This window comes from Vibrio anguillarum, assembly GCF_003390515.1.
GTDB classification, from domain to species: Bacteria; Pseudomonadota; Gammaproteobacteria; order Enterobacterales; family Vibrionaceae; genus Vibrio; species Vibrio anguillarum.
In genome coordinates, this window is sequence record NZ_CP031479.1 from 1,335,312 (window position 1) to 1,392,982 (window position 57,671).

Sequence of the window (57,671 nt, forward strand, 5' to 3'; positions counted from 1 at the left end):
TCTTATCGCTCTTGCTTGGTTTTTATCATATCGCCATGATTATGTGGGATCCCGAGTTGTATTCTCAGAGCATTGGTGGTTTTAACGCGGTTATTTCACCACTCATGATATGGGCGCTGTGTGCAAGTATGGTTTTTGGTGTTGGCTTTAGACCACGCAAATGGTTTTGGCAATTATTGTTTAGCCCCTACATTTCATTATCGATCTTAATTTACCTAACGATTATTCGACTAGTTTGATATTTACTGTGTATGAATAACCTGTCGAAGGTTGATTAACGACCCACATTAGTGCTGCCTCTTTGAGACAGCACTAATTTTTTGTTTCAAGTTTTGTAAAAGTCCACTCAATGCTTGTACTAACGTCAATGAGTTGCGTTATAGTATCCGCCTAAATCTGTATATGTGTTGGAACCTTTGTGCAAAATACAGCCTCAGCCTTTCATTGGCCTGTAACGATTTACTATGAAGATACGGATGCTGGTGGTGTCGTCTATCACTCAAACTATCTTAAATTCTTTGAACGAGCCCGAACTGAAATGTTACGCGCAGTTGGAGTGTCTCAGCAGACGCTTTTGCAGCAGAACATTGGTTTTGTGGTCAGGCACGTTGACATCGATTTTCTACAAGCTGCACGTTTAGACGATATGCTGACGATAAATACTGTGATTTCGGCATTGAAAAAAGCCTCACTGATCTTCTGTCAAGAGCTCGTCAATCCTGAAGGTAAAGTATTGTGTAAAGCAATAGTTAAGGTAGCATGCATCGACAATCAGAACATGAGGCCAAAAGCGATGCCTCAATCAATAATTTTGGAGTTAACCCATAGTGACTGCTGATATCTCAATTCTCGATCTGTTTTTGCAAGCTAGCTTATTGGTCAAGATGGTGATGCTAATCCTTTTGGGGATGTCTATCGTTTCGTGGGCGATGATCATCAAACGTAGTAAAGTCCTTTCCCAAGCAGAAAAGAACGCTGATGCTTTCGAAGACAAATTTTGGTCTGGTACTGACTTATCCGTTATTTATCAAGATGTCAAAAAGCGTAAAGATGAACTTTTGGGTACAGAAGAGATTTTTTACTCTGGCTTTACCGAATTTGCACGTTTACGCAAGACTAACGCCACTTCACCTGATTTCATCATGGAAGGGACGGGACGTGCGATGCGAGTTGCTGTCGCAAGGGAAGTGGACGAGTTAGAGACCAGTCTGCCATTTCTAGCGACCGTGGGTTCTATCAGCCCATACATTGGATTATTTGGTACGGTATGGGGAATAATGCACTCATTTATTGCGTTAGGTGCGGTGAAGCAAGCGACGTTAGCAATGGTGGCTCCTGGTATTGCAGAGGCGCTGATTGCGACCGCCATGGGTTTATTTGCGGCTATTCCTGCGGTGATGGCTTACAACAGGTTGAGCAATAAAGTCAGCAAATTAGAGCATAATTACGCCACCTTTTCTGAAGAATTTCATAGCATTCTTCACCGCCAAGCGATGGCTGGTAGGGAATAGACGATGGTGGGTTACCAGCGTAAAAAGCGCAAGTTGACAGCTGAGATTAACGTTGTCCCTTATATCGACGTTATGCTCGTGTTGCTGATTATTTTTATGGTGACATCACCGTTTGTCACTCAAGGCGTTGATGTCGAGCTTCCTAAAACCACCACTTCAAAGTCAGCGGCTGAGCTGAAAGGTGATAGTGATAGTAGTTTTATCATCGTGGAAATAGATAAAGAAGGTCGTCTCGGGTTGAGCGTAAATAATGAGGAAGTCGAGCGGGGTCTTTCGCTGCAAGATGTCATCATTAGAGTCAAAGCAGAGCTGTCGTTGAAACCGGATTCACCGGTTGCGGTTGGCGGTGATGCTGCAACGCCTTATGCAGAAGTGATACTGGTTCTGGATGAATTGAATCGTGCGGGCATTTCAAAAGTAGGTCTGCTAACCGAAATTAAAGGATAGTTTGTACTGTTCATGAAAGATCATAAATCCAAAAAAAGTGATTACAAAAAGCCCATCATTATCTCGGCTGTTTTGCATATAGTGTTGATCATTGCTTTGTTATGGGGTTCGGATTTTAGCCTAACTAAGCCCGAGCCTGCAGGGCAGATGGTTCAAGCTGTGGTGATTGATCCACAACTGGTACAAAAACAAGCCCAGCAAATTCGTAACCAGCGTGAAGCTGCTGCCAAAAAAGAGCAGGATCGGCTGGATAAGTTACGCCGCGAAAGTGAGCAGTTGGAAAAAAACCGCAAGGCGGAAGAAGAGAATATTCGCCAACTAAAAGAACAACAAGCTCAGGAAGCGAAAGCGGCCAGAGAAGCTGAAAAGCAACGTGCCGAAAAAGAACAAGAGCGTAAAGTGGCAGAAGAACGAGCTCGTAAAGAAAAAGAGCGAGCGGTAAAAGCGGAAACGGAACGTAAGATAAAAGAAGAAGCGGTAAAAAAAGCAGAACAGGAGCGCATCGCTAAAGAGGCTGAAATTGCGAAAGCGGAAAAAGAACGCATTGCCCGTGAAAAAGAGGCAGAACAAGCTAAAGAGAAAGCTCGTAAAGAGCGAGAAGCAGCAGAGCGAGCCGAGAAAGAGCGAATAGCCAAAGAACAAGAGGCGAAGAAAGCGGCCGAAAATGCAAAAAAAGAGAAAGCACGTTTAGAGAGATTGGAGCGTGAACGCAAAGAACAAGAAGCGGCGCTGAATAACATTTTTTCTGGGTTAGAAACAGAAGCAGAGCAAAATAGCTCAGCTCGTTCTCAATTTGTAATGAGTGAAGCTCAGCGGTATGGAGCAATCTATACGCAGCTCATTCAACAAAACTTGCTGATTGAAGACAGTTTTAAAAGTAAACAGTGCAAAGTGAACCTACGGCTCATTCCAACGGGAACTGGAGCAATAGTCGGTAATCTAAGCATTATTGATGGTGACTCAAGGTTATGCGCGGCGACAAAACGTGCTGTGGCGCAGGTGGGGACGTTTCCGCTGCCCAAAGATGATCTTGATGTAGTCAATCAATTGAAAAACATTAATTTAACTGTAGAACCAAATTAAAAGGAAAAGCTTGTGTTAAAGCGATTGATGTTAGGATGCTTACTTGTCATCGCAAGTAGTGTACAGCTCGCCAACGCCGCATTGGAGCTTGTGATCACCGACGGCATTAATTCAGCAAGGCCGATTGCTATCGTACCGTTTAAGTGGGAAGGCAAAACAAAATTACCGCAGGATGTCTCTGCGGTGATCGCGTCAGATTTGCAACGTAGTGGTAAATTCAGCCCGATTGCGACCAGCAAAATGCCACAAACGCCTTACAATGAAACCGATGTGAAGTTTGATGCTTGGACCAGTATTGGTGTTGATGCTTTGCTCACAGGTAGCATTACGCAAAATGCAGAAGGTAACTATGTCATCAACTACCAATTGGTAGATGTAGTGCGTGGTCAACTGACACAAGGCCAAAGCAAAGCATTAAGTAACGATGGACAGTTGGTGCTTTCTAAAGATCATGTTTTATTCAATAAAGTTGCCACCGTACCAGCAAACCGAATGCGTGAGTATGCGCATCGAATTTCAGATTTGGTCTATCAAGAACTCACGGGTGATAAGGGTGCGTTTCTCACTCGTATTGCCTACGTGGTGGTCAACGATGATGAACAATATCCTTACCAGCTAAGGGTTGCTGACTATGACGGTTACAATGAACGTTTAGTACTTCGTTCAAAACAGCCTTTGATGTCACCGACTTGGTCACCTGATGGTAAGCAACTGGCGTATGTGAGCTTCCAAAACGGCCAAGCGGAAATATTCATCATGAATATTTATACTGGCGAAAGAGAGAAAGTGACCTCGTACCCACGCCATAATGGGGCACCAAGGTTCTCGCCAGATGGGAAAACCCTCGCTTTGGTGTTGTCTAAAACGGGCAGCTTACAGGTTTATACTCTGGACTTGGCAACCAAGAAGCTGAAACAAATAACGAGTGGCAGATCAAATAATACAGAACCGTTCTGGCATCCTGATGGTAAATCGCTAATATTTACTTCGGATCGGGGTGGTAAACCACAGATATATCAAGTAAATTTATCAGACGGTTCTACCAATCGTCTGACATGGCAAGGCAGCCAGAATTTAGGTGGACAAATAACGCCTGATGGTCGATTCCTTGTCATGGTAAACCGAAGTAATTCGGGTTTTAATCTGGCGAAACAAGATTTGGAAACTGGTTCAGTGCAAATTCTAACAAAGACTTTGCTCGATGAGTCTCCAAGTATTGCACCCAATGGTGGTATGGTCATATACAGTTCTATTTATAACAAAGCGAATGTACTTTCGATGGTGTCTATAGATGGGCGTTTCAAAGCTAGATTACCGGCAACAAATGGTCGCGTTAGGGCTCCTGCGTGGTCTCCGTTTTTATAGCAAGTAAGTATCAAAAAGTAAGGAAAAAAAATGCAACTTAATAAAGTTCTTAAAGGGCTACTGATTGCGCTACCAGTACTTGCAGTAACTGCATGTAGTTCAAGCGATGAAGCGACAAACGCTTCTGGTACTCAAACTAACCAGTCTACTTCAGGTTCAGCAAATAGCGTTGATACAACTGTAGTTTCTCCAATTGATGCGAATGGCCAACTCTCTGAACAAGAGCTAAAGGAACAAGCTCTTCGTGAAACTCAAACCATTTATTTCGCATTTGATAACGCGACAATTGCTGGTGATTACGAAGATATGCTTGCTGCACACGCAGCTTACCTAAGCAAAAATTCAGCAATGAAAGTTACCATCGAAGGCCATGCTGACGAACGTGGTACGCCTGAATATAACATCGCGCTAGGTGAGCGTCGTGCACAAGCTGTAGCGAAATATCTACAAGCGCTAGGTGTACAAGCTGACCAAATCTCGATCGTTAGCTATGGCGAAGAGAAGCCACTTCTTCTTGGTCAATCTGAAGAAGTGTATGCGAAGAACCGCCGCGCGGTTCTCGTATACTAATCGAGGAATCGCCTCATGTTCAGTAACTTAAAGCGAATTGTAACGCTTACGTTACTGGCAAGTGCAGCGGGTCAAGTACTCGCTGCACCAGCTCCAGTATCCGATCTTAGCAATAGCTCTTCAGCAAGCACATCTCGTGCTCAACAATCATCATCTGAATCTAATGTACAACGTCTTGAACGTCTGCTTGAAAACCGTAATAGCGTTCAACTCAAAATGCAGCAGCAGCTCGATGATATGGCACTTGAAATCAGCGAACTACGTGGCCAGTTAGAGCGTAATAGCTACGATATGCAGCAAATGTTGCAGCGTCAGCGTGAACTCTTTATCGAGTTAGATCGCGTACGTGGCGAAATGAAGAATACAACCGCAAGTTCGTCACAGCCGACAACGGACACTGATATTGCAGGAACGTTTAGCAGCAATGTTGATGAACAAACTGCCTATCAGAATGCGGTTGATTTAATCCTGAAGAAAAGGGATTACAGTGGTGCTATTGCAGCGTTTCAACAGTTTCAAAAAGATTATCCAGATTCTAATTTTGCGTCTAATGCCCATTATTGGTTAGGGCAGCTCTATTTTGCGAAAAAGCAGGATAAAGAAGCGACGCAAAGTTTTGCCGCCGTGCTCACTTACAGTGACTCCAATAAACGTGCTGATGCGCTGGTTAAGTTAGGTGATATTGCCAAGCGCAATAATAATACTGCGCAAGCAAATAAGTATTATCAGCAAGTTGTGGATGAATACCCTACAAGTGCGTCTGCCAAGGTTGCTAAAGAGAATTTGAATTGATAACAATTTGAGTTAATAAAAAGAGGCCTTGTGGCCTCTTTCTTCGACGGCACTATTTTATGAATCGCTTTTGATCCTTCGCTAGGTGCGGTGTACAATGCTCGGATTCTTGGAAGTTGCGTAGAGCAAGAGCAATGAGCCACATATTAGATACGATTGAAACTATTTATCCATTTCCGCCAAAGCCCATTCCACTGACGGTTGAGCAAAAACAAGCCTATACAGCAAGTATCAAACAACTCTTAAAAGAAAAAGATGCTGTATTAATTGCGCATTACTATACCGATCCTGAAATTCAAGCTCTCGCTGAAGAAACCGGCGGTTTTGTTGGTGATTCATTAGAGATGGCCAAGTTTGGTAATCGCCATCCTGCCAGTACATTGATCATCGCTGGTGTGCGATTTATGGGCGAATCAGCAAAAATCTTAACCCCTGAAAAACGCATTTTAATGCCAACCTTAAAAGCAGAATGCTCCTTGGATCTGGGGTGTCCTGCCGATAAATTCACAGAATTTTGTGATGCACACCCAGATCATACCGTTGTTGTGTATGCAAACACATCGGCGGCGGTCAAAGCTCGTGCCGATTGGGTGGTTACATCGAGCATTGCACTTGATATTGTTGAGCACTTAGATGCGGAAGATAAACCCATAATTTGGGGGCCAGATCGCCATTTAGGCTCATACATCGAGAAAAAAACGGGTGCAAAGATGTTGCTCTGGCAAGGTGAATGCGTAGTTCACGACGAGTTCTCTGCCGATGCATTACGTAAGATGAAAGTACTGTATCCTGATGCAGCCATCCTTGTGCATCCAGAATCACCAGCCAGTGTGGTAGAACTTGCGGATGCTGTAGGCTCTACAAGCCAGTTGATTAAGGCAGCAAAATCCTTACCTCAACAGAAAATGATTGTGGCGACCGATAAAGGCATCTTTTTTAAGATGCAGCAGTTAGTCCCTGAGAAAGAATTGATTGAAGCACCGACGGCAGGGGCCGGGGCAACATGCCGAAGCTGCGCGCATTGTCCTTGGATGGCGATGAATGGTCTTCGAGCGATTGAGTCAGCTCTTATGGAAGGCGGTAAAGATCACGAAATTTTCGTCGATGAAGCCGTGAGAGTGAAATCACTCATCCCATTAAACCGTATGTTGGATTTTGCTGAACAGTTAAATTTGCAAGTCAAAGGGAATGCCTAATTCCTTTCGGCGGTAGTGGATGAAAAAAGGCTCTTATTCAGAGCCTTTTTATCGCAAGCAAATTGATTTGAAATTAACGTTATTCGAAAATAAAACTATTCAAAAACAAAGTTATTGCTCTAGTGCCAACTGAGCGCCGCGTTGCGTTAAGCCACACAACATCACCGGTATGGCCTGATAGATTTCTTCAAACTGGTCGAGTCCTTGCATACCTTGTTGGGAAAGTGTTGCCAAGGACGTCTCAGGATCATAAAGCATACTCAGCGAAAGGAGTACGCCCCCAAGTAGCGCATTATCTTGGCTATCTTCAGGCATTAACGTTTCCCAATCATCACGCGTAAGTTGCCAACCTTGAAGAAAACCTTCACAAAAATCACGGACATGTTCAGTCACTATTTCTTGTTCATCGAGTGAGCAACCTGCAGGCCAGCTCCATTGATTTTCGAGCAAAGCAGGGCGATAGTCATTCCACATTTCAACGATCAGTTGGAAATAGGTTTCTAGCTGTTTGCCTTCGCTAAATGGCGCGATCTCTTCTCCCCCCCATAGAAAAGGGAGCCATTCCTCTGGCGGGAGCAAGTTAGGCGCTGACGCCATGGATGCGACAAAACCTTGAGTTTTGGCCTCATTAAGCAATTTATCTTCTAGTTCGGGTTGGGTAAGGAGTTCTTGTAAATTCACAGCAGATCCCATCAGTTGCCGAGTGTATTTGCAGCCATTTTAACGTTAAAGCGATACAATGTGCGAATTTTGCTGATAATTTGTTGGCTTTAGTGAGGTTTTACAACAATCAACATATTGCTCGCTGAGATTGTTCACTATAATTTGCACAAAAGAAAAAATTGAAAGGATTTATGAGAGCACCTATTTCATTGAAGAAGAAGAGCATTATCGCCCTTTCTTTTTATCTCTGCTTTTTTATTGCGATCACAGGTACCGTTACTTATTGGGTTGTCGAAGCGCCACTACGAGCTGAATTAAAACAGAATTTAGATCTTCGTGCAGAAGTGTTATCAGCCCAAATTCGCGAACCTCTCAACCGTTCTATTGGTGTGCTCCAAAGCATTGTCAGCCTTGGGCAAGCTGCAACCAACCAAGCTGAGCAAGACAGAATGCTCTCTTCGCTGTTCACTATACTTGATGATGTTGTCGTCAGTGGTGGGCTATGGCCGAAACCCTACAGCATTAATGCATCGCAGCGATACAGTAGCCTATTTTATAATCGAGCCGCTGACGGTCAAGTCGACAAATTGCATTCTTGGAACAATCAAGAAGCGCATGGTTACGATAACGAAGTGTGGTACAACGCAGCAAAAGAGAAGCCTGTCGGTAGTGTGGTATGGTCAGAAGTCTATGTCGATGCCTATACGCACGTTCAGATGATCACGGCTTCATCGCCCTATTACGTTAACGGTGAATTTGCTGGAGTAGCAACAGTCGATCTGTCATTGGCGGGGTTAGCCACATTTATTGCCAGTCAAGCGGAGCTTTATAACCTTGGCGTATCCTTAAGTGATTCGGGGGGCTCCCTGATCACTGAACATAATTTTATAATACGTGAAGAAGCTAACGTAAGTCATTTCGGTTTTGGTGATTTTGAATGGCGAGTTGATGTTATTAATGCCCATCGGTTAGTGAATGACGAAGTGTTTGATCTGGTGATGAATGTCGAACGGAGTATCATTCCAATCCTTTTAGTTTGCGTTATGATCGGTTATTACTTGATCAATCAATATGTGATCAAACCGATTACCATCATCGCCAAAAAAGTGAGTGATTCTAAACAGGGCGGTATTATTGATATGCCGTATCGAAGCCAAGATGAGATCCGCCAGCTTATCGATTCATTTAACCAAAAAACCGTTTATCTTGAAGCGGAAAAAGTGAAAGCTCAAGCTTCCACTCAAGCCAAAAGTGCCTTCTTAGCAACCCTGTCACACGAAATCAGAACTCCAATGAATGGTGTTTTAGGAACCGCACAAATCTTATTGAAAACAGAGCTTTCCCCAGAACAGAGGCAACACCTTAATAGTCTGTATGAGTCTGGCGAGCACATGATGGTGCTGCTTAACGAAATTCTCGATTTCTCCAAGATTGAACAAGGGCGATTAGAACTTGATAACACCCGTTTCCCCTTGGATTCACTGATTGGTAGTATTAACAGTGTTTACCATACCTTATGCAATGAAAAAGGACTGCAGTTTAGGATTTACAGCGATATTGTTCACGATCGCTGGTATTACTCAGATAAAGCACGATTGAGACAGATTCTGTTTAATTTACTTAATAATGCGGTCAAGTTTACCTCTCACGGCTTTGTCGAAGTGACTCTAAAAGAGCAGCAGATGGAAGATAAACGGTATCTTTCTATTCGGATACGGGATTCGGGGATAGGTATAGCAAAAGAGGCTCAGGAAAAAATATTCCGCCCATTTGAACAAGCTGAATCATCGACGACAAGGCGTTTTGGTGGAACGGGGTTGGGCTTAGCGATTGTAAAACAAATTGTAGAGCTAATGGATGGGACAGTCACGGTAACCAGTGAGTTAGGAATTGGTACCAGTTTTCACGTTATGCTAGCGATAGAAATAACGACGCCCGGGACCATTGAAGTCAAGCCACGTCGCAAGCTTAATTACCAAGGACTGAAAGCTCTCATTGTGGAAGATAACCGGACCAACTCTATCATCATCGAAACCTTTATGAAGAATAAAGGGTTTACATGCGATTGTGTTGAGAATGGTGAATTGGCAATTCAAGCGGTTGTTGGCGGGAATTATGACCTGATATTGATGGATAACCATATGCCCGTAATGGATGGCGTAGAAGCGGTGTCTGCGATTCGGATCTTAGTTGGGGAGCAACGTAATGTGCTCATTTTTGGTTGTACTGCTGATGTTTTCAAAGAAACTCGTGAGCGAATGTTGTCGGCCGGCGCTGATTATATTGTCACCAAACCCATTGATGACAATGAATTAGATGATGCTCTTTTCCAATTTGTCGAAAAACTGTATCAATATCATCCAGAGTCCTCTATGCCGCTAAAGATAGGCTCAGCAGAGGAATCATTGGTGACGTTTTATATGGCAGTGGAAGATCAAAACATAGAACTTGCATTAGCCATGATTCAACGTTTGATACAGCAGTTGCCGGAGATTGAAAATACTCATATTCATCAAGTGTTAATCGATACCCAAACAAGCTTAGAAAAACACCAGTTACCTACACAACAGCAAGTCGATTTGCTAACGGTGTTGCTTTCCGATTTTTGTAATTAAATAACCATTTTGAGATTTAGTAAGAATGCGTTGTAACAGGAATTTAAAGAATAGCGTTAGATTCTAGTTTCCGATTCAAAATTGGTTATAAATTTACCTAAGTTAATTAAAATTGGTCACTAAATCTACAAAATATGTGTTCTAATTCCCTTATTATCTAGCTTGTTGTTATTTTCTAGGTATCTGTATTGCTGATTGGCATATTTAATAGTTATATCTATTGTGTAGAGGGAAGTAATGAAAGCTCGTGGCCCATTTTGTATTCGTCATGCTGCGGCGGACACATTTGCAATGGTTGTTTTTTGTTTTATATCAGGCATGATCATTGAAATTTTCATCTCTGGAATGACCTTCGAACAGTCGCTAGCATCACGTACACTGTCTATCCCAGTTAATATCGCAATAGCATGGCCTTATGGCGTATTTCGTGACTTTATTCTGCGCCAGGGACGTCAATGGTCTGAGACTGGCTTAATGAAGAATGTCTCGGATTTGGTTGCTTACGTTCTATTTCAATCTCCGGTCTATGCCGCCATTCTATGGGCTGTAGGCGCATCTACAGAGCAGATCATAACCGCAGTATCAAGCAATGCCATTGTGTCGTGTGGAATGGGCGTTCTCTATGGCTATTTTTTAGATATGTGCCGCCGTTGGTTCCGTGTCCCTGGCTATCATCGTAGTGCCTAACCGTGACACTCACTGAAGAAAGGCTTGTATTGAATTTCATCAAATAAGCCAATAAGTAGTCAAACGAACCAAAGTGGTGGGCTTTTTTATTATTTTGGCTTGACCTAATCCTATAGAATCATTAAATTAGCGCCTCGTTAGCCGAATGCGCTAACCACAATATAATTTGGTGAGTTGTCCGAGTGGCTTAAGGAGCACGCCTGGAAAGTGTGTATACGGCAACGTATCGAGAGTTCGAATCTCTTGCTCACCGCCATATTCTAAACCGTAGACGATCGTCTACGGTTTTTTTGTGCGTAAAATACCATGTTAACTCAAGCTTAACTCACTGTTTAATCTAAACAATCTCAATGCATCCCCTGCTAAAAGTTATTAAATAGCCATTCACTCAAAAATAATTCCAATTCAGAGCTAAACTGTCATATATAAAACTAATTTCACTTATTGGCTATGGTTACGAAAAAGCACAAAGCTCAGACCTTTCATAAAGTTGCAGTGGCTATTGTTGTATTGGTAGTCACTATTGCTATTTTTAATAGGCAACTTGGTCATTTTTATGATGCTAGCCGTGTTGAAGAGCGTAAAGCAGTAAGAATAGCGGTTTCGCAAACGCCACTCTCTTCCTCCTTTATTATTGCCGACAGTTTGGGGTTTTTTGAACAACAAGGGGTGAATGTCGAACTAGTGCCCTGTTCTGGAGGTGTGGCCTGTTCTCAAGCTTTGTTTAGTGGGAATGTAGACTATGCGACTGCCTCTGAGTCGGTGGTTATGTTTAAGCTTTTCCAGCGTAATGATTTTGCACTATTAACCAGTTTTGTTGAGTCAGATAACGATTTAAAGCTGCTCACGTTAGAGCGATTAGGCATTGTTAACCTGAGTGACTTGGAAGGTAAAAAAGTAGGCATCGTTAAGGCGAGTGCCAGTGAGTTTTACTTTGATTCATTGTTGATTGCCAGTGACCTGAAAGAGATGGCTGTTGAAAAAGTCTATTTACCACCAGAAGCGCTAAATGACTCATTATTCTCCTCACAAGTTGATGCTATTTCTGTTTGGGAACCTTACGGTTATAAAACTGAAACCTCTGCACCATCCGATGTATTGAACCTTGGGCTATCTGGTATTTATCATTTGTCGTTTAATTTACTTTCGATGAAAGCAACCGTCGAAGAGGCGCATGATGAGATAGTGGCAATATTACGTGCATTAAAAGAGGCTAATGAATGGATTAACCTCAATCCTGAACAATCGAGAGAGGTGATTGCACAGGCCTTAAATATTCCGTTACCCCAACTCGAGTGGTCTTGGAATGATTATGTATTTCGTTTGTCGTTAGGTAATGCACTTTTATCTAACTTACAGCTTCAAGCAAGATGGGCGATTGAGGCTGGTATGGTTACGGGCGACAAGCCGGATTTTCGGACAGTACTTGCTTCCAAGCCGATCGAGGAAGTGCTACGTACTAAGGTATCGATAAAATGATCAGTTCGATTGTGCGTAAATTGACATTATTGTTCGCATCCACGGCATTTCTAATCCTTTTGATCACTTTTTCTCTGTGGGGCTTACTTAAAGAACAAGAGCAAACAAAAAAAGATCTAGAAGATATTATGCAGATCCAATTGAGTGTGGATTTGTTGCGTAGCCAACTTTGGATTTTCCTGCAGTATTCTGATGTATCAAGTTTGGACCAGGTTGATATTGCTCAGCAAAGCCTCTCCAAGAGACTGCTTAATCATAAGATGATGGGCAAACATATCGAAAACTTACAACGCATGAATACTAGCCTTGCCGTCTTACTGCAACAAGAAAAAAAGCTTACTCATCAAGATGCTGAAGCAAAAAGCAACTCTCTAATCAGCGCAAAAGGGCTGCTACATTCACGTTACAATATGCTCGTGCAAAATATGACTGAAGAGTTGTTTTACTTACAAAAATCAGTCTTAGCAAAAAGCATTGAGAGTCAACAAATGACCTTGATGTTGAGTGCACTGAAAATATTATTTTTTTCAATCTTAGTGAGTGGCATTGCGTGGTTGATTTTGAAACGTTTCAAAAGGGGGTTTGCGTCAATTAAACAAGGTATCCTAGCTTTGACGTATGGTGACCTTGAAAGCAAGATTGAACCAGTCAATCTGGATATTGAATTTGTAGCTTTGGCTGACTTTTTTAACCATATGAAGGTCTCACTAAAAACGACAACCGTGACAAAAGATGAATTGCAATTAGAGGTTGAGCGACAAACCTCAGAGTTAAAAATCCAAAAAGATCAGCTTCAGTTTCTATCTGAACATGATTCGTTGACGGGGCTACTTAATCGGCGAGCGTTTGAAAAGTTGTTGGATAACGCCATTGTTAAAGCCAACAGGACCAAGGTGAAGTTAGCGCTGCTTTTCATTGATTTGGACAATTTCAAAACCATCAACGACACTCAAGGCCACTGCGCGGGAGATGAAATTTTAAAGCAAATCGCGATTCGCTTAGAGGCCAGTATCCGCCAATCTGATTTTGCGGCAAGGCTTGGCGGTGATGAATTTGTAGTGTGCCTCGATCTGATTGATGAGTACGACTTTGTCGCAGAGAAAGTCAAACAAATCATCAAATGCTTAGGGCTGCCCATTGAGTTTGAAGGGCAAAGCCTAACCGTTGGTGTTAGTGTCGGTATCAGCTACTTCCCCTTACAAACCAATAGTATGCACCATTTAATGGCCTTGGCTGATGAGGCGATGTATCAAGCGAAAGAGGTGGTTGGTAACACTTATTGTCAAAACATTGATCCCTTAAGGGGAGTTTTTACAGTGGAAGACGTGGTGAGTTAACGCCATTTTTCTGCATAGGAAGCGGTTGGGTCGAGGCTGATTCATGAGTAGATAGTCGCAATCCCTGAATAATACCGTTTATCAATTGAACCTGACTCAGTTTCCTTTTACCCTGTGCTTCTCCCCCCATATTATCGCTAGGAGCATCGTCATGCAGCTTCGTGATCCTCAACTTTTTAAACAACAATGTTATCTCAATGGTCAATGGGTTTGTGCATCCAACTCGCTCACCTCAACCGTTTACAACCCTTATGACGGCACTCTGATTGGAACGGTTCCGCAGCTAGATAGTGCGCAAGTCCAACAAGCGATTGAGGGTGCAGAGCTTGCGCAGAAACTGTGGAAAAAACAGCCAGCGGCGGACAAAGCGAGAGTGCTTAGAGCTTGGTATGAATTGATTGTTGAACACAGCGATGATCTGGCACTGATTTTAACCAACGAGCAAGGTAAACCTTTAGCGGAAGCGAAAGGCGAGATCAGCTATGCTGCCAGCTTTGTCGAATGGTATGCCGAAGAGGCAAAACGAGCTTATGGTGAGCTTGTCCCGAGTCATAAAGCGGATGCAAGAATACTGGTATCGAAAGAACCTATTGGTGTGGTTGCTGCGATCACGCCTTGGAATTTCCCTGCGGCTATGGTGACTCGTAAATGTGCTCCAGCGATTGCGGCTGGGTGCGCAGTGGTACTCAAACCAGCACCAGATACGCCTTTTACTGCTCTTGCTTTGGCAGAATTGGCGCATCGTGCTGGGCTTCCCGCTGGCTTATTGCAAGTGCTGACCGGAGAGGCAATCGCAATCGGGCAGCAATTAACCAGCAGCAAAGTGGTACGCAAACTCTCATTTACTGGCTCAACAGGAGTGGGGAAAATATTAATGGCACAGTGCGCGCACAACATCAAAAAGTTGTCGCTCGAGCTGGGTGGTAATGCCCCTTTTATTGTGTTTGATGATGCCGACATTAATGCCGCCGTAGAGGGTGTGATGGTGGCGAAATTTCGTAACGCTGGTCAAACTTGTGTCTGTGCCAATCGAATCTATGTGCAAGAGGGCGTGTACGATAAATTTGTTAAAAAATTGGTTGATAAAGTCAGCAAGCTGATTGTGGGAAATGGGTTGGAATCGGTCGTAACAATGGGGCCTTTAATCAATGATGCGGCGGTGGCTAAAGTCAAATTACATATTGCGGATGCCACCGCGCAAGGCGCTCTAGTGCAATATGGCACTCTGCCTCAAGCCGGTAGCCGCTTGTTTGAGCCTCACGTATTAACAGAGATGACAGAAGAGATGTTGGTGGCTCAAGAAGAAACCTTTGGCCCACTTGCACCTTTGTTTCGTTTCACTCACGAAGAGGAAGTGATTGAACGTGCAAACCACACGGATTCTGGATTAGCGGCATACTGCTATACGCAGTCATTGGCTCGGGCTTGGCGATTGAGTGAGGCACTGGAAGTCGGCATTGTTGGTATTAACGAAGGTTTGATATCAACTACAGTCGCACCGTTTGGCGGCATCAAAGAGTCAGGTCTTGGCCGCGAGGGAGCAAAGCAGGGGCTAGACGAATATTTGGAAGTGAAATACACCCTAATGGGAGGCTTAAACTAACCTTCCTCTCACTATTTTTGTTGAGTCAGTAACACCCATCTTAAGGGGCCATTGGTTTCAAAATCATTGGCCTCTTGGCAGATCATATACAGCTCACCGACTTGAATCACTGCACCGATAGAATAAGCTTGGTCCTTATAATAGCAAACACGTTGCAAAGTTTTACCTTCTGTAGCCACCACAACCGGTAGCGAAGCGGTATTGATTACTTTCGTGTAGCCAAAGCTAGGAGCAATCAATAATAACCAAACACAGTACTTCAGCATGGTGTATCTCCTATTTATAGTGAGGTAGTTAATCAAATTGCCGCTGATAGCGGGGCAGCATACTTTCATTGCCCAGTAACCCACCTTGATGAATATAAATCACCGTTTTTTCTGGATGGGCTTCCATCCAAGGTAACAAACATTGCCACATCATAGGGTCATACAACAGATCAAATTCCACATGAGTCTGCTCAAGTAGATTTTGCCACATCCGATAATCGGCTTCGTACAATCGTCCAAAGTGATGCTTTTTCTCTGTAGATATAATCGTAGGGTACTGGCGCTCTTCAAGCTCGTCAAATTGTTGGATGAGGTAGTCATTTCCCCCTACACAAGCACAGGTCAGAACCTCAATGCCGTGCGGTTTTAGATATTTTTGCAGGTAGATCGCAGTGGTTCCTGTCCCGGAGGGCAACGCAACGACGAATTGCGTTTTTGTCTCCATTCTCATCCAGTTGAGAATTTCTAGAGCCAACTGCTTAATGCCCGTTTCGGCCACCTTTGAGCGACCGCCTTCTGGTACGACTAAGCATGAAGCATCAGGCTGACGGATCGTATCAATATACTGCTCGGGGGGCATTATATTGATGGGGCTAACTTCGATGATGTGCGCTCCTAAATCCAGTGCGCCACGATAGTTGCCAATCGGCCTTTGTTGTAACCACGTTGGAATGTGGTCTACATAAAACTCAAATTTCCACCCTTTAATGCGCGCAAGAGCCGCCAGAGAATAGAGAGCATTCGACTGCGCCGAACCATAGCTGATTAAAGTGCTGATGCCGGGGAGATCGCTATCCAATAACGCCATAAACTTACGCGCTTTATTTCCTGAAAAATGGCTGTGAAGTTGATCATCACGTTTTAAATAGAAGCGGTTATTGGCAAAAGTATGTTGTGTTATGGGGGTGTCAGACAGTTTCATGATGATTTTCGAGCAGAAAAGGGCCGTAGTATATACTGACCTGAGTAAAAATTGCAGTGTTGGCCGATTTTATCGCTCGTCAGTTACTGCTTTGCCTCTCATGCGGCAAAAAAAAGCCCAGAGCAAAAGGCGCTGGGCGGATACAAATAAACATAGGAGTTAATAAGAAAAAGCAGCATATCGGTAGTTACAGTAAGAAGAAAAATTTGACGGCCTGTAAAATTCTTAATGCTCTGCTAACTACACTTATTGAGACTGAGCATTTCACAATCAGTTCCATCTTAAAGCCATTTTTTTCAATTTATTTTTAAAATATTTATCTTTCATTAGCTTACTTCTATTTTACTCTTCAGCTCCGATCATTTCGTAAAAATGTGATGTTAATTGCTTGTTAATCAATTGTGTCGATAGTATATTTCAAACACCTGTTTGATACGAGTGATTGAAATGGCACCAAGAAGTAGTACCAAAGAAAAAATCCTAGATGTTGCAGAGGGATTGTTTGCTGAACATGGCTTCAACGATACATCGTTACGAGCTATCACCAGCAAAGCTGGAGTAAATCTAGCCTCGGTTAACTACCATTTTGGTGATAAGAAAACGTTAGTGCGTGCAGTGTTGAATCGTTATTTAGAAGCATTTATGCCGGCCGTTCAACAAGCGCTGCAGGAGTTAAACTCCCAAGATGAATATCAAATGTCGGAAGTGTTTGAGTCATTGCGTACACCATTACGTGCGTTGAATGATGTTAGGCCCAACGGTACCAGCCGTTTTATGTTGTTGATTGGTCGCGGCTATACCGATGTGCAAGGTCATTTGCGTTGGTTTATCACCACACGCTACAGCGATGTATTGTCACTGTTTACTCAGTCAGTGATGAAGGCGAACCCAAAACTGACGCCTGAAACTCTATTCTGGCGTTTGCACTTCACGTTAGGCACGTGTGTTTTTACCATGGCGTCGAGCCAAGCATTGGCTGAGATTGCCGAAAGTGATTTTGGCAACCAAGTGGATGCCAAAGTAGTCGTCGACTTACTTATTCCTTATTTAGCCGCCGGCGTTGCGGCTGATTAACCCAATTAAATCTATTATAAGAAGTAACAATCCAAGCGAACAAAAGGATCTGATCATGAGCTCTCTACGAAGAAAATGGATAAGCGACCCCGCCTTTAAACTGTTTAAGCAAGTTTTGCCTCCGTTATCGGAGACAGAAAAAGAGGCGATGGAAGCGGGCAGCGTTTGGTGGGATGGTGAACTGTTTTCAGGTCGTCCAGACTTTACCAAACTGCATCATTACCCAAAACCAACCTTGTCAGATGAAGAGCAATCTTTCATTGATAATGAGTTGGAAACGCTGCTGTCCATGTTAGATGACCATAAAATCGTGAAAGAAGATCGTGACTTGCCAGCGGAAGTGTGGACGTTTCTGCGTAAAGAGCGTTTTTTCTCTTTGATTATTTCAAAGGCCTACGGTGGTCGTGAATTTTCAGCACTCGCCAACTCCACCATAGTGTCACGGATTGCGACGCGCAGTATCAGTACCGCTGTTACAGTGATGGTGCCAAACTCGCTTGGCCCCGGAGAGCTTCTCTCTCACTACGGTACACAACAACAGAAAGACTACTGGCTTCCTCGCTTAGCTGACGGTACGGATATCCCTTGTTTTGCGCTGACCGGGCCAGAAGCAGGCTCCGATGCTGGCGGCATTCCTGATCAAGGCGTGGTGTGTTACGGCAAGCACGAGGGCAAAGAAGTCCTTGGGATTAAACTCAGTTGGAATAAGCGTTATATCACGCTGGCTCCGGTTGCAACTGTGCTAGGCCTAGCTTTCAAACTCAGTGATCCTGAAAAACTTCTAGGCGATAAGCTCGATATCGGCATTACCTGCGCGCTGATCCCTGCTAATCACAAAGGCGTGGAAATTGGCGAGCGACACGATCCACTCGGCCTTGCGTTTATGAACGGCCCAACGCGTGGTCAAGATGTTTTCATCCCGATGGATTGGCTCATCGGTGGTGCTGACTATGCGGGTAAAGGCTGGCGCATGCTGGTGGAATGTTTGTCGGCAGGGCGTGGTATTTCATTACCCGCACTTGGTACGGCGATTGGTCACTTAACTTCGCGCACGACAGGTGCATACGCTTATGTGCGCAAGCAATTTGGCATGTCAATTGGTAAATTTGAAGGGGTAGCTGAAGCACTGGGCCGTATCGGTGGCTTAACTTATTTGCTTGAAGCGACACGAACCTTAACCACAACCTCGCTCGATTTGAAAGAAAAGCCGGGTATAGTGACCGCCATTGCCAAATACCATATGACAGAAATTGCGCGCACAATTTTAAATGATTCGATGGATATTCACTCTGGTCGAGCGATTCAAGATGGACCAATGAACTACCTCGGAACACATTATCTCGGTATCCCGGTCGCAATTACGGTTGAAGGGGCCAATATCCTAACTCGCAATTTGATGATCTTTGGCCAAGGTGCCACTCGTTGTCACCCTTATGTTTTGAAAGAGATGGAAGCGGCAGCTAATCCTGATACAGAGCAAGGTGCGAAAGATTTCGATAAGCTGTTGTTTAAGCACATTAGCCACGCGACCAAAAATACCTTTGGTGCACTCGGTGCTGCATTAACGGGTTCGCGCTTTGTCAAAGCGCAGATGAGCGGTCCAACAAAAGCGTATTACCAACAGTTGACGCGCATTAGCCGAGCACTTGCCGTGAGTGCCGATTTCGCTATGTTGACGTTAGGTGGCGATCTTAAACGTAAAGAGATGATTTCAGCGCGTTTAGGTGATGGTTTGAGTTATCTGTACATGGCTTCAGCGACCTTGAAAAAGTATGAAGATGAAGGCCGCCAACAAACCGATTTAGATTACGTGCACTACGCGGTGCAATATTGTTTGTACCACGCGGCTAAATCTTTGCAAGAGGCGTACAGCAACTTCCCCAACAAAGTGGTTGGGCGCTTACTTAAAGTGTTGGTCTTCCCTTTGGGCAACCATTATGACAAACCTAGCGATGAGCTGTCGGTCAAACTGGCGGAAAGCTTAATGACTCCTGGAGCACATCGAGATCGTCTCACTCATCTTTGCTACATTGGGCCAGAGGAAGACGATAGCGTTGGCTTGATGGAAAAAGCGTTTTTGGCGATGTATGGTATCAGTGCACTTGAGCGCAAGCTGTTCCGCGCAGCCAAAGAGGGTAAAATTGCGCGTAAAGGTGCCCTGACTGAGCGATTGGCTCAAGCCTTAAGCGAAAATGTGTTGACTCAAACTGAAGTAGACCAAATTTTGGCCGCAGACAAACTGCGTTATAAAGCGATTCAAGTTGATCACTTTAGCCATGACTTGAGCGAGGTGATGACCAATAAGCCGGGAAAGCCAAAGCTTAATCATGTCGCCTAGTCGCGAATATCGTCACTAAAAGTGTGACCGTATATCAGGGCATCCTAGTCGGGTGCCCTGATTTTTTGAGCCACGAGAGATCCAACCACTTGCAATTTCTGCCTGTTTTTAAAGAAATAGGGTGAGATCTTCGAGCGAAACTTTTATCCTAGCGGAGATTTTTGAAGGAAGTTGAATATGATCATCAAACCTAAAATTCGTGGATTTATCTGTACGACAACGCACCCTGTGGGTTGTGAAGCTAATGTAAAAGAACAAATTGCTTACACCAAAGCACAAGGCCCTATCAAAAATGCACCGAAACGTGTACTTGTTGTAGGCTCATCCAGTGGCTACGGCCTTTCGTCTCGTATTACCGCCGCTTTTGGTGGAGGTGCTGCGACCATCGGTGTTTTCTTTGAAAAACCGGGCACGGACAAAAAACCAGGCACCGCCGGTTTTTATAACGCAGCCGCGTTTGACAAGCTTGCTCACGAGGCGGGTTTGTATGCTAAAAGCCTAAATGGTGATGCATTTTCTCACCAAGCAAAACAGAAAGCGATCGAGCTAATCAAACAAGACTTAGGTCAAATTGATATGGTGGTTTACTCGCTTGCTTCACCAGTGCGTAAGTTACCTGAAACTGGCGAACTGATTCGCTCATCATTGAAACCGATTGGCCAAACATACACCGCGACAGCGGTTGATACCAATAAAGACATCATCATTGAAGCCAGTGTTGAACCTGCAACTGAGCAGGAAATTGCAGACACGGTAACGGTTATGGGCGGTCAAGATTGGGAGCTATGGATCCATGCACTTGCTGAAGCTGGCGTATTGGCTCAAGGGTGTAAAACCGTGGCTTATAGCTATATCGGTACTGAGCTAACTTGGCCAATCTATTGGGATGGTGCGCTAGGTAAAGCGAAGATGGATTTAGACCGCGCCGCATCGGCACTGAATGAACAGCTTTCTGTACTAGGTGGTACGGCTAATGTGGCCGTTCTTAAATCGGTTGTTACTCAAGCCAGTTCAGCTATTCCTGTTATGCCTCTTTACATCGCAATGGTGTTTAAGAAAATGCGTGAGCAAGGTGTACATGAAGGATGTATTGAACAGATCTATCGCATGTTTAGCCAACGTCTTTATAAAGAAGACGGTAGTGCGCCGGAAGTAGATGAGCAAAATCGTCTGCGTCTGGATGACTGGGAACTGCGTGAAGATATTCAAAAGCATTGCCGTGAGCTTTGGCCACAGATCACTACTGAAAACCTAAAAGAGCTGACGGATTACGTTGAATACAAAGAAGAATTCTTGAAGTTATTCGGTTTTGGTGTTGATGGCGTTGATTACGAAGCCGATGTCGATACTGAAGTGGCATTCGATGTAATTGATATCTAATCCATTGGTGTCACAGTGACACAATAAGATGTTCTAATCTCAAAGGTCTAGCCACAGTGCTAGGCCTTTGCTGTTATGGAGGGTAATACAACATTACTCACCCTCAACAGCATTTTCTCGATCAATGGAACGGTTGCTGTTTCCCTGCAACAAAAAACACATCACAGTGGTGCTCGGCCGCTAATTGCTTGAGTAGGTGTTGGTTGATAGGCTCAATAGTATTTGACGCGATTATCGCACTGGCATTTCCGGAGCGGATAGCTTTCATCACAATCTCTAATTCCGATAACGTTTGAGAGGGTTTCATGTGGATCACTCTGTCGCAATGTATATTGAAAGAAGCAAACTGTTCATACTGTGGTCGAGGACATTCAGAGGTGAATAAGATCCACTGCTGTTGGTGCTGGGATAGCTTAGCAAGCTTTGACATCATGGCTTGTTCAATCGTATTGACTGAGCGATGGGCATTAGCCAAAGGGTACTGAGCTGATAGTTGAGAAGCGAAATTTACTTGAAGCATAACACTGTCCTTTCATACATGCTGTATGTGCGTACAGTATTTGAGTTGTAGATACTGATCAAGTTTTTTTTGCTGAATTTATCAGCATAACCAAGCTTGAATTCGTTAGATTTTGTTTTAATTTATTGATTAATAACTATTTTTATCAAACAATCAAATTGTTCAAAGATAAAGCGCTGTTGTCTGTTTTGTGATCAAGGTAAGTATCCTAGTAACAGTGTCTCGCCACTAATTAGATAAGTTATCATAGTCGCTGAAATGGTTGTGCTTTAAAACAGGCAGTAAAAAAGCGCCGTGTTGGCGCTTTTTCATGTATAGCTATTGATGCCTAATGTGACAGTGACTGTCGATCTCGAAATGCTTGCTCTGCAATATTAAACTGCCTGACATCCATGCGCGCAAACTCATTGCAACTTTCACATGAGTGATGCGATTTCCCATCAATATATTCGTGTTTTATTAATAGCTTTGGTTGTTTACACCAATCGCAAATACCTTCAATCGTAAACATGTTTTCTCCCCACCTAGAAGATTTAGGTGCAATTTTCGCGGCGCATTATCCCATATAAAAGAGAATTAAGTTAACTATTTGTTACTTTAAGTGAGATGGAGATCGATTGCGTTGTCTATCTTTAGCGAGTGTTTTAATCGCGAGCGGTAATATTTCGCATTAAAAATAACATTTACTTAACGTGAGGCAGGATGATTTTTAACGCACCATTGAGTCGTTTCATTTCTTCTTGTGAGCCTTGAAGATCTGGGTGGTATATTTTGCACAGTTGCTTGTAGCGAAGCTTGATGCTTTTTTCATCGGGAAGTTCACTGAGTTTAAAGCCAAATAATGCACAGGCTAATAGTAATTTTTGATCCTGAGATTGAGCCACATGATTGTTTTGCAGTCTTTTGATCTCTTTGAATAAGCTTTCAAGCTGCCTTTTTTGCTGTTTGATCATAAAGGCTTGCGATTCGATTTCTTGCTGGTGTTGACTATTTTTATCGTGCTGTTGGGTCTTACGTTTTCGGCTCCAGAAGCGGAAAAGATAGATAAGCATCAAAAGGAGTAACATCAGCAACAATAGAGATAAGTAATCCGTCATGATAGAGCTTGTCGAGTTGCGATCAACGGGTGCAGTGCTGACCACCATGTCAGCTTCATCGCTGCTGTCAAAAGCGCTGTCTAATTGGCTGATGGAGGAGACTTGTTTTGCACGTTGTTGATTGAATTTTTCTTGCAATACACGGGCATAACCCTCTTCGGCTTGGCTACTCTTACTTGCCGCAATGCGATACCATATTTCTGACAATTCTAACGCTGAGGGTGGCGAAGGGAGTGTTTCGTACGTTCTAGCGAGTTGTAATTGAGCATTCACATCGCCGCTAGTGGCTAAGTCTGTCAGCCAAAATAGAGCTTGAGGGATGTCTTTTGGGGTTCCTTGTCCCTTTAAATAGAGATTGGCTAGCCTAGATTTGGCTAAGGGGTGTCCATTCTGCGCCGCTTGCTGAAACCAATAAAACGCATTGTTTAGGTTAACAGCAACTTTGTCCCCTTGCTGATAAGCCAGCGCCAATTGATATTGTGCATTTGAGTTTTGTTGCTGAGCTTGGGCAGTTAGCTCAGCAACAGGAGAAGCCAGTACTAATGAGGAGAAAAACAGGCACAAACTAAGGACAACTCTCAAATTTTCACCATATTTTGTGGGGCTAATTTCTGTCAAATAGTAGCGCATTTCTATCGAATGCACAGAGCAGAATAGCGCATTAATGGTTATCTAAGACGTTTTGGAGCAGGTGCGCCATCAATCGGTCGGTTTACAGATACTTTACGGCCTTTTTTTAACCCAGTTTCGTAATCCGCGGTAATATTTTTCATAGCATCACGCAGCTGCTGCTTGAAGGTCTCACGGTCAATATTTTGAAACTCTTTATCAATGTAATTATTGATTTTGTTATTGGATTCATCATCGGCGGTGATCACTGGAAGCTTTTCTAATGCCCCTTCAATCCAACCCGAAACGAATGAATTGACGCGCCGTGTGACTTCCATGCTGGAAGTGCCACTGCCCGCGAAACTATTTCGAAATTGGCCTGTGTGCTCGTTCATTTCTCGGTAAATGATATCAAAAGCGAATGCGGCAAAAATAGCGCGATCGGCCTCACCAATAAACTCAACACGTTTGAGTCCTTTATGATTGAGTAGCACCGCTTCTACACCAAACTTAGTATTGATACCGCGGATCACTCGCAGTAGTGATGAGGTGATGGATGCGGGTAGTAAATGGGTTGATTGGGTTTTGCCCATCTTGATAAATTCGATGTCATCTTTATCAAGCCCATACTTCAGCATCAGGCTATGCGCCATCTTGATGGCATTGGCCGCTTCATTCACATTCGCGGAATTACCAAGTTCAAGACATTTAGCGATCTTCTTTAGAGCTTTCTGTTTATCCATTAATTCGCAAATACAATTCTACAACTTCAGAAAAGTCCGACATTTTAGCGGTTTTATGCTGGAAGTGAAAGCGAAGTGGAGAATCGCTGCCCAAAATCAGGCAGCGAGTCGAGAGGAGGTTGATGGTTTAAATACCAAGTTCATCCAATAGGTCTGTAGTCAAATCATCATCACTGTTGTTTTGCTTGTCGTTTTTTGCTTTGGCAGACAGTTTTTGCTGAGTCGCTTCTAAAATTGAATCAGGGCTTTCATCTTCTTGAACTTCAAACTCTTCAAGTTGGATGAATTCGGTTTTATCCATTGCCAGTTCAAGATAGAAAATATTATTACTTTCTGTCGAGAAGGTAACTCGGCGTGCTTGTGGACGATCTAAATTAGTATCCACCGACAAAATTACCTGTTTGTTGAGTGACAGCATCTTCGGTTGGTTTTGGGTAATGTTGGTTTGCAGTTCTTTGCGGATTTTATTTGTGAAGTCGCCTACGAGTTGATTCATCAATTCGCCCAGTACATCGCCCACCTCGTCAGAAGTGTGCAGCACGGCCAGCTCTTCTTCTGGCATTCCCATGTTGCGCATATAACTGGTGTAAATTTCCAGCGCAGCCTTGGCCGTAAAGTTGATAACAACGAGCCCAGAGAAGCCACCATCAAACAAAACGAAACAGCCGAAATCTGGCTTTAGTGACGTTTTGTTGATTTTTTGTACCATCGCTGAGTAAGCAATGTTGGTCGCCGTTGCAGAACTGAGCACTCCTGACACTGATTGACAAAGCTTAAGCAAAATATCTTCAGTGGTAACAATCTTGTTTTTTTTCATTCTGATATCCGTAATGTGCATTGCAGTTTAAAAGCGGTATTTAACTCTCTATATCAATATATAAAGCATAAAGCGTTAATTAACTATGTATAGCTAAAATGTTGTGTACAGGAAAAATGTCGTACTGATGACTTTTTAGAGAGATTCATTCTTGCATTGAGATTCTGATTTGATCACCTTTTTAAATGTTGTAAAGTGACGAAATTCAAAGATTAATATCAAAATAACCATTAACCCACAGCTGATTGGATCAGCGCAGTAGGGGCAGGAAGCAAATGTTACCAAGACTTCATCACCAAACGGACGTCGATCCCGTCGTTTTGAGCTTTTTACAACAACTCGAAAACGAGGGGTTTAGCGGCGATATCGAATCACAATACTCTAGCCGACTTGCTGTTGCGACTGACAACAGTGTCTATCAGCAATTGCCTCAAGCCGTTGTGCATCCCAAATCAACTCATGACGTAGCACTTATTGGTAAGATTAGCTCAAAACCAGAGTTTGAGAGAGTCACTTTTTCACCGCGCGGTGGTGGCACTGGTACCAATGGCCAGTCGTTGACCAAAGGTATTGTGGTTGATTTATCTCGTTACATGAACCAAGTGCTTGAAATTAATGCTGATGAAGGTTGGGTAAGAGTACAAGCTGGCGTGGTGAAAGACCAATTAAATGATGCGGTCAGACCATTAGGTTATTTTTTCTCGCCGGATCTTTCGACCAGTAACCGAGCTACACTTGGTGGTATGATCAATACCGATGCATCAGGGCAGGGCTCTTTAAAATATGGCAAAACGTCGGATCATGTCTTGTCTCTGCAAGCCGTTTTTGCCGATGGCTCGGTACTTGAATCGGATCTCTCATTAGGCTTGCCTGAAAGTGGTACTTTTGCTGCAAACGCTTTGCAAGTGACCGAAGCGGTATGCCGTGGCAAGCGCGAACAAATTGTGGCGAAATTTCCACCTCTTAACCGCTTTCTGACGGGCTACGATCTTAAAAATGCGCTTGATGAAGAACGTGATCACTTTAATCTCACTCGGGTACTTTGTGGCGCAGAAGGCTCTTTGGTCTTCATCACAGAAGCAACCTTGAATCTGACGCCTATCCCCCAGGCTCGCACCTTAGTCAATGTGAAGTACAACAGCTTTGATTCGGCATTGCGTAATGCCCCTTTAATGGTAGCGGCCAATGCGTTATCGGTTGAAACCGTCGATTCAAAAGTATTAAATTTAGCTAAGCAAGATATTGTTTGGCATAGCGTCAGCGAGTTATTAGCGGATGTTCCGGGCAAAGAGATGCAAGGCATCAACATGGTCGAATACGCAGGCCAAAGCGAGCAAGAGGTCGCCGCGCAGGTCGCTTCATTGACGCAGCGTCTTGATCAGATGCTTGAGCAAGAACAAGCGGGCATCATTGGCTATCAAGTGTGCAGTGATTTGGCGAGCATTAACCTGATTTACAACATGCGCAAAAAAGCGGTGGGGTTATTAGGGGCGGCCAAAGGCAAGGCTAAACCCGTTGCTTTTGCTGAAGATACTTGTGTTCCTCCTCAACACTTGGCTGATTTTATTAGCGAATTCCGTACCTTGCTGGATAGTAAAAATCTCAGTTATGGCATGTTTGGCCACGTGGATGCCGGCGTGCTGCATGTGCGTCCTGCTTTGGATTTGTGTGACCCACAGCAAGAGCTTCTGATGCATGAGGTGTCTGATGAGGTGGTCAAACTGGTGGCAAAATATGGCGGTTTAATGTGGGGCGAACATGGCAAAGGTTATCGCTCCGAATATGGCCCCGCGTTTTTTGGTGAGGAGCTATTTACTGAATTACGACGCGTTAAAGCCGCCTTTGACCCGCACAATAAAATGAACCCCGGCAAAATATGTACGCCACTTGAGACCAATTTTGAATTGGTCAAAGTCACGGACACCAAACGCGGCTATTTTGATCGCCAAATCGATGTGAAGGTCCGTGACAGTTTCAAGCAGGCGATGGAGTGTAATGGTAACGGTTTATGCTTTAACTATGACACCAGTTCGCCGATGTGCCCGTCGATGAAAGTCACGGCGGATCGTCGTCACTCACCGAAAGGCCGTGCCGGTTTGGTGCGTGAATGGTTACGCCAACTTACCGAGCAGGGTGTGGATATTCTCGACCTAGAGAAGCAAGTGTTGGAGTCAAACCCAACCATCAAAACCATGATTGATCGCGTGCGTAACTCTTTCAATAAATCGCGTGAGTACGATTTTTCACATGAAGTGTATGAAGCGATGAACGGCTGCTTGGCGTGTAAAGCGTGTGCCAGCCAATGCCCAATCAAAGTCGATGTGCCGAGTTTTCGCTCTCGTTTTTTAAATATCTACTACTCACGTTATCAGCGTCCGGCTAAGGATTATCTCGTCGCGAATATTGAAACGCTTTTGCCGGTCATGGCAAAGGCTCCGCAAGTGGTGAACGGGGTGTTGGCTCAGAAATGGGTACAAAGCCTCACCGCTTCAACCGTTGGTTACGTTGATGCGCCCTTGCTTTCGGTACCGACGTTGGCAAAGCGTGTCGCAGGCCAAGTGGTGAAATTCGATATGCAGCGCCTCGCTGGGCTGTCACAGCAAGATCGCGCTGAACATGTGATTATCGTTCAAGACCCATTCACCAGTTATTACGATGCTGAGGTGGTTGAAGATTTCGTACAATTGCTGATCAAATTAGGCAAAAATCCGATACTGTTGCCATTCAAACCCAATGGTAAAGCGCAGCATATCAAAGGATTTTTAAAGCAATTCACAGCCACTGCGAAAAACACCGCTGCGTTTTTGTCACAAGTGGCTGATCTCAATATTCCAATGGTCGGTGTCGATCCAGCGTTAGTGCTTTGCTACCGTGATGAGTACAACGAAATTCTTGGTGATAAGCGCGGTGAGTTTGATGTGCTGACCGTTCATGAGTGGCTGTTGCCACGTTTGTCGGAGTTTAACCATCACCAAAACCACAGTGACGCGCCTTGGTATCTGTTTGCTCATTGCACGGAAAAGACCAAACTACCGAATGCAGAAAAAGAGTGGGGTGCGATATTTAGCCATTTTGGTTCTCAGTTAAAAACGGTGCCAGTTGGTTGTTGTGGTATGGCTGGAACCTTTGGCCACGAACAGGATAAGCTGGAGATGTCGAAAGATATTTATGGTTTAAGCTGGAAGCCAAGTTTAGAAAAACTGCCCAAAGAGCGTTGCTTGATCACAGGGTATTCCTGCCGTAGTCAAGTGAAACGATTTGAACAGGTAAAACCAAAGCATCCGTTACAAGCTTTACTGGCATTGTTGTAAACCCTAAGCCCAGACCTTACTGGGCTTTTTACTATACTGTCGATATTGGTTTGGAGCGAAGCATAGTCAGGTGGAGCAGCATGGAAAAATTTGAACTGAAAATACCCCCAGTGGCGATATTTATTGTGGCGCTACTGTTGATGCATCGTATCTCATACAGTTTTGAGTTTGCAAGCCTCGCTTTACCTCTGCCTCGAGTGGTCTTTGCGATTTGCTTTGTTTTATCTGGCATCGTTGGTTTACTGGGGATTTACGAATTTCGCCGCAAGAAAACCACGGTTAATCCAACCAAACCAGAAACGACATCGTGTATTGTGGATAGCGGTATCTACCGTTATTCGCGTAATCCGATGTATCTGGGGCTCTTTTTCCTGTTGTTTGGCGTGGCTTATTGGCAACACAATGGGTTGAGCCTCGTGGTCGCATTTTTATTTGTGTGGTTTATGAATCGTTTTCAGATTTATCCAGAAGAGCGAGTGCTGGAAGCGCGTTTTGGCGAAGAGTATGTCGATTACAAGCAGCGTGTCAGGCGCTGGATATAGTTGAATGTTGTAAGGCATCCGAAATCAAAAGCCCCGCAAGAATAGCGGGGCTGCAATCTATACAACGAACATGGTTCTATACAACAAATATGGTTCTAGATAATGGGCAAAAGAGCCCAAGCCATAGTAAAAAGAATACGGTTAGGCTGCTTTTGAAAATTGAGCTAAAAACATCTCTTTACGTTCATTGAAGCGATTAACTAAGTCATCGACTGCTTCTTGGTCATAAGGTTTCAGGCCACTGGCTACCATGCGCTTTACCCCTTTCCCTACGATTTGACCGTTTTCTTTAAAGGCAAAGTTAAGCGTGACAATGCCACGTTTACCGTCAACATCAAACGTCGCACCAGAAAACTCAACTTCAGGTGAAGTGAGGTCTAAACGTTCAAATTCCACTTCCATGCTTTCATAGATGACTAATGGGCGCTGGCAGTTAATCATCATCTGCGCTTCTTCCATCAATGGCACCATGATGTGCGGGAAGTTCATACCAGAAAACTGCACATAGTTCGTCACAACGTGTTCGATAAATGCGGTGTTGTGGCTTACTTGGCCTTCACGGCTCATGTGTAGATACTCTTTGCCGGCAGTATCGACAAGAGCGCTCTCTTTCATACACTTATTTTCAATGTGCAGTGCAATGCCATCGCTGACCATGCCTGAAAAATCAAAACGCATCTTTTGGCTAATGCCTTCTTTTTGCAGCAATACTGCAAAGAGCAAATCGCCCGGAACACAGAAACGCTTGCTGTCTTCGTCGTGGATTGGGTTGAAATCTCCCGCCACTTTTTTAGCAAAGTGACTCGCTTGTTGGCGAGTGAACTGGAATTTTTGATCTTGATGAGAGAAATAAGATGTAAGAGACATAATGTACGCTGTATAGCCAAAACTGACGCGATTATAAGTCAACTCCACTCGATGAATGGTCCAATCAGTAAAAAGAGCCTCACAGAGAGCGAGGCTCAATAGCGTAACATTATAAGCTAGGGAGAAGATTTTCCGGCATGAGCGAGTTATGTACCGCCAGCTCTAGCAAGGTATTAGCTTGTTCAATATCTGGCGAGAAGTAGCGATCCTTATCGTAAAACGAAACTTTTTTACGCAGGATTTGTTTTGCTTCTTCGACTAATGCGGAGGATTTATTGGGCGCTCTGAAATCGAGCCCCTGCGCGGCAGAAAGATACTCGACCGCTAAAATACCACGCGTGTTTTCGCTCATATCACGCAGACGACGACCAGCAAACGTTGCCATCGACACGTGATCTTCTTGGTTGGCCGAAGTAGGTAAGCTGTCAACCGAAGCCGGATGGGCGAGCGTTTTATTTTCACTGGCTAGCGCTGCCGCCGTCACTTGCGCAATCATAAAGCCAGAGTTAACGCCACCGTTGTCCACTAAAAATGGCGGAAGCTTGCTGAGCGCGCTGTCAATCAAGAGTGCCATGCGTCGTTCTGACAAACTGCCGATTTCGGCAATCGCTAGCGCCAAATTATCCGCTGCCATTGCGACGGGCTCTGCGTGGAAATTGCCGCCAGAGATGATGTCGCCATCGTCTGCAAACACCAGAGGGTTGTCGGAAACGGCATTGGCTTCCACTTCTAGCGTTTCAGCCGAATTGCGAATTTGCTGTAAGCACGCGCCCATCACTTGTGGTTGGCAACGCAGTGAATACGGATCTTGCACTTTTTCACATGCGGTGTGGGATTCACCAATCTCGCTGCGGCTGTCAAGTACGTGGCGATAAGCGCTGGCGGCGTCCATTTGCGCGCGATGACCGCGAACGCGATGAATGCGCGGATCAAACGGGCGGCGACTGCCCAGCGCTGCTTCGACCGACATCGAACCACACACAATGGCGGAGGCAAATAAGTCTTCTGCGGCAAATAACCCCTCTAGGGCAAATGCGGTAGAAGCTTGTGTGCCATTGAGCAGCGCAAGCCCCTCTTTTGGCGCTAAAGTAATAGGAGTTAGCCCTGCGATTTTCAACGCGTCCAGCCCAGAGATAATTTCGCCGTTATGGCGAGCTTGCCCTTCGCCGAGCAGTACCGTACTCATGTGTGCTAAAGGCGCTAAATCACCCGATGCGCCAACCGATCCCTTTTGTGGAACACAGGGGTAGACTTGGTGATTAACTAACGTCATCAAGGCGTTGATCACCTCAAGTCGAATACCAGAATACCCACGGGAAAGGCTATTGATTTTGAGTACCATCATCAAGCGAACGGTTTCATCCGCCATGAATTTACCAATGCCCGCAGCGTGTGAAAGCACGATGCTACGCTGCAAGGTTTCTAAATCTTCAGGGGCAATTTTAGTATTGGCAAGTAGGCCAAACCCCGTGTTGATACCATAAACAGTACGATTTTCGGCAATCACTTGTTCAACGACTTGTGTGCTTGCTTCAATACCCGCTATCGCGCTGGAGTCGAGTGATACGGTGACCAGCTTTCGGCTTACTTGACGCAGTGCTTTTAAGCTTAATTGGCCCGGTTTAATAACAAGATTTAACATGTGTTTTTGTCCTTACTTCAGTTGCGCGAGTTCATGGTTGAGCATTGGCAGGTCGAGCTTTTGTTCTTTAGCACAGCGTTTCGCAATGTCATAACCTGCATCAGCATGGCGCATGACGCCTGTGGCTGGGTCGTTATGTAAAACACGCGCAATGCGTTGTGCTGCGTCATCTGAACCATCGCAGCAGATCACCATGCCAGAGTGCTGAGAAAAGCCCATACCTACGCCACCGCCGTGATGAAGTGACACCCAAGTTGCGCCACCGGCTGTATTGAGCAGTGCGTTGAGCAGCGGCCAATCGGAAACAGCGTCTGAGCCATCTAGCATACCTTCAGTTTCACGGTTTGGGCTTGCTACCGAGCCGGAATCTAAATGGTCGCGACCAATCACGACTGGCGCTTTTAACTCGCCACTTTTCACCATCGCGTTAAAGGCTTGGCCTAAACGTTCGCGATCTTTCAAACCCACCCAACAGATGCGAGCTGGTAGGCCTTGGAATTGAATGCGTTCGCGCGCCATGTCTAGCCAGTTATGTAGATGGGGGTTATCAGGGATTAACTCTTTCACTTTTTGGTCGGTTTTATAAATGTCTTCGGGATCGCCAGACAGGGCGACCCAGCGAAAAGGTCCAATCCCCTCACAAAATAGTGGGCGAATGTAGGCTGGCACGAATCCCGGGAAGTCAAAAGCGTTCGCTACTCCTTCTTCGAGAGCCATTTGGCGGATGTTGTTGCCGTAGTCGAGTGTGGCAGCGCCGCGTTTTTGCAGCGTTAACATCGCTTGAACTTGGACAGCCATCGATGCTTTGGCCGCCTTGACCACTTGGCTTTCATCTTGAGTGCGCATTTGAGCGGCGTGTTCCATGCTCCAATTTAAGGGTAAATAACCATTGAGTGGGTCATGGGCCGAGGTTTGGTCTGTCACCACATCGGGGGTGATATTACGCTCAACTAGCTGTGGAAAAATGTCGGCGGCATTACCTAGCAAACCGACAGAAATCGGTGTCTCCGAGCTATCGATCATCGCCAAGGCTTCATCTAAGCTGGTGGCTTTTTTATCGACATAACCAGTGCGTAAGCGGTAGTCGATGCGCGATTCATCACACTCGACCGCAATCATGGAAAACCCAGCCATGGTTGCCGCTAATGGCTGAGCGCCGCCCATGCCACCTAAGCCGCCAGTCAACACCCAGCGGCCTTTTGCGCTACCAGCAAAATGCTGTTTAGCGATGGCGACGAAGGTCTCGTAAGTACCTTGTACAATGCCTTGTGAGCCGATGTAGATCCATGAGCCAGCCGTCATTTGACCGTACATCATCAAGCCTTGCTTATCGAGCTCATTAAAGTGCTCCCAGTTGGCCCAATGTGGCACAAGGTTTGAGTTGGCAATCAGCACGCGTGGTGCATTTTTGTGCGTCGGGAAAACACCGACAGGTTTGCCTGATTGAACCAAGAGCGTTTGATCCTCTTCAAGGCGTTCAAGCACTTCAACAATTTTATCAAAGCACGGCCAATTTCGGGCCGCGCGGCCAATGCCACCATACACCACAAGTGCATGTGGGTGCTCTGCAACGTCTGGGTCAAGATTGTTCATGAGCATGCGCAGTGGCGCTTCGGTTAACCACGATTTGGCTCGAAGTGTTGTACCGTGAGGGGCGCGAATGGTGCGCGTAGTATCAAGACGTTGCTCTTGAGTATGGGGTTGCGTCATGTTGAGACTCCTTGTGTTTCACAATGTGGCGCTATTGTTGTTATGGTGCCAGTATCGGGTTTAGTGAGGTGTAGCGATTAATCGTCGGTCATGGCATTGGCGATATCCCAACACAGCCTTGCCGCGAGACGAGCAGTTTGATTGTCTTGGTCAAATTGCGGGTTGTATTCGGCAATGTCGGCAATTAACAGCTTATTTTTGTGGTAGAAAATTTTGTCAAAATAAGGGGCAAGCGCTTCATAACTTACACCACGTGCTGCTGGGGCGCTGACTCCCGGCGCCGTTGCAGCTGGAAAGACATCTAAGTCAATCGTCAAATAGAGATAGTCACACTGGTCAATGAAGTGTTGCAGTTCACGCAGATGATCAATCGGGCTCAGTGCTGAAAACTGATTATCTTGCATATACCAAACGCCCAGTTCATCGGCTCGTTGAAACAGTGCAGTAGTATTACTTGCTCGGCTTACACCTAAGCAAGCGTAATGAAATGGCCATTGATTTTGCTCGCACCATTGATGAATTTGATTAAAGGGAGTGCCGGAGCTAGGTCGCACCGAAGCGATCTCTGACTCAAAAGCACGTAAATCGAAATGTGCGTCAAAATTGATGATCCCAATTCGTGGTTGGCTGATGGCTTGTTGACTCAGATATTGCGCTGCGCCTTGAAACGTGGCCCAAGCGACTTCATGACCGCCACCCAGTACGATAACGGGCGTTTGTTTAAGCGTATGGGCAATCACATCAGCGCACTGTTGCTGAGCCAGCTCAAGTTCATCATCAATACAGCGAATATTGCCCAGGTCAAAAAAGCGAGAGTGCTTATGCCAAGCCATGTTGGCCAGCGCTTGGCGAATGGCATCGGGGGCCTGTTTTGCGCCAATGCGCCCTTTATTGCGGGCCACCCCTGCATCGCATTCAAAACCGATAATGGCAATGGCTTTCTCATCTTGGTTTTGTTGAATTGGTAGCGTATTGACGGTGCAACGTTGAGTTTGATGGTGAACGCGTGTACCTAACTCGCCATCTTCGGCATCGTGACGGCCTTGCCACTCGAAGCTGTGCTGAGTGTTGCTAAAGGTAGAGTTATTCATAGGTAAATGCTCCGTCAACTACGCGTGCATGCAAACGCGGTACGCCCACTTGATAACTTAAATCGGCTGGGTGGCTAATATTCCAAATGGCGAGATCGGCATCGTAGCCAGTGGCAATTTTGCCGCGAGAATCAGTAAAACCTAACGCTTGCGCAGCATGTTGAGTCACACCTCGTAAGGCTTCTTGGGGGGTTAAGCCAAACAGTGTGCACGCCATATTCATAATAAGAGTGAGGTCAGCAAACGGCGATGTACCGGGGTTGAAATCACTTGCGATGGCCATTGGAATATGATGCTGACGCAGTAAATCAATCGGTGGGCGTTGGGTTTCACGTAAGAAATAAAAAGCACCGGGCAGCAAGGTTGCCACGGTATTGGAACGGGCGAGTGCAAACACACCTTGCTCATCTAAATATTCGATATGATCGGCAGACAAACCTTGGTAATGTGCGGTTAAAGCGCTTCCCCCTAGGTTTGATAATTGCTCGGTATGACCTTTCACTTGCAGCCCATGCGCAATTGCGGCTTGGAACACTTTTTCTGTTTGTGCCAGCGTAAAACCAATCGATTCACAAAATACATCGACGCTCGAAGCGAGTTTTTGTTCGGCCACCAGAGGGATGATTTCCTGACAAATATGCTCAACATAATCGTCTGATCGGTGTTGATATTCTGGTGGAATGGCGTGAGCGGCGAGCAGTGTTGTGACGACTTTAATGCGGCGATGATCCTCAAGGTGCTTAGCCGCTTTGAGCATTTTTATCTCATCATGGAGCGTTAAACCGTAGCCCGATTTGATCTCAACGGATGTGACACCGGAACGCAGCAACCCCTCTAACCTTGGTAGTGCCAACTCAACCAATTGGTCAATGGATGCGGTGCGGGTGGCGTGGACGGTTGATAAAATACCGCCACCTTGCTTGGCGATCGCTGGGTAGGGAACGCCTTGCAAGCGCATTTCAAACTCATTGGCGCGGTTACCGGCATAGATAAGGTGAGTATGGCAATCTATCAACCCCGGAGTGATAAGCTTGCCTTGGCAATCTATGACTTTGTGTTCTGGCGCGGCGGCGATGGGAATGTGGCTATCAAAGTAGGCGTCAATTTTGCCCGCTTTTATCACCACAGTTTTAGGAGAGCTAGGTTGATAGCCAAGCTCTCCTTGTTCCATGCTGACGATACGCGCGTTGGTCAGTGTTAGATCCATCTTTATTGTCACCGTTAACGCTTAGTGCGCTGCTGATTTAAATGTATATACAAATAAATAAGGCAAAAGCGCAGGCGGTGCAAGATGAATGTTGCAAAAGTGTGATCGAATGTTGAAATGTGTAGCGTTAGTCGAGCATCACTTTAGAGGTTAATTTGTATTTCGAGCCCGGGTGATAAAGCAGTGCAGAGCTGACTAACTTATCGCCACTCCAGGTACGGCGATTAAGTAGTAAACAGGGTTCATTGACGGCCAACTGCAACAATTGTTTGATGTGATGCTCGGCAATAATGGCTTCAACAGTGTGCTCAATGGCACTTAATGGGCAGTTTTGTGAAAGATATTGATTGGGCGTCATGAACGAAAAGTTTTGTTCAAGATAGTGGGGCGCGTAGCGGCTATTGACCCAACGCACTTCCAGTTGTATCGGAGTATCATTAGCAAAGTGAATGATTTCACTATAAAAAACAGAAGATCCTAGCATGACGCCGAGTTTGATAGCGACACTTTCATCTGCTGTTAACGCAAGTTGCTTTAAGACTTTACTGCGATATTGCTTCCCTCGGCTAGCGACCTCGTCAGCAATATTACGAATATCAAGCAGCGGTGATTCCGCTTTGTCTTCTACAGCGCAAACAAAAGTACCTAGCCTTGGTCGGCGTTGCAGTTTTCCATCAGCTACCAGATCCCGTATCGCTTTATTCACCGTCATCCGACTCACATTAAATTGCTCAGTCAGTTCTAGCTCGGTGCTTATGCGTTGGCCGACAGGCCAGTGTCCGGATTCAATGTTATCTAAAATAAATTGTTTTATTTGTCTATAAAGTGGTGAGCTTGACATGGGCATGATGAGTTTTATTTGAATATACAAATAATTAACGAAGTCGCTGGGAAATGCAATATTTAGATAAGGCTTTGCGATCATCATCGGCCAAAACTGTGAATTGGTGAAGCAGCTATCGACGACAAAGGGTCAGTGTCACGGTAAGATGGCGCCGTAACTTGTGTTGTAAATAGTAACCTGTGTTGTAAATAGTAACTTGTGGTTTAAATAATAAAGAGAAAATGCGATGACAGCTCCAACAGAAATGACTTTTTTCGCTCGTTTTGAAGCGGATATTTTGGCGAAAAAGAAAGTGATCACTATTCGTGATGAGAGCGAAAAGCACTACCAAGTTGGCTCTATTGTCGAGGTGAGTACGTTGGAAGAGGGACGAAAGTTCTGCCGCTTGTTAATCAATAAGGTTGAACCGATCCTATTTAGCGAATTAAGCCACTACCATGCAGAGCAAGAAAATATGTCACTCACGACACTGAAAGAGGTGATTCAAGACATTTATCCCAATATTGAACAGTTGTATGTAATTCACTATCAACTGGTTGAAGAGAAAGCTCTGGAAAAAGATCACGCTTAAAAATAATAACGCCAATCAATCACGATTGGCGTTATTGCTGTTTGCCTCAAGACAGTGTCACGACGATTTCATTATAAAACGCAGCAACAGTAATGAGGTTAGTCACGCTTCCACAGAATGTGGCAGAACTTTTGGTCTGGGTCGCGGCTGACGAGCATTCTTGCAAACACATCGTCTAGTACGTCGTCCTCTTCGTTGACAAGACCGATCAATACTTCCGCGTAAGCTTCCTTATCGACGTCAAAACCCACGTGTTGAACCCAATCATCACCAACGTCAACCAGTTCAGCTGCGCCACGGTCTTCAAATTGTGCCGTAAACAGGATGACATCAACAGGTTCTAGATTATCGGGTGCCATTTCAAGAAAGATGTCGTAAGCCGCATCAATGGCATCGTCGTAAGAAATCAAATCAGACATTATTATGCTCGGCTCATGTATTTGCGTTCAGCGGTGTTGATAATAATACGGTCGCCAGTTGCGACATATTCAGGAACCTGCACAACAAGGCCAGTGCTTAAACGTGCTGGTTTTGAACGCGCAGAAGCTGAAGCACCTTTGATGGAAGGATCAGTCTCTTCAATCACAAGCTCAACAGATGAAGGGACATCTAGTGCTACCGCAACACCGTCAACGACAACCACATACATACCTTGGATTTCTTCAGTGATGAACAGCAGCTCATCTTCGATATCCGCCTGTTTAAACGTAAATTGAGTGTAATCTTCGTTATCCATGAAGATGTACTCATCACCATCAACATAAGAAAACGAAACCGCACGGCGGTTCATGTCAACGGTGTCGACAAAGTCATCGGCTTTTAAACGCTCATCAACGCGAGCGCCAGTGTTCAAATCAGTACAACGTAGTTTGTAGATTTTAGAACCACCGCGGCCACCAGGAGTGGTCACTTCGATATCTTTGATCAATAGCGTCTTGCCACCAGAAATAATAGCAAACCCTTTTTTTAATTCATTCGCCTTTGGCATGGAATTTTTCCTTCATACTTAGTTTCGGCGCATTATACCTTGCCGTTTTCGAAAAGGAATATCTTGATTGATTGCTTTGCATAGTAGAACATGACCGCGTGTACTTTTTCTTAAATTAACTAACGCTTTTTGCTATGTATTTATCGGTTATTGACCCAAAACAACCCTTTCAGGCTGAATATCAAGCGGCTATCGATGATCTCATCAAGTTTCTGCGTGCCGGGTTAGGTGACAATCTACATAGTCTTTACCTTTATGGCAGTGTGGCGCGCAGAACTGCGCGTTATGGGCGCTCCAATTTGGATGTAGTGTTGGTCACGCACCGTGATTTCTCCGAGCAACGAGCAACTCTGCTGAATACGATAAAATGGCGATTTCAGAAAAGTTTCCCACATATCACCGAAGTCTCGATCAAAACTGCACTCGTGAGCGAGGTAGCCACTTTAGAGAGCATTTTTACGTGGGGATTTATGTTGCGCCATTGCTGCGTTTGCATCTTGGGTGATGATCTGGCGGAATGCTTTGGCGATTTCGAACCCAGTTGGGAAATAGCCAAACACTGGAATATGGACATCGCAGATTGGGTCTTTTTTTATCGTGATAAAATTGCAAAAACCAGCTCTGAAAGTGAACAGAGCAAGGCGCAAGTAGCCATTGCCAAGAAATTACTGCGCGCCAGTTATTCTTTGATTATGTATCGTGACAAAAATTGGTTTGATGATCCTATCGAATGCGGGCAGCAGTTTTTACGTTATCATCCGGAGAAAAAAATCGACATTGAGAGATTGGGTATTTTGCTCTCTGGACGAGTGATCGCCAAACGCTCAGTGATTGGAATTCTAGACAGTTATGGGCAATGGCTTGCAAAGCAGTATCAAAAAACAGAGTTTCGGATTGGTTAACCGCTGGCTAGATCGTCGTACTTCTTAAAATAACCCAAGTTGTGGCTGGCTGAGCTGTTCGAAATTCAAGCCAACAAAAGGCAAAATGGCTTCTGCGACTGGCTGCAATTGTTTATCGATATAGTGCTGATAATCGATAGGACTTTTTAAATACTCTTTAGGCTCAGGACCACTCAGTGTGATGAGATATTCGATACGACCTCGATTTTGATATTGCAATGGTCGGCCTAACTGCTGGTTTATCGTATCAGCAAGTCGTGCGGCTCTTACTTGTGGTGGTACGTTTTTTTGGTATTCATGCAGCTTGCGACGCAACCGTTTTTGGTACACGAGCTCATGGTCGAGTTGACCGGTTTGAGTTTGCTCAACGATTTCACGAATAAACGCCGCAGGGTCTTCACCATTAAAAATCATCGAATAAAGTTGGTGCTGAAAGCGTTGTGCGAGCGGAGTCCAGTCCGTTCTTGCACTCTCAAGCCCTTTAAAAATTAGCCGCTCGTTTTCGCCTTCACCGATCAATCCCGCATAGCGTTTTTTTGACCCCGTTTCTGAACCTCGGATGGTTGGCATCAGAAACTTTCGGTAGTGGGTTTCGTATTCCAATTCCAGCATCGATTCCAATCGGTACTCTTCACGCAAGTGGGTTGTCCACCATTGATTGATGTGTTCAACCAGTTGTTTTCCTACGCGATCCGCTTGCTGCTGTGAATATTGACCACCTAAAGAGACAAAAGTTGAGTCGGTATCACCATAAATCACTTGATAGCCTTGCGCCTCAATTAACTTTTTAGTTTGCTTCATGATCTCGTGTCCGCGCATGGTAATACTGGACGCCAAACGAGTATCAAAAAAACGACAACCTGACGATCCAAGCACCCCGTAGAAAGAGTTCATGATGATTTTTATCGCTTGTGAAAAGGCTTTGTTATTGTTCTTTTTCGCCACATCACGCGCAGCCCATAATTTCTCGATCATTTCTGGAAGAAAATGTTTGGTGCGGTGAAATTGACCGCCACGAAATCCCGTTACCGCTTGGTTATCCTCTTTGCCAATCGGAATTTTTAGCCCTTCAATCAAGCCAAGTGGGTCGATTAAAAATGAACGAATGATCGAGGGATATAAGCTTTTAAAATCAAGAAGTAACACAGAGTCGTAGAGGTTAGGGATGGAGTCCATCACATAGCCTCCGGGGCTTGCGACCCAATTTTCGGAGTGTAAGTTAGGCGCGATGTAACCCGCGCGATGCAATTGAGGTAAATAGAGATTGGTAAAGGCGGCGACAGAACCGCCGACGCGATCTAGCTCCACACCCGTGAGACGGGAACGTTCAATGGCGAAATCCAGCAAATGGGTATGTTCAAAGATTTTATTCACTAACACACAATCTTGCAGGTTGTATTTCGCCAGTGAAGGTTTGTCTTTTTTAAACATACGGTTGATTTCATCCATCCGATCATGGGCGTTGTGAATCGCTTTTCCTTCGCCTAATAGCTCCCTTGATACTGATTCCAATGACCAAGAACGAAATTGGTAAGTGGCTGTTTTTAATGTATCAATTCCATCCAACACTACTCGCCCGGGAATGGTAATAAACCCTTGCTGACTCTGGTTTGAACTACGAAAAAAACTGTGCTGTTTGCCGCGACCAATCGCAAGTTTTAACTTATGCCACTCGGCTCTTTTATGGAGTAAGCGAAAATCAAAATCAATCACGCTCCAGCCAATTACTACATCAGGGTCGAACTCAGTGAACCAATCGATGAGAGCGTTGAGCAATGCGTATTCGTCTTTCACCCACTGAATTGGGGTATCGCAAGGTTCGGGCTCACCAATCATGATTACGCGGCTGTCCATTGGGCTATCAAAACCAATCGAGTAGAGAATGCCTTTTTCAGAGCATTCTAAATCCAGCGAAACCACTTTCAGATGAGGAAGATAGTTGCCCGGTCGACATTTCGCCTGTTCTATTTTTGAATGGGAAAACGTCTGGGTAAGCCGTCCAGTGAATTCAATGCTGCCTTTAAGAAAACGCTCCATAAGAAAGCGGTCGGCAAGCTTAATATCATCTTCTAACGTCAGAATATGATGTTGCTTTAGTAGTGCCGAAAACTCAGCATGCGTTTGAATCGTTTGACAATAACAACCCGCTAGGAGGTTATGTTCAAAATCTTCCAAATCCAATGTTTTTAATTCGATAGAGAGCTGCCGCTCTAACGCTAATTTTTGCGCTTGTGGTACATCTTTCTGTGGTATGAAGAACACGGGTTTTTCACCACGGATAATCAGTTGGGTTGGACCTTGAGGCGTACTCAACCACAACTCAATATGAGTCGAGCCATGAAGGTCTCTTGCATGGCGAGTAAGTAAAAAACCGTGTTGAATAACCAAGCGTAATAAATCCAAATAGTCGTAACCTTGGGGGAGGGCATCATATCAGAGCTACGAGGTAAATAACGAATTTCAGTGAGGTGAGTAAGCGGGCGATGGAGATGAAATAACCGTTAATTGGTATGGTGTATGCATTTTAACTTTATGATTTGTTTTGGTTTTGTATTTTTATGAGGCTGGTTGCATTTTTATGTTTAGGTTCAAATTTGTCAAAAAATCATGTAAAAGTCGTGCGACATCTCTGCTAATATAATTAAGCTTTTGATTTGTTGATGGATTCTCATTGGATGATTAGCCGAACAAATAAGTACTTGCCAAATTTGGGGTTTGAGCACATATTCAGTGTGAGTAAAAACCAATGTTAAGTTAATTACCCGATTGTGAGTTAATTTCCAATTGTGAGCTAATTAATGTGGGCCGCGATGCTGCTATCCACGATTCAGTGGGTGCAGAGCCAATAGATGAGTGTGGAGATACAAGTTTGATAAGTGTTTTCCTTGTAGATGATCACGAGCTGGTTCGCACAGGGATACGACGTATTATTGAAGACGTCCGTGGAATGAACGTAGTAGGGGAAGCTGACAGCGGTGAAGAAGCAGTAAAATGGTGTCGCAGTAATCATGTCGACGTTGTTTTAATGGATATGAACATGCCTGGTATCGGCGGTTTGGAAGCGACAAAAAAAATTCTGCGCTTTAATCCAGATGTGAAAATCATCGTGTTAACGGTTCATACGGAAAATCCATTTCCGACCAAAGTGATGCAAGCTGGAGCCGCGGGTTATTTAACCAAAGGTGCAGGCCCAGATGAAATGGTCAACGCGATTCGCATTGTGAATAGCGGGCAGCGTTATATCTCGCCTGAAATCGCACAGCAAATGGCATTAAGCCAATTCTCGCCAGCTTCTGACAATCCATTTGCTGATCTCTCGGAAAGAGAGCTGCAGATTATGATGATGATTACCAAAGGGCAAAAAGTGACGGATATTTCCGAGCAACTTAGTCTTAGCCCCAAAACAGTAAATAGCTATCGCTATCGACTGTTTAGTAAGTTAGCGATCAGCGGTGATGTTGAACTGACCCATTTAGCTATTCGACACGGAATGTTAGACACCGAGACGCTTTAGTGACTTCTTTGTTCGACTCGGTCGCTTTTCTTAAAACCGTTACCCATCAGCCCGGCGTTTATCGAATGTATAACGCCGAGGCTGATATCATCTATGTTGGCAAAGCCAAAGACCTCAAAAAACGCCTTTCTAGTTACTTTCGAAAAACAATCGACAGTGAGAAAACGCGCGCGTTAGTCAGCCATATCGATAAAATTGATGTCACCGTTACTCACACTGAAACGGAAGCGTTGATCCTTGAGCACAATTACATCAAGCAATATTTGCCTAAATACAATGTGCTGCTGCGAGACGATAAATCTTACCCGTATATTTTTATTAGTGGGCATAAGCACCCTCGTTTGTCGTTGCACCGTGGCGCGAAAAAGCGCAAAGGTGAGTATTTTGGTCCATACCCTGATTCTGGTGCGGTTCGAGAGTCGTTACACCTCATCCAAAAAATATTTCCGGTAAGACAATGTGAAGATACCGTCTATAGCAACCGGACTCGTCCTTGCCTGATGTATCAAATTGGCCGCTGCGCTGCACCTTGTGTGAGTCATATCATCGCGGATGAAGAGTATGCTGAATTGGTTAATTATGTTCGATTGTTTTTGCAAGGCAAAGATAACCAAGTACTTGAAACATTAGTGCAAAAAATGGAACAAGCCAGCCAAGCACTGCAGTTTGAAAATGCCGCTAAATTTAGAGACCAGATCCAAGCCATTAGAAGAGTCCAAGAACAACAGTTTGTTTCTGAAGAGACGATGGATGACATGGATGTATTGGGATTTGCCCAAGAAAATGGCATCGCTTGCATCCATATTTTGATGATCCGCCAAGGTAAAATATTGGGTAGTCGTAGCCATTTTCCTAAAATTCCGGCTAACACGACTCAAGAAGAGGTGTTTGATGGCTTTTTAGGACAGTATTATTTAAGTCACAATGAAGCGCGTACGATCCCAAGTCGAGTGATCTTAAATGCGGGTCTGCTAGAGGATGAAAAGCCGCTGCAAGAAGCCTTACAGACCCTAGTCGGGCGTAAAGTTTCTTTCCACATCAGCCCAACAGGTGTGCGTGCTCAATATTTAAAATTGGCTAATACCAATGCATTGAGCGCAATAACGGCTAAAATTAACCATAGAATGACGATCAACCAGCGCTTTAAAGCACTTCAAGCTGTTTTAGGGTTGGATAGCATAGAGCGTATGGAGTGTTTTGATATTTCGCACACCATGGGAGAGAGCACGATCGCCTCATGCGTGGTATTTAACCAAGAAGGGCCTGTTAAACCAGAATACCGCCGTTATAACATCACGGGAATTACTGGTGGGGATGATTACGCTGCAATGGGACAAGTGTTAGATAAGCGGTATTCCAAGCAGCTTGACGTGGAAAAAATCCCCGATGTAATTTTCATTGATGGTGGTAAAGGGCAATTGAATCGAGCTTTGCAGATCATCTCTAGCCATTGGCAAGATTGGCCGAAAAGACCGGTGATGATTGGTATCGCCAAAGGTGTTACCCGCAAACCGGGGCTAGAAACGTTGATTACAACCGATGGCGATGAATTTAACCTGCCAAGTGATGCGCCAGCTTTGCATTTGATTCAGCATATTCGCGATGAAAGTCATAATCACGCCATTGCTGGGCATAGAGCCAAACGAGGTAAAACACGGCGTACCAGTACATTGGAAGGCATAGAAGGGGTTGGGCCTAAACGCCGGCAAGCACTGCTGAAATATATGGGAGGGCTGCAAGAGCTAAAAAGAGCCACTGTTGAAGAAATCGCCAAAGTGCCCGGTATTAGCCATTCTTTAGCTGAAAACATTTATCAAGCATTGAAACAATAAGAAAAATAACGCAACATAACCGCGCAATCGATAAGAGCCTATAAATATGCGTTTGAATATTCCTAATATTTTGTCTTTATTACGACTTTTCCTTATCCCAGTATTTGTCGTTGTTTTCTATCTGCCTTACGGCTGGGGCCCTTTTGCTGCGGCAATGGTGTTTTGGGTAGCGGGTTTTACCGATTGGTTAGATGGTATGCTTGCGCGAAAACTTGGGCAAACCTCTCGCTTTGGTGCTTTTATCGACCCAGTAGCGGATAAAGTGCTCGTTGCGACGGCTCTTATCTTGATCACCGACCATTACCACAGTCTCTGGATAACGATTCCAGCCGTGACAATGATTGCCCGTGAAATCATCATTTCTGCGTTGCGAGAATGGATGGCGGAAATTGGTAAAAGAGCCAGTGTGGCCGTTTCATGGGTTGGGAAGGTTAAGACGCTTACCCAAATGTTTGCATTGTGGGTACTGATTTGGCGTCATGATGATTGGATGGTGTGGGTCGGCTATGCAGCGTTATACATCGCCACCATTTTGACCTATTGGTCAATGGTTCAATACTTGGCGGCAGCTAAAGACGACCTCCTCAACGCGGAACATCATTAAGAAACGGGCTTAGGCCCGTTTTTTGTTCCTCCAATTTCTACAATCCCTTTCACAACATGCATTATTGCTTCAGTTAAAGCACAGTTATCTCGTGTAAAAGGTGGTGAATTTTGCTATCAAATTAACCAAATCTGTCCTTTTTGAATGCAAAATAGCCAAACGATTTAAAAACTAAAAAAATAATATTGACTCATCGAATCGAATGCGTAGAATGCATCCCGTACTTGAGAGGAACGGAAGAAACAACCCAACCCCTTGATGTTACAGGGGCGCGTTGGCAGAGGGGCTATGCAGCGGATTGCAAATCCGTGGACCTCGGTTCGACTCCGGGACGCGCCTCCATTGCGACACTAGCTCAGTTGGTAGAGCGCAACCTTGCCAAGGTTGAGGTCACGAGTTCGAACCTCGTGTGTCGCTCCAAATTTTGAGGTGTTGAACTTAACGTTCAGTATCTAAAGATGGTGTTACTAAATTTTGTAAACAGCATCGCAATGCAGAATTGCGTGCCCTGGTGGTGAAATTGGTAGACACAAGGGATTTAAAATCCCTCGACTTTCGAGTCGTGCCGGTTCAAGTCCGGCCCGGGGCACCATCTTTTTACTGCTTATGCAGTATGCGACACTAGCTCAGTTGGTAGAGCGCAACCTTGCCAAGGTTGAGGTCACGAGTTCGAACCTCGTGTGTCGCTCCAAATTAAAGCCCTAGCAGAAATGCTGGGGCTTTTTCATCTCTGTCTCACAGCCAGTTTACAACCAACGATATCGTTTTAGAGCAACCTTGCCAAGGTTGAGGTCACGCTTTTAGTTCAAAAGAAAGCGAACCTCGTGTGTCGCTCCAAATTAAAGCCCTAGCAGAAATTGGGTAAATCCCCCCCTACGTTCACTATATTCGTTGACGGTTTCGGACGTGAAATTGAAATATTTTAAGCAAAGCCATCACCATCAAACAGCAGTACTTCAATTTATGGTCAAATCTCGCATCGTTTTTACTCTCCATCCCCAATTCTAGAATGTTAATAATTTGATAAAGCAACCTTTATCTTGACTTGTTATTATTTTGTGAAGTGAAATTTCGGCCTACTTCACATAATTTTCGTGCCAACATTTAATTTATGGTGTGAATTATTTGCAAAAGCGTGATTTATATAAACTTATCAACAACCCATTCATGGGAACGATTCCCAATGTGACATTGATCTATTTTTACATTGATTCGGTGAATGTAAACTCCATCCCCGTCAGCAACGTTAAGGGAATACATAAGCAGTGGTTGCTGAGCAATAAAGAGATTGAGCTGTTCATGATTACCAAAGTAGCGTGCTACTTCCCCCGGTGAATGTGAGCCTAACTCATTAATTTTATTGTCTATATCTCAGGATGAGATTCAAGGTGCCAAGCACCAACATAATGATAATGATGACCATAAGGTCGATGGAGTATAAAAAATGAATTTTGCTACCTCTGGTAAACTTTCTCTTGCCGCAATTCTAATTTCAGCCGCACTACAAGCAAACGCAGGTATCAGTGTTGTAGGTGAACAAGGTGTTTTCTCAATCGGCGGTGATGTTGAGTTCGATATCAACCTTCGTGATAAAAATGCCACTGACAAGCAACATCTAAATCAAGATGGCCGCCTTTTGGTTCAAATCGCTGGTGAGCGTAGTGTGAGTGGTGACCGTTATATCAAAGCACAAGCACAACCTTTACTTAAAACAACGGGTAAAGTTGAACTTGATGATGCGTGGATTGCATTTGGTCAAGCGAATAACTGGGAACTGAAAGTAGGCCGCTATGAAGCGTTTGATTTGTTCCCTGTTGGCCAAGATACTATGCTTGAATACGCAACAGCAGAACCGTATCGAGCGAATGCGGCTCGTGGCCGTGGTGATAACGGACAAATTGGCTTTAGCAAAACGGCAGATAACCTTTATTTTGAACTCTCAACTAAATTTGAGAATGAGTCTGCAGCGGATCAGAATGCCGTATTTGTACGCCCAGTTGTTGCATACCAGATCGTTGACTCAGTTCGTGTTGCTGCTGGTTTAGAAGCCAATCTGACTGCAGATGATAAAGATGCTGCGAATGATTTCCTTGGTTATGGCGCGACAGTTAACTATTCTGCTAACGATCTTTCTATCAACGTGAACTATGCGTTCCGTGATTTCGACAAAACTAAACAAGAAGATACGACCATCGGTGCTAACTTACTGTTTAAAGGCTTTGGTCTAGGTCATGTCTATGGTGATGTTGATAAAGGTACTAGCGAGAAGGTAAATACCACTTATGCTTCTTACCAATTTGCTAATGTGATGGATGTGGAAGATTTCTCTGTTTATCTAGGTACTTACTACTCGAAAGTAGACGACACAGAAAATAAAGATCTAGGTATGCGTATCCGTCTAAAATACTTCTTCTAAGTTTTAAAACTTAAGCATTAAATCTCAACTGCTTTTGATGCCTACCGTTCGGTAGGCATTTTTTGTATAAGCAGATGCGATGCTTTACAGCTGTTTAAGCATCCACACATCGCAGCCGTTGTGCTCAGTGCCGTCCATTGGTCGATCCAAATGTATAAATCCGAGTTTTTCATATAACTGAATGGCGGATGTCATACTAGATAACGTATCCAAATAGCAAGATTGATAACCTGCATTTTGAGCAAATGATAGGCATGCTTCACTGAGCATTTTTCCCAGCCCGCAACCGCGACTTTCTGGTAATAAGAAGAGTTTTTTTAGCTCACAGATCCGTTGGCTATGATGAAAGGCTGCAATACCTGCTCCACCGACAATGATGCCGTCACGTTTGGCTACCAGATAAAGGCTGCAGCTCTCTTGCGTGTAATGTTGACTCATGTTTTCCACTTCAGCATCAGATGGGCCAAAACCCTCACCGATGGCTCCAAATTCAGCACCTACAGATTGGATAATTTTACAAATGTCCGGATCATCTTGTGGTTTGATTGGTGTTATCGTGATGTTCATTGTTTCTTCTTAAAAATAGTCATGTTTTTATTATTGTTTGGGGGGAGGGAGGTAATATCAAGAGAGCGGCAAAAATAATGCCGTTTTTTTGTTCAAGAGCAAGCCTCAGTATCATTTCAATTTGGCTTTAGAGGTGGCTTTCGATACTATGTGCAGCTATCTGAAAAATACAAAACATCCTATACGGACACTACCTACAGGTAGATGAGGAAACGATGCAACATCTAGAAGAGATTATTGCTAATGCGACCGCAGCGATTAATGCTGCCGATTCGCTAGTCGCACTTGATGAAGTGCGTGTTCAGTACTTGGGTAAAAAAGGTGAGTTAACCACTCAGCTACAGAGCCTAGGTAAATTGCCACCCGAAGAACGTCGCGCTGCAGGTCAAGAGATCAACGTTGCGAAAGAGACAGTGCAACACGCCATTGCTACGCGTAAAGATGCTTTGCAGCGAGCAGAGTTAGAAGCCAAACTAGCGGCTGAAACGATTGACGTTACTTTGCCTGGACGCCGCATTGAAAATGGTGGCTTACACCCAGTGACTCGCACAGTTGAACGCATTGAGCAGTTCTTTGGTGAGCTTGGTTTTCATGTTGAATCTGGCCCTGAAATTGAAGACGCCTTCCACAACTTTGATGCGTTGAATATCGCTGCCGATCACCCAGCACGTACTGATCACGATACCTTCTTCTTTAATCCAGATTTAATGTTGCGTACACACACGTCAGGTGTGCAAATTCGCACTATGGAAAATGGTCAACCGCCGTTTCGTTTTATTGCGCCGGGCCGCGTATATCGTAATGACTACGACCAAACACACACACCAATGTTCCACCAAGTTGAAGGAATGTTGGTTGATGAGCACGTCAATTTTGCTCAGCTTAAAGGTATTTTGAACGATTTCTTATGTAACTTCTTTGAAGAAGAAGTTGAAGTGCGTTTCCGTCCTTCTTATTTCCCATTTACAGAACCTTCTGCGGAAGTGGATGTGAAGGGTAAAAATGGTAAATGGCTTGAAGTTCTAGGCTGTGGCATGGTTCACCCGAACGTTTTGCGCAGTGTTGGTATTGACCCTGAAAAATATTCTGGCTTTGCATTTGGTATGGGTGTTGAGCGTTTAACGATGCTTCGTTATGGCGTCAACGACCTACGCGCGTTCTTTGAGAACGATCTGCGCTTCCTCAAACAATTCAAGTAATTCAAGGGTAAACACAATGAAATTCAGCGAATCATGGCTTCGTAAGTGGGTTAACCCTGCGGTTACGACTGACGAACTTACACATCAAATTACAATGGCAGGCTTGGAAGTCGATGACGTTCTTGCTGTCGCCGGTGAATTTACTGGCGTCAAAGTGGGTCACGTTGTGGAATGTGGTCAACATCCGGATGCCGACAAACTGCGTGTAACGAAAGTTGACGTGGGTGAAGAAGAACTGCTTGATATCGTTTGTGGTGCAGCAAACTGCCGACAAGGCTTAAAAGTGGCGGTAGCGACTGTTGGTGCGGTACTGCCCGGCGATTTCAAGATTAAAAAAGCAAAATTACGTGGTCAACCTTCTCACGGCATGCTTTGTTCATTCAGTGAGCTAGGGATTGATGTTGAATCCGCTGGCATTATGGAGCTTGCAGAAGATGCCATCGTTGGTACTGATTTCCGCGAATTCCTAAGCTTAGATGATGTGACTATTGATGTCGATTTGACCGCGAACCGCGCAGATTGCTTTAGTATTCGTGGCCTTGCTCGTGAAGTAGGTGTATTGAACCGCATTGATGTCACTGAGCCATCAGTCACCGCTGTTCCTACTTCAATTGAAGATAAAGTCTCTATTGAAGTGAAAGCACCGGCCGCTTGTCCGCGTTATCTTGGTCGCGTGGTTAGAAACATTAATGTTCAAGCCCAAACACCGCTTTGGATGCAAGAGAAGTTACGCCGTTGTGGTCTACGTTCAATTGATCCAGTGGTTGATATCACTAACTATATTTTGCTTGAACAAGGCCAACCGATGCATGCCTTTGATCTTGCCAAGATCGAAGGCGGTATTGTTGTTCGTATGGCCGAGCAGGATGAAAAACTTACGCTACTCGATGGTACAGAAGCTAAGTTGAATGTCGATACGCTGGTTGTTGCCGATCACAATAAAGCATTAGCCATTGCGGGCATTTTTGGTGGTGAAGGTTCAGGCGTTAGCTCAGAAACCCAAGATGTACTGCTTGAGTGTGCTTTCTTTGCACCAGACCATATCCGCGGTCGTGCTCGTAGCTATGGCCTACATACTGATTCATCCATGCGTTTTGAGCGCGGTGTTGACTACGCGTTGCAAGCCAGTGCGATGGAACGAGCGACGCAGTTGCTGGTTGATATTTGTGGCGGTGAAGTTGCACCTGTGGTTAGTGTTGAGTCTGAAACGGATTTACCTAAACCAAATCAAGTCACACTTCGTCGCACTAAACTGGACAGTTTGCTTGGTCATCACATTGCGGATGCTGATGTGGTTGAAATCCTAAAACGTTTAGGTATGAGTGTTGAGAGTTGCGCAGAAAGTTGGGTTGCTACCGCGCCAACGTGGCGTTTTGATATCGCGATTGAGCAAGATTTGATTGAGGAAATTGGCCGTATTTACGGTTACAACAATATCCCTAATCAAGCTCCCGTTGCAGCATTGAGCATGAATGACCACCAAGAAGCAAACTTGCCACTTAAGCGTGTTCGTCATTTGTTAGTTGACCGTGGTTACCATGAAGCGATCACCTACAGCTTCGTTGAGCCAGAGCAGCAGAAACTGATTGTTCCAGATGTTGAACCACTCATTCTGCCTAATCCTATTTCTGCTGATATGTCGGCGATGCGTTTGGGCTTGATCCAAGGTTTATTAAATACCGTGGTTCATAACCAGAAACGCCAGCAGCCACGCGTTCGTTTGTTTGAATATGGTTTGCGTTTTATTCCTGATGCTTCGGCAGAGAACGGTATGCGCCAAGAACCTATGCTCGCGGGGGTAATATCCGGTACTCGTGGTGAAGAGCACTGGAACATGGACACCGCAACGGTTGATTTCTTCGATCTAAAAGGTGACTTGGAAGCCATTCTTGATTTAACCGCCAACGGCAAAGCTTACAGCTTTACTTCTGTTGCACACCCAGCGCTGCACCCTGGGCAATCGGCCGCCATCGTTGTCGATGGTGAGATTATTGGGGTGATAGGCACTATTCATCCAGAGCTTGAGCGTAAGTTTGGCTTGAATGGCCGCACCATCGTATTTGAACTTGAATGGTCAGCGGTGAACACCCGTGTAATTCCAGAAGCTGCATCACTGTCTAAGTTCCCAGCGAACCGCCGTGATATAGCACTGGTTGTTGATGGCGCTATTGCTTCAGGTGATATTGTCGATGCATGTCGTAACGCTGGTGGTGAGCTTCTAAAAGAGGCGAAGCTGTTTGACGTTTATGTAGGCAAAGGGGTTGAAGAGGGCAAGAAGAGTTTAGCGATTGCGTTGATGCTTCAATCGACTGAACGTACTTTAGAAGAAGCCGATATTGCAAGCGCTGTTGAATCGATTGTGACTTCAGTAGCGGCACAGTTTGGTGCAGCCCTGCGCGACTAATTCAGAAAGTAGCCTAAGTATATTTGAGCAGGTTCAAGTTGGGCCTGCTTTTTTATATGCAATTTAGTGACAAGTTAGTGTTAAACAAGTCTATGATTTAACAGGTTATAAATTTTTTTATCAGAAATCGATATCCATTCAAAATAGTATGAAATTCTGAAAATGTTGGCCGTTATGATATAACTAACTAAATTGTCAGTGTTTTTTCTCAATCTTCGACGTCTAATTGTATAAATGCAGCCAGTATATGCGCTTATTTTGATGAAACTATTAATATTGTTGCGAATAAAAAAGTTGGCGAAAATCAGAAGCTTGGCATACACTTTTCAGGTAAAGCCGATATCTTATTGATTGGCTAAGCGAAAATGCTTTGGCGCTGCTTAGAAGCAGCAAGGTTTAACATAGCTTTGAGGGAAGTTTTATGGCGCTCACAAAGGCCGAATTGGCTGAAAACCTGTTTGAAAAGCTTGGATACAGTAAACGGGATGCCAAGGAAACGGTTGAAGTGTTTTTCGAAGAGATTCGCAAGGCGCTTGAAAGTGGCGAACAGGTAAAACTATCTGGTTTTGGTAATTTTGATCTACGAGACAAAAACGAGCGTCCGGGTCGAAACCCAAAAACAGGTGAGGATATTCCTATCTCCGCTCGACGTGTCGTAACGTTCCGCCCAGGGCAGAAATTAAAAGCCCGAGTCGAGAACATTAATGTCGAAAAATAGACCGAGCAATAGACCACGCTATGCGTGGTCTTTTTTTTTCTGTTTATGGTGAGTTAAGGGTTCTGAACGTATTAGGCTGCTTGAATATGAGTGGTGATATACGGCTGCCAGGCGTTTTGGTAGAGCTCGATAGATTGGCGACGAAACTGGTTAATTTGCGCCTTTTCAATATCATGTAACGCTCGCTTTTCTAATGCGGCGACACGTTCAAACTTCTGAATCTGTTCATAGAAACGATGCTCGGGGCCATTTTTCACATCGGCAATGGCTTTAAGGTGCAATTGTACTTCTGCAATGACATTGGTTTTAGGAAGTTGAACCAGTAAGTTTAAATCACGATATCCCGATGCCGCAGGCGATTTAAAGCGGTTCTTTACTTTTACGATGCTGGCCTCTCGGCTTAATACTTCATAAGCCTCGACTAAGCTTGGTACATCATTTGCCACAAGGGTTGTTCTGGCTAAATCTGTGATCCTATCAGCTCGCCCACCTAATTCATGTTCTATTTTACTTAATGCTCGGTCACGTGATTTCACGCCAGAAAAGTGAGCCTCTGTTGATGTCAGTAAAGCAGTACTTCTGCACAATGTTTCAAGTTCACGTTGAGCTTGATGAGCTTTACTGTAGAGAATTTCAAAATCGTTATAGGGTTGCAAAGGCTGGTTGTTGGTGGACTGGATGCCATATAAACCGCTTAAACTATGCTTGAATAGTTTAGATGAGAGTTGATTTTTCGATTCACCAACTTTGGCATCACTTTCTGAATTGAACGGAACGGCTGCAAAGGCAGGGGCTCTGCTTAGTACTAAAAGCATCAGTGCCGTAGTACGTAAAAATAGGCTCATTCATTCTCCTTAACTTAGTCTAGGTAAAAGGTGAAACCAAAATAGACCTAAACACGTGATAACCAGAGTCGCTTGCTATGAGATCTTGGGATGAACAAAGTCAACTCAATAGCTCGTGGAACAATTAATCCATAATTTTGCGCTTTATCACAGGTCTTATCTTCAGACGCCTCGCTAGGCTATCTGTTCAATTTGATGTGTTACCAAGTGTATCTAATGAGGATGAACCAAATATGAACATCTTTATCTGTCTTTGTGCTGTTTGTTTAACCTGTTGGGGATTCACTTATTAGTCAGTAGCATGTACTTTGTCTGGCTGTAGATTTTAATCGTAGAGCACGAAGATAATGAAAGATCCCGAGTTTTGGCACAAGAAATGGGCCTCCAACCAAATAGGATTTCACTTAGAAGATGTGAACCCATTGTTGATCGAATATTGGCCTCAACTCTCACCTCAACGAAATGAAAGTGTATTTGTACCATTGTGCGGAAAAAGTGAAGATTTGATATGGCTCGCTTCCCAGCATGAACAGGTTCAGGGTGTAGAGCTGAGTGAAATTGCCGTTCGTTCCTTTTTTGCCGAGCATTTTTATACGCCAACGGTCACTCGCTTAAATGGAGCGCATGAACTGTATCAGTTTGATGAACTGATGATTTATACCGGAGATGTCTTTAGTGCGCCGCTAAAAGCGGTTGAGCTTATCTACGACCGAGCGGCGTTAGTTGCGCTGCCCCCCGAAATGCGAGAGGAGTACGTTATTCGCTTGCTTTCATTGTTGAAAGAGGGCGGAAGGGTGCTGCTTGTGACGCTGGATTACGTTCAAAGTGAAATGACGGGTCCTCCATTCTGTGTCGCCAAAAATGAAGTTGAGTCGTTATTCACTGACTGCAAAGTGACGTGTCTGTTTCGTGACGATGCTGATGAAAATCACCCTAAAATCAGTCAACGAGGATTAAGCCGTTTTGCTGAAGTCGTGTGGTTAATTGAGAAGTAACAGACTATGCTTAAATCGTTTATTTATACATCCTAGACAACAATAAATAGGTAGGTTTTAGGCGTTTGATGAGAGCAAGCCATTACGTCTATATCAGCCGCTCTAATACTAAGGAAAAACTATGGGTTTGTTTAGTCGGAAGCCAAACAGCAATCAACAGTCTAAAAAGAGTAGTGATGAACTGGTGGTTGATTCAATAAAACGCACGATGGCTTATATTGAGTTTGATCCACAAGGACATATTCTGACTGCCAGCTCCTCATTCTTACAAGTGTTGGGTTATTCATTATCGGAAGTGGTGGGCCAGCATCATCGAATGTTCTGTGAAAGTGAATTTGTTAATGCGCCTCAATATAGTCAACTTTGGCAAAATTTAGCGCAAGGTAAACCTCATGCGGGTACGTTTTGCCGTTTAACTAAAAGCCATAATAAAGTGTGGATTGAAGCTACGTACATCCCAGTAAAAGATGAGCAAGGAAAAGTGGTTAAGGTGGTGAAGATTGCCAGTGATGTCACTGCTGCAAAAGAGAAATTGGATAGACAAGTGGCCGTATTTGAAGCTGTCGATAAGTCAATGGCTGTGATTTCTTTCACTCCCGATGGGACGGTTGTGGAGGCGAATCCAAACTTTCTGTCCTGTGTTGGGTACAAATTACAAGAAATCGTTGGTAAACCACATCGCCTATTCTGTGACGATGAGTTTTATAGAAAGAACCCGAATTTTTGGGCGTCGCTTGCTAGCGGCCATTTTAAAACGGGATTATTTAAACGTTTTACAAAACATGGTGATGAAATTTGGTTAGAAGCGACTTATAACCCCATCTTTAACGAAAAGTATAAAGTGATTGGTGTGACTAAGTTTGCAACTGATGTCACGCAACGAGTACTGCAAGCTCGGGCGATTAAAGATGCAGCAGAAGTGGCGCATCACACCTCACAAGAAACGGTACATATTGCTCAACTTGGGACGGGAACGCTAGCCGAAGCCGCCTCCATTGCTAAAGAGATTGATAACGCGATCACTAAGGCGAATACATCGATGACGCAACTGGCCAACCAGTCGCAGCAAATCACCAAAATTGTAACCACCATTACAGGCATAGCAGAACAGACTAATTTGCTGGCGCTCAATGCCGCTATCGAGGCTGCGCGTGCTGGGGAGTATGGCCGGGGTTTTGCTGTGGTTGCTGATGAGGTGCGCTCATTAGCCTCCAATACCACCAAAGCGACCGATGAAATTGGTAATATTGTTAAGCTCAATAGCGAACTGACCAACAGCTCGACATCGATGATGGGGGCAATTCAAGGCCAAGTCACGGCATGTAACAGCAAACTGGAAGAGACGCAAAAGCTGATTGATGAAATGAGAAAAGCCGCGGACAGTGTGGTTAGCACGGTCAGTGAACTGATTAAAGAGTAAGGCTCTGCAGCGAGTATTGTTGGTGAAGAAAATGAAAGCGAGCCTAGTGGCTCGCTTTGCGTTTTTACAGAATCACTTGCACGCTTTTGGCACATTGAATTGCGTTGTGCAAAGCCTGTTTGAGTTCTTTATCTTTCGCCAGAGCAACCCCAAGTCGACGGCGTCCATCAATGTCTGGTTTACCAAACAGACGAAGTTGAGTGTGTGGGATAGACAGTGCTTCATTTATTCCATCAAATCTAAGGTTAGTGGAGGTGCCTTGACCTAAAATAACCGCAGATGCCGATGGCCCATATTGGGTAATACTGTTGATTGGCATACCCGTGAACGCGCGCACGTGTAACGCAAATTCAGACAGCTCTTGCGAAATGAGGGTGACCATTCCCGTATCATGTGGGCGAGGGGACACTTCATTGAAGATAACATTATCGCCTTTGACAAACAGTTCAACACCAAATAAGCCGTAACCACCGAGTGCATTAACCACTTGTTCTGCTACATATTCAGCGGCTTTAATTGCGTTAGCCGACATCACTTGTGGTTGCCATGATTCGCGATAATCCCCTTCCTCTTGTCGATGGCCAATGGGAGCGCAGCAATGGACACCATCCACTGCTCGAATCGTCAAGAGAGTAATTTCGTAATCGAAATCGATAAATCCTTCGACGATCACTCTCCCAGCTCCACTGCGGCCACCTTCTTGAGCGTATGCCCAAGCGCGGCTAATATCCTCTTGCGTCTTAATCACACTTTGGCCTTTACCTGATGAACTCATCACAGGCTTAACTACGCAAGGCATACCGACATGCTCAATCGCCAGTACAAAATCATTATAGTCATCAGCAAACTGATAAGGAGAGGTAGGTAAGGCAAGAGTTTCTGCGGCTAAACGGCGAATGCCTTCACGGTTCATCGTCAATTGAGTGGCAGTTGCAGTGGGGACAACGTTTAAGCCTTGCGCTTCCAGTTCAACCAGCTTGTGAGTGGCAATTGCTTCAATTTCTGGCACCACGTAGTCTGGTTTTTCGAGTTCGATAATGGCTTGTAGCGCATCGCCATCTAGCATATCCAATACGTGGCTACGATGCGCCACCTGCATTGCTGGAGCGTTGGCGTAGCGATCACAGGCAATCACTTCTAAACCAAGGCGTTGGCATTCAATTGCCACCTCTTTGCCCAATTCTCCGGAACCAAGCAGTAAAACGCGGGTGGCATTTTCACGTGTAGCAGTACCAAACATAGTGAATCCTTACATTCAAGCAATAGGTAATAGCGAAAACAGCCAAAATCATACTAAAATTAAGAATAAAAGCAAACGTTTGCCTTTGTGATGAGAGATGAGTGATTTCCTGTTCGTGCTGTCGATAGAGTGGTTTGTGTAATACGCAGTAAACGAACTCATACCTGTACAAAAATTAAGGCTGAAATAGCAATTAATGTGCAGTAAACAGCATTCGAGAAACTGCGTTAAGAATATGAAGTAATTTCAGTCTAAAGTTTATGTGGGATTGACTAAGAAAAAGACACCTATGGCTATGAAAACTTTCTTACGTTTACGTTTTATTACTCTACACACGAAAACTGCTCTGTTGTTTTCTGTCGGGTTGGTTGGGATCATTCTTAGCAGCTTATTTATTACTCGCCACTTTTTTTTATATAGCTTGAATGAACTTGAATCAATTGAGATTCATCGAGATAGCAATCAAGCTCAGTCGGTCATTCAAGATCTTTTAGTACAGCAAGAAAAGCGTTCTTATGATTGGGCTTATTGGGATGAAACTTATCTGTTGCTGTTGAATGGCGACACTCAATTTGCTGAGCGCAACTTGTATCCTGATTCCCTCGATACTTTAGGTTTAGACGTTTTGGCTTTCATCACCGAATCCTCGCAATTGGTTGAATACTTATGTCGGGATATTGAACCTGGCACAAACTGTTCGTTAGTGGAACAGTTGATACGCTCACAAGGTGTGAGCGACCATTTAATTCAGATGCATCACACACTTGATGAGGATAAAACTAGCCGCTCTGGCCTCATCCGTGTGGAAAATAGTGTGTGGGTGGTGAGCCTAACTCCGGTGCGTAACAGTGAAGGTACGGCTGATGTTGTGGGGTGGATGCTATGGGGACAGCACTTAACCCGCCGTTTCCCTTCTCAGTATCAGAACCTACTAACCGCTAAAAATGACATTGTAGTTACCGATGCTCCTGTGATTTTACCTGTTAGTCATAATCAAGAAGGTATTGAAAGAGATCAAAATAATATCACGCATTACACCTTACTCAGTGATATGACAGGGCAACCTATTGGTTATTTAAAAACCTGTGCTCAGCGGCTTTACTATCAAAAAGGGAACGAAACTTTTTA

Annotated in this window: 51 protein-coding genes and 5 tRNA genes (2 of these 56 cut by a window edge); 36 read left to right on the top strand and 20 right to left on the bottom strand. The window is 44.5% G+C overall.

All coding sequences use genetic code 11. The features are described from left to right. From ybgE to nadA, 9 genes are all read left to right on the top strand, one after another. Positions 1-239, top strand: the 3' portion of a protein-coding gene (gene ybgE, locus DD616_RS10250) for a cyd operon protein YbgE (RefSeq protein WP_013856571.1). The gene continues 64 nt to the left of window position 1, outside the view; 239 of the gene's 303 nt are visible here — the last part of the coding sequence; the start codon falls outside the window, past its left edge; its stop codon occupies positions 237-239. A gap of 179 nt (positions 240-418) precedes the next feature. Then, positions 419-838: a tol-pal system-associated acyl-CoA thioesterase gene (gene ybgC / locus DD616_RS10255; protein ID WP_017042272.1), complete on the top strand. Its 420-nt coding sequence runs from the start codon at positions 419-421 to the stop codon at positions 836-838. Next, entirely contained in the window at positions 828-1,511 is a 684-nt protein-coding gene (gene tolQ / locus DD616_RS10260) for a protein TolQ (protein WP_013856573.1), read from the top strand. The genes ybgC and tolQ overlap by 11 nt, the downstream gene beginning before the upstream one ends. Before the next feature lie 3 nt (positions 1,512-1,514). Beyond that, a complete protein-coding gene (gene tolR / locus DD616_RS10265; RefSeq protein ID WP_013856574.1) occupies positions 1,515-1,958 on the top strand; it encodes a protein TolR in 444 nt (147 codons plus the stop codon). A gap of 12 nt (positions 1,959-1,970) precedes the next feature. Beyond that, the gene (tolA, locus tag DD616_RS10270) at positions 1,971-3,041 is read left to right on the top strand and encodes a cell envelope integrity protein TolA (protein WP_096036252.1); all 1,071 of its coding nucleotides are present in this window, start codon (positions 1,971-1,973) and stop codon (positions 3,039-3,041) included. 27 nt (positions 3,042-3,068) lie between these two features. Further along, on the top strand, positions 3,069-4,406 hold the full coding sequence (gene tolB, locus DD616_RS10275; RefSeq protein ID WP_088718023.1) for a Tol-Pal system beta propeller repeat protein TolB: 1,338 nt from the start codon (positions 3,069-3,071) through the stop codon (positions 4,404-4,406). Between the two features lie 30 nt (positions 4,407-4,436). Next, complete coding sequence (gene pal / locus DD616_RS10280) at positions 4,437-4,976, top strand: peptidoglycan-associated lipoprotein Pal (RefSeq protein WP_013856577.1); 540 nt, start codon at positions 4,437-4,439, stop codon at positions 4,974-4,976. 15 nt (positions 4,977-4,991) lie between these two features. Beyond that, the gene (gene ybgF, locus DD616_RS10285; RefSeq protein ID WP_019280925.1) at positions 4,992-5,768 is read left to right on the top strand and encodes a tol-pal system protein YbgF; all 777 of its coding nucleotides are present in this window, start codon (positions 4,992-4,994) and stop codon (positions 5,766-5,768) included. A 134-nt stretch (positions 5,769-5,902) separates the two neighbouring features. Continuing rightward, on the top strand, positions 5,903-6,964 hold the full coding sequence (nadA, locus tag DD616_RS10290) for a quinolinate synthase NadA (protein ID WP_170899901.1): 1,062 nt from the start codon (positions 5,903-5,905) through the stop codon (positions 6,962-6,964). A gap of 111 nt (positions 6,965-7,075) precedes the next feature. Here the strand turns inward: nadA and DD616_RS10295 are convergent, their stop codons facing one another. Further along, a complete protein-coding gene (locus tag DD616_RS10295; RefSeq protein WP_013856580.1) occupies positions 7,076-7,657 on the bottom strand; it encodes a UPF0149 family protein in 582 nt (193 codons plus the stop codon). 161 nt (positions 7,658-7,818) lie between these two features. On the opposite strand from DD616_RS10295, the gene DD616_RS10300 reads away from it, so the two are divergent. The 6 genes from DD616_RS10300 (at position 7,819) to DD616_RS10325 (ending at position 15,348) form a co-directional block, all read left to right on the top strand. Continuing rightward, entirely contained in the window at positions 7,819-10,242 is a 2,424-nt protein-coding gene (locus DD616_RS10300; protein ID WP_208872253.1) for a hybrid sensor histidine kinase/response regulator, read from the top strand. Between the two features lie 237 nt (positions 10,243-10,479). Then, the gene (locus tag DD616_RS10305) at positions 10,480-10,929 is read left to right on the top strand and encodes an L-alanine exporter AlaE (RefSeq protein ID WP_017042265.1); all 450 of its coding nucleotides are present in this window, start codon (positions 10,480-10,482) and stop codon (positions 10,927-10,929) included. 168 nt (positions 10,930-11,097) lie between these two features. Beyond that, a tRNA-Ser gene (locus DD616_RS10310) sits at positions 11,098-11,185 on the top strand. Positions 11,186-11,373: 188 nt separating this feature from the next. After that, positions 11,374-12,408 (top strand): ABC transporter substrate-binding protein, encoded by a 1,035-nt coding sequence (locus DD616_RS10315; RefSeq protein ID WP_019280927.1) that lies wholly within the window; start codon positions 11,374-11,376, stop codon positions 12,406-12,408. Then, the gene (locus DD616_RS10320) at positions 12,405-13,745 is read left to right on the top strand and encodes a GGDEF domain-containing protein (RefSeq protein ID WP_013856589.1); all 1,341 of its coding nucleotides are present in this window, start codon (positions 12,405-12,407) and stop codon (positions 13,743-13,745) included. The genes DD616_RS10315 and DD616_RS10320 overlap by 4 nt, the downstream gene beginning before the upstream one ends. 151 nt (positions 13,746-13,896) lie before the next feature. After that, complete coding sequence (locus tag DD616_RS10325; RefSeq protein ID WP_370685856.1) at positions 13,897-15,348, top strand: NAD-dependent succinate-semialdehyde dehydrogenase; 1,452 nt, start codon at positions 13,897-13,899, stop codon at positions 15,346-15,348. Positions 15,349-15,359: 11 nt separating this feature from the next. On the opposite strand, the gene DD616_RS10330 is transcribed toward DD616_RS10325, so the two are convergent. After that, positions 15,360-15,614: a DUF1496 domain-containing protein gene (locus tag DD616_RS10330; RefSeq protein ID WP_105977014.1), complete on the bottom strand. Its 255-nt coding sequence runs from the start codon at positions 15,612-15,614 to the stop codon at positions 15,360-15,362. Positions 15,615-15,642: 28 nt separating this feature from the next. Beyond that, positions 15,643-16,536: a pyridoxal-phosphate dependent enzyme gene (locus tag DD616_RS10335; protein ID WP_094127174.1), complete on the bottom strand. Its 894-nt coding sequence runs from the start codon at positions 16,534-16,536 to the stop codon at positions 15,643-15,645. 447 nt (positions 16,537-16,983) lie between these two features. Between DD616_RS10335 and psrA the strand changes: the two genes are divergently transcribed. The 3 genes from psrA (at position 16,984) to fabV (ending at position 21,328) form a co-directional block, all read left to right on the top strand. Further along, on the top strand, positions 16,984-17,610 hold the full coding sequence (psrA, locus tag DD616_RS10340; protein WP_208872255.1) for a TetR family transcriptional repressor PsrA: 627 nt from the start codon (positions 16,984-16,986) through the stop codon (positions 17,608-17,610). A 55-nt stretch (positions 17,611-17,665) separates the two neighbouring features. Beyond that, positions 17,666-19,948 (top strand): acyl-CoA dehydrogenase, encoded by a 2,283-nt coding sequence (locus DD616_RS10345; RefSeq protein WP_026028135.1) that lies wholly within the window; start codon positions 17,666-17,668, stop codon positions 19,946-19,948. Positions 19,949-20,125: 177 nt separating this feature from the next. Beyond that, positions 20,126-21,328, top strand: a complete 1,203-nt coding sequence (gene fabV, locus DD616_RS10350) for an enoyl-ACP reductase FabV (RefSeq protein ID WP_026028134.1) — start codon at positions 20,126-20,128, stop codon at positions 21,326-21,328. Between the two features lie 121 nt (positions 21,329-21,449). Here fabV and DD616_RS10355 read toward each other — a convergent pair whose 3' ends face one another. The 5 genes from DD616_RS10355 to DD616_RS10375 form a co-directional block, all read right to left on the bottom strand. Continuing rightward, positions 21,450-21,848, bottom strand: a complete 399-nt coding sequence (locus tag DD616_RS10355; protein ID WP_064625499.1) for a hypothetical protein — start codon at positions 21,846-21,848, stop codon at positions 21,450-21,452. Between the two features lie 328 nt (positions 21,849-22,176). Next, positions 22,177-22,359 carry a hypothetical protein gene (locus tag DD616_RS10360; RefSeq protein ID WP_010319035.1) on the bottom strand — a complete coding sequence of 61 codons (183 nt, stop codon included), beginning with the start codon at positions 22,357-22,359 and terminating at the stop codon, positions 22,177-22,179. A 172-nt stretch (positions 22,360-22,531) separates the two neighbouring features. Continuing rightward, positions 22,532-23,509 (bottom strand): tetratricopeptide repeat protein, encoded by a 978-nt coding sequence (locus DD616_RS10365; protein ID WP_208872321.1) that lies wholly within the window; start codon positions 23,507-23,509, stop codon positions 22,532-22,534. Positions 23,510-23,613: 104 nt separating this feature from the next. Continuing rightward, positions 23,614-24,297, bottom strand: coding sequence for a DUF2786 domain-containing protein (locus tag DD616_RS10370; RefSeq protein WP_017042255.1), 684 nt, complete (start codon positions 24,295-24,297; stop codon positions 23,614-23,616). A 127-nt stretch (positions 24,298-24,424) separates the two neighbouring features. Continuing rightward, a complete protein-coding gene (locus tag DD616_RS10375) occupies positions 24,425-25,114 on the bottom strand; it encodes a DUF3334 family protein (protein ID WP_026028133.1) in 690 nt (229 codons plus the stop codon). Between the two features lie 275 nt (positions 25,115-25,389). Between DD616_RS10375 and ydiJ the strand changes: the two genes are divergently transcribed. Further along, positions 25,390-28,425 carry a D-2-hydroxyglutarate dehydrogenase YdiJ gene (gene ydiJ / locus DD616_RS10380; protein ID WP_208872256.1) on the top strand — a complete coding sequence of 1,012 codons (3,036 nt, stop codon included), beginning with the start codon at positions 25,390-25,392 and terminating at the stop codon, positions 28,423-28,425. Between the two features lie 50 nt (positions 28,426-28,475). Continuing rightward, on the top strand, positions 28,476-28,967 hold the full coding sequence (locus DD616_RS10385; protein WP_017045223.1) for a methyltransferase family protein: 492 nt from the start codon (positions 28,476-28,478) through the stop codon (positions 28,965-28,967). A gap of 141 nt (positions 28,968-29,108) precedes the next feature. Here the strand turns inward: DD616_RS10385 and DD616_RS10390 are convergent, their stop codons facing one another. The 6 genes from DD616_RS10390 to hutC all read right to left on the bottom strand — a co-directional run bounded on the left by DD616_RS10390 (position 29,109) and on the right by hutC (position 36,325). Continuing rightward, positions 29,109-29,834, bottom strand: coding sequence for a DUF3581 domain-containing protein (locus DD616_RS10390; protein ID WP_026027168.1), 726 nt, complete (start codon positions 29,832-29,834; stop codon positions 29,109-29,111). A gap of 109 nt (positions 29,835-29,943) precedes the next feature. Further along, positions 29,944-31,476, bottom strand: coding sequence for a histidine ammonia-lyase (gene hutH, locus DD616_RS10395; RefSeq protein ID WP_208872257.1), 1,533 nt, complete (start codon positions 31,474-31,476; stop codon positions 29,944-29,946). Between the two features lie 12 nt (positions 31,477-31,488). Then, positions 31,489-33,186 (bottom strand): urocanate hydratase, encoded by a 1,698-nt coding sequence (gene hutU / locus DD616_RS10400; RefSeq protein WP_013856604.1) that lies wholly within the window; start codon positions 33,184-33,186, stop codon positions 31,489-31,491. Positions 33,187-33,263: 77 nt separating this feature from the next. After that, positions 33,264-34,277, bottom strand: coding sequence for a formimidoylglutamase (gene hutG / locus DD616_RS10405; protein WP_199867298.1), 1,014 nt, complete (start codon positions 34,275-34,277; stop codon positions 33,264-33,266). Next, positions 34,270-35,484: an imidazolonepropionase gene (hutI, locus tag DD616_RS10410; protein WP_208872258.1), complete on the bottom strand. Its 1,215-nt coding sequence runs from the start codon at positions 35,482-35,484 to the stop codon at positions 34,270-34,272. The genes hutG and hutI overlap by 8 nt, the downstream gene beginning before the upstream one ends. Positions 35,485-35,611: 127 nt before the next feature. Then, positions 35,612-36,325: a histidine utilization transcriptional repressor HutC gene (gene hutC, locus DD616_RS10415; protein ID WP_038148510.1), complete on the bottom strand. Its 714-nt coding sequence runs from the start codon at positions 36,323-36,325 to the stop codon at positions 35,612-35,614. Positions 36,326-36,554: 229 nt separating this feature from the next. Here hutC and yqfB point away from each other — a divergent pair, with 229 nt between their 5' ends. After that, positions 36,555-36,899, top strand: coding sequence for a N(4)-acetylcytidine aminohydrolase (gene yqfB / locus DD616_RS10420; protein WP_010319023.1), 345 nt, complete (start codon positions 36,555-36,557; stop codon positions 36,897-36,899). Between the two features lie 98 nt (positions 36,900-36,997). On the opposite strand, the gene DD616_RS10425 is transcribed toward yqfB, so the two are convergent. Together DD616_RS10425 and yeiP are read right to left on the bottom strand one after the other, a co-directional pair. Then, positions 36,998-37,318 carry an HI1450 family dsDNA-mimic protein gene (locus DD616_RS10425; RefSeq protein ID WP_017048043.1) on the bottom strand — a complete coding sequence of 107 codons (321 nt, stop codon included), beginning with the start codon at positions 37,316-37,318 and terminating at the stop codon, positions 36,998-37,000. A gap of 2 nt (positions 37,319-37,320) precedes the next feature. After that, a complete protein-coding gene (gene yeiP, locus DD616_RS10430) occupies positions 37,321-37,887 on the bottom strand; it encodes an elongation factor P-like protein YeiP (protein WP_013856610.1) in 567 nt (188 codons plus the stop codon). Between the two features lie 134 nt (positions 37,888-38,021). On the opposite strand from yeiP, the gene DD616_RS10435 reads away from it, so the two are divergent. After that, positions 38,022-38,789: a nucleotidyltransferase family protein gene (locus tag DD616_RS10435; RefSeq protein ID WP_013856611.1), complete on the top strand. Its 768-nt coding sequence runs from the start codon at positions 38,022-38,024 to the stop codon at positions 38,787-38,789. Between the two features lie 24 nt (positions 38,790-38,813). Here DD616_RS10435 and DD616_RS10440 read toward each other — a convergent pair whose 3' ends face one another. Further along, on the bottom strand, positions 38,814-41,177 hold the full coding sequence (locus tag DD616_RS10440; protein WP_208872322.1) for a DNA polymerase II: 2,364 nt from the start codon (positions 41,175-41,177) through the stop codon (positions 38,814-38,816). Positions 41,178-41,658: 481 nt separating this feature from the next. On the opposite strand from DD616_RS10440, the gene uvrY reads away from it, so the two are divergent. From uvrY to DD616_RS10480, 8 genes are all read left to right on the top strand, one after another. Next, the gene (uvrY, locus tag DD616_RS10445; RefSeq protein WP_026028128.1) at positions 41,659-42,303 is read left to right on the top strand and encodes a UvrY/SirA/GacA family response regulator transcription factor; all 645 of its coding nucleotides are present in this window, start codon (positions 41,659-41,661) and stop codon (positions 42,301-42,303) included. After that, positions 42,303-44,135, top strand: coding sequence for an excinuclease ABC subunit UvrC (gene uvrC, locus DD616_RS10450; protein ID WP_047688276.1), 1,833 nt, complete (start codon positions 42,303-42,305; stop codon positions 44,133-44,135). Before uvrY ends, uvrC begins: the two co-directional genes overlap by 1 nt. 46 nt (positions 44,136-44,181) lie before the next feature. Further along, positions 44,182-44,739, top strand: a complete 558-nt coding sequence (gene pgsA / locus DD616_RS10455; RefSeq protein WP_013856615.1) for a CDP-diacylglycerol--glycerol-3-phosphate 3-phosphatidyltransferase — start codon at positions 44,182-44,184, stop codon at positions 44,737-44,739. Positions 44,740-45,007: 268 nt separating this feature from the next. Beyond that, a tRNA-Cys gene (locus DD616_RS10460) sits at positions 45,008-45,081 on the top strand. Positions 45,082-45,083: 2 nt separating this feature from the next. Beyond that, positions 45,084-45,159: transfer RNA gene (locus tag DD616_RS10465), tRNA-Gly, on the top strand. 85 nt (positions 45,160-45,244) lie between these two features. Beyond that, positions 45,245-45,331: transfer RNA gene (locus DD616_RS10470), tRNA-Leu, on the top strand. A gap of 23 nt (positions 45,332-45,354) precedes the next feature. Then, positions 45,355-45,430: transfer RNA gene (locus DD616_RS10475), tRNA-Gly, on the top strand. A 753-nt stretch (positions 45,431-46,183) separates the two neighbouring features. Beyond that, entirely contained in the window at positions 46,184-47,155 is a 972-nt protein-coding gene (locus tag DD616_RS10480) for a carbohydrate porin (protein ID WP_208872259.1), read from the top strand. Positions 47,156-47,239: 84 nt separating this feature from the next. On the opposite strand, the gene DD616_RS10485 is transcribed toward DD616_RS10480, so the two are convergent. Next, on the bottom strand, positions 47,240-47,722 hold the full coding sequence (locus DD616_RS10485) for a GNAT family N-acetyltransferase (protein WP_013856619.1): 483 nt from the start codon (positions 47,720-47,722) through the stop codon (positions 47,240-47,242). Positions 47,723-47,937: 215 nt separating this feature from the next. On the opposite strand from DD616_RS10485, the gene pheS reads away from it, so the two are divergent. The 3 genes from pheS to ihfA all read left to right on the top strand — a co-directional run bounded on the left by pheS (position 47,938) and on the right by ihfA (position 52,043). Further along, positions 47,938-48,921, top strand: a complete 984-nt coding sequence (gene pheS / locus DD616_RS10490) for a phenylalanine--tRNA ligase subunit alpha (protein WP_017044058.1) — start codon at positions 47,938-47,940, stop codon at positions 48,919-48,921. Between the two features lie 16 nt (positions 48,922-48,937). Next, the gene (gene pheT / locus DD616_RS10495; RefSeq protein WP_208872260.1) at positions 48,938-51,325 is read left to right on the top strand and encodes a phenylalanine--tRNA ligase subunit beta; all 2,388 of its coding nucleotides are present in this window, start codon (positions 48,938-48,940) and stop codon (positions 51,323-51,325) included. 421 nt (positions 51,326-51,746) lie between these two features. After that, complete coding sequence (ihfA, locus tag DD616_RS10500; RefSeq protein WP_010319630.1) at positions 51,747-52,043, top strand: integration host factor subunit alpha; 297 nt, start codon at positions 51,747-51,749, stop codon at positions 52,041-52,043. A 71-nt stretch (positions 52,044-52,114) separates the two neighbouring features. Here ihfA and DD616_RS10505 read toward each other — a convergent pair whose 3' ends face one another. Further along, positions 52,115-52,888, bottom strand: a complete 774-nt coding sequence (locus DD616_RS10505; RefSeq protein ID WP_017044849.1) for a nucleotidyltransferase family protein — start codon at positions 52,886-52,888, stop codon at positions 52,115-52,117. 347 nt (positions 52,889-53,235) lie between these two features. On the opposite strand from DD616_RS10505, the gene DD616_RS10510 reads away from it, so the two are divergent. Together DD616_RS10510 and DD616_RS10515 are read left to right on the top strand one after the other, a co-directional pair. Then, on the top strand, positions 53,236-53,883 hold the full coding sequence (locus DD616_RS10510; RefSeq protein WP_208872261.1) for a thiopurine S-methyltransferase: 648 nt from the start codon (positions 53,236-53,238) through the stop codon (positions 53,881-53,883). Between the two features lie 121 nt (positions 53,884-54,004). Next, positions 54,005-55,303, top strand: coding sequence for a methyl-accepting chemotaxis protein (locus tag DD616_RS10515; RefSeq protein ID WP_208872262.1), 1,299 nt, complete (start codon positions 54,005-54,007; stop codon positions 55,301-55,303). Positions 55,304-55,367: 64 nt separating this feature from the next. Here DD616_RS10515 and purT read toward each other — a convergent pair whose 3' ends face one another. Further along, positions 55,368-56,543, bottom strand: coding sequence for a formate-dependent phosphoribosylglycinamide formyltransferase (purT, locus tag DD616_RS10520; protein WP_208872263.1), 1,176 nt, complete (start codon positions 56,541-56,543; stop codon positions 55,368-55,370). Between the two features lie 289 nt (positions 56,544-56,832). Between purT and DD616_RS10525 the strand changes: the two genes are divergently transcribed. Continuing rightward, positions 56,833-57,671, top strand: the 5' end (the start) of a protein-coding gene (locus DD616_RS10525; protein WP_231140417.1) for a bifunctional diguanylate cyclase/phosphodiesterase. Its footprint extends 1,909 nt past the window's final position; the window shows 839 of its 2,748 coding nt (coding positions 1-839); its start codon is at positions 56,833-56,835; its stop codon lies off the right edge, out of view.

What these genes read in the sequence shown, in the direction of transcription:
- DD616_RS10375 (WP_026028133.1), bottom strand. Translation starts at nt 25,114, where the DNA reads ATGAAAAAAAACAAGATTGTTACCACTGAAGATATTTTGCTTAAGCTT.
- DD616_RS10510 (WP_208872261.1), top strand. Translation starts at nt 53,236, where the DNA reads ATGAAAGATCCCGAGTTTTGGCACAAGAAATGGGCCTCCAACCAAATA.
- fabV (WP_026028134.1), top strand. Translation starts at nt 20,126, where the DNA reads ATGATCATCAAACCTAAAATTCGTGGATTTATCTGTACGACAACGCAC.
- DD616_RS10515 (WP_208872262.1), top strand. Translation starts at nt 54,005, where the DNA reads ATGGGTTTGTTTAGTCGGAAGCCAAACAGCAATCAACAGTCTAAAAAG.
- hutI (WP_208872258.1), bottom strand. Translation starts at nt 35,484, where the DNA reads ATGGATCTAACACTGACCAACGCGCGTATCGTCAGCATGGAACAAGGA.
- tolA (WP_096036252.1), top strand. Translation starts at nt 1,971, where the DNA reads ATGAAAGATCATAAATCCAAAAAAAGTGATTACAAAAAGCCCATCATT.
- DD616_RS10325 (WP_370685856.1), top strand. Translation starts at nt 13,897, where the DNA reads ATGCAGCTTCGTGATCCTCAACTTTTTAAACAACAATGTTATCTCAAT.
- purT (WP_208872263.1), bottom strand. Translation starts at nt 56,543, where the DNA reads ATGTTTGGTACTGCTACACGTGAAAATGCCACCCGCGTTTTACTGCTT.
- yqfB (WP_010319023.1), top strand. Translation starts at nt 36,555, where the DNA reads ATGACAGCTCCAACAGAAATGACTTTTTTCGCTCGTTTTGAAGCGGAT.
- DD616_RS10435 (WP_013856611.1), top strand. Translation starts at nt 38,022, where the DNA reads ATGTATTTATCGGTTATTGACCCAAAACAACCCTTTCAGGCTGAATAT.
- ydiJ (WP_208872256.1), top strand. Translation starts at nt 25,390, where the DNA reads ATGTTACCAAGACTTCATCACCAAACGGACGTCGATCCCGTCGTTTTG.
- DD616_RS10300 (WP_208872253.1), top strand. Translation starts at nt 7,819, where the DNA reads ATGAGAGCACCTATTTCATTGAAGAAGAAGAGCATTATCGCCCTTTCT.
- psrA (WP_208872255.1), top strand. Translation starts at nt 16,984, where the DNA reads ATGGCACCAAGAAGTAGTACCAAAGAAAAAATCCTAGATGTTGCAGAG.
- pal (WP_013856577.1), top strand. Translation starts at nt 4,437, where the DNA reads ATGCAACTTAATAAAGTTCTTAAAGGGCTACTGATTGCGCTACCAGTA.
- DD616_RS10480 (WP_208872259.1), top strand. Translation starts at nt 46,184, where the DNA reads ATGAATTTTGCTACCTCTGGTAAACTTTCTCTTGCCGCAATTCTAATT.
- DD616_RS10360 (WP_010319035.1), bottom strand. Translation starts at nt 22,359, where the DNA reads ATGTTTACGATTGAAGGTATTTGCGATTGGTGTAAACAACCAAAGCTA.
- DD616_RS10295 (WP_013856580.1), bottom strand. Translation starts at nt 7,657, where the DNA reads ATGGGATCTGCTGTGAATTTACAAGAACTCCTTACCCAACCCGAACTA.
- DD616_RS10355 (WP_064625499.1), bottom strand. Translation starts at nt 21,848, where the DNA reads ATGCTTCAAGTAAATTTCGCTTCTCAACTATCAGCTCAGTACCCTTTG.
- DD616_RS10345 (WP_026028135.1), top strand. Translation starts at nt 17,666, where the DNA reads ATGAGCTCTCTACGAAGAAAATGGATAAGCGACCCCGCCTTTAAACTG.
- tolB (WP_088718023.1), top strand. Translation starts at nt 3,069, where the DNA reads ATGTTAGGATGCTTACTTGTCATCGCAAGTAGTGTACAGCTCGCCAAC.
- DD616_RS10320 (WP_013856589.1), top strand. Translation starts at nt 12,405, where the DNA reads ATGATCAGTTCGATTGTGCGTAAATTGACATTATTGTTCGCATCCACG.
- DD616_RS10390 (WP_026027168.1), bottom strand. Translation starts at nt 29,834, where the DNA reads ATGTCTCTTACATCTTATTTCTCTCATCAAGATCAAAAATTCCAGTTC.
- DD616_RS10335 (WP_094127174.1), bottom strand. Translation starts at nt 16,536, where the DNA reads ATGAAACTGTCTGACACCCCCATAACACAACATACTTTTGCCAATAAC.
- ybgF (WP_019280925.1), top strand. Translation starts at nt 4,992, where the DNA reads ATGTTCAGTAACTTAAAGCGAATTGTAACGCTTACGTTACTGGCAAGT.
- DD616_RS10425 (WP_017048043.1), bottom strand. Translation starts at nt 37,318, where the DNA reads ATGTCTGATTTGATTTCTTACGACGATGCCATTGATGCGGCTTACGAC.
- pheS (WP_017044058.1), top strand. Translation starts at nt 47,938, where the DNA reads ATGCAACATCTAGAAGAGATTATTGCTAATGCGACCGCAGCGATTAAT.
- tolR (WP_013856574.1), top strand. Translation starts at nt 1,515, where the DNA reads ATGGTGGGTTACCAGCGTAAAAAGCGCAAGTTGACAGCTGAGATTAAC.
- nadA (WP_170899901.1), top strand. Translation starts at nt 5,903, where the DNA reads ATGAGCCACATATTAGATACGATTGAAACTATTTATCCATTTCCGCCA.
- hutG (WP_199867298.1), bottom strand. Translation starts at nt 34,277, where the DNA reads ATGAATAACTCTACCTTTAGCAACACTCAGCACAGCTTCGAGTGGCAA.
- hutU (WP_013856604.1), bottom strand. Translation starts at nt 33,186, where the DNA reads ATGACGCAACCCCATACTCAAGAGCAACGTCTTGATACTACGCGCACC.
- hutH (WP_208872257.1), bottom strand. Translation starts at nt 31,476, where the DNA reads ATGTTAAATCTTGTTATTAAACCGGGCCAATTAAGCTTAAAAGCACTG.
- DD616_RS10505 (WP_017044849.1), bottom strand. Translation starts at nt 52,888, where the DNA reads ATGAGCCTATTTTTACGTACTACGGCACTGATGCTTTTAGTACTAAGC.
- hutC (WP_038148510.1), bottom strand. Translation starts at nt 36,325, where the DNA reads ATGTCAAGCTCACCACTTTATAGACAAATAAAACAATTTATTTTAGAT.
- pgsA (WP_013856615.1), top strand. Translation starts at nt 44,182, where the DNA reads ATGCGTTTGAATATTCCTAATATTTTGTCTTTATTACGACTTTTCCTT.
- DD616_RS10370 (WP_017042255.1), bottom strand. Translation starts at nt 24,297, where the DNA reads ATGGATAAACAGAAAGCTCTAAAGAAGATCGCTAAATGTCTTGAACTT.
- pheT (WP_208872260.1), top strand. Translation starts at nt 48,938, where the DNA reads ATGAAATTCAGCGAATCATGGCTTCGTAAGTGGGTTAACCCTGCGGTT.
- yeiP (WP_013856610.1), bottom strand. Translation starts at nt 37,887, where the DNA reads ATGCCAAAGGCGAATGAATTAAAAAAAGGGTTTGCTATTATTTCTGGT.
- ihfA (WP_010319630.1), top strand. Translation starts at nt 51,747, where the DNA reads ATGGCGCTCACAAAGGCCGAATTGGCTGAAAACCTGTTTGAAAAGCTT.
- DD616_RS10305 (WP_017042265.1), top strand. Translation starts at nt 10,480, where the DNA reads ATGAAAGCTCGTGGCCCATTTTGTATTCGTCATGCTGCGGCGGACACA.
- DD616_RS10330 (WP_105977014.1), bottom strand. Translation starts at nt 15,614, where the DNA reads ATGCTGAAGTACTGTGTTTGGTTATTATTGATTGCTCCTAGCTTTGGC.
- DD616_RS10485 (WP_013856619.1), bottom strand. Translation starts at nt 47,722, where the DNA reads ATGAACATCACGATAACACCAATCAAACCACAAGATGATCCGGACATT.